Here is a 57,671-nt window from a genome sequence, read left to right as displayed (position 1 = left end):
TCAAATCCTGAAAAAATACCCGACAAAAGTTTAATAACAATAAAATAAGACTAAAAGCGGACTTCAATTCTGGTTTTCAATTTACGTTTTAGCTCCCGCCAGCCCAGCTTTGTGCAACGGGAATATTAGCGGCGGATATTTGTAACTATCTTATCTGTTTAATGTTGGGAGCCAATTTTTTAATATTTTTTAAAAAAAACGACTGAAAATTGATTTAAGAATAAGAGAATAATTTTAAAAAAAAGAGTGAAAATATTTTCTCTTTTGGCTTGATAAAAGAGAAAATATTTTTCTGTTTTGGGTTATTCCAATTTTTCAGCAAAGCTGAGAATATAACCGTTTAGATCTTTGAGGTAAAACTCATGCATGCCGTACCAGGTTTTTTTGAGTTCGGTTATTTCGAGGTTTTTGTTTTGAAGACTTTGGTATAGATTTTCGATGCCTTCAATTTCCATGTAGAAAGAAACGCTGGCTCCAATGGGCATTCCTTCAGAAAAAACAACATCCGTTTTAAAATTGTCCGAACGCTGTATCATAATTTCTGCGGCGCCTTGCTGCATCATGGCATAGACATATTCTTTGTCTTCAAAAAGAATTTGGTCAACACCATCCTGAGTTTCGGGAACAGCCATTACTAATTTAAAACCGAAATTTTCGGAATAGAATAAAACAGTTTTTCGGATATCGCTTACTTCAAAATTGGGAGATAATTTGCTTATTTTCATTTAAATAAAATTAAAAATTAAGCCCGAAAATTATTTTTATTCGCGGGTTGATAATTGTAAAAATCGGTCATTTTTATTTTTGTGAAGCTCTTTTGGAGTAGCACCAGTATATTTTTTGACTTCTTTGATAAAGTGAGCCTGATCAAAAAAATCTTCTTGCGGCTGGAGACTTCCCAAAGCAATTTCGCCATAAGCCGCATTACAGCGCACGATCTTAAGAAACTCTTTGAGCGGAATACCGAACTGGGAATTAAAATACCGGTTAATCTGCCTGCTGCTCCAGAAAATTTGGTCAGCAAGTTCGGCGACTGTTTTTGCCTTGTGCTGATAAACAAGATCGAATAATTTTATTTTTCGACCGTCAATTTCATTTAGCTGCTGGATTTGAGTATGTAACTGCTGTGCTATTCCAGCAGCAAACGTTTCAAAATCATTACTGCGGTACTTTTCGATGTTCCAAAATGAAAAAGCTAGATTTTCGGCCGAATCCAGCACAGATTTAATCTCTGACTTAAAAAGATACTCAATTGCCAGAATTTTGAATCTAACGGCAAAAAAAGTGGTATTTTTGGGTATTGGGATGTCTTTTGGCTTTGTCCATATTCCAGTAAGCTTTACAGTAGTTAGAATTTCGTTTTCAAATTCGGCAATCAAATCAAAATAACCGTCGGGTAGAATAGTGTGCTGTACTTCGCTGTCGGTGGTTTGATAAAACCAGAACGACTTTACGAAAGTGCTTAAAAATCCGTTAGGTTTAATTTCTTTATAATTGCTCATGGTTTCGATTCGGTTTTAATATCTCAATTTCGTAACCCATCGCAGACAAGTAAAGCAATCCATCCTGTTTTTCTAATAGATCAATTCCTGTCCAGCCGTTTTGTAAACCTTTTAGAATCAGTTGGCGGATCAGTTTGGGTTCGTTGAGATTTACAATTTCTGTGGTATTCGATAGTTTGTTTATCAGTGCAACACCCGATTTCAATTGCTGGCCTGCATACGGATGGTCAATTGTCAGAAAGTCGAGAATTAAAGGTGTCTTTTTATGACCTTCCAAGAAAACTTTGATGGTCAATGTATTAGTCTCCGTATTAGAATGGTATTGGTCTGTTACGATATACAAATATTGAAAACCGTTTAAGATTATTTTACGAAGTTTATTTTTCATCGAAACGTATGTTTTTCCAAGTGCTTACGGCCCAATCCAGATCGGCTTTTTCGTCAAAATAAAAAACGTGGTAAAGCAATTCTTTGTCGACTATAGAAAATCCGTAAAGTACATCGTAAGTTTTCTGTCCGTCAGTTTCTTCAATCAAGTAGCCAATTCGTAAAACAGCAGCATCAGAAAATTCAAATCGCTGCAATGTTTTAGAGCGGCTTTGGTCACGGTTTTCAATCTCTTGTAGATAATCTTGATAAAGCTCGTTCTTACTTTTATCAGATTCCCATACCACTAACCGAAGTGATTTGTCTCCAGTAGTAAAAAACAATGTTCCGTCTTCTTCCATCGAACCTTCAAAAAGATTATTGATTTCGATGCTCCATTGATCAGTCAGCTGCTGGGTCGTCATGTAATCATCTTCCAAATCAAAATCGGTTACCTTGTACCATTCCGAATCATCATCTTTTCTTTCATATACAGAGCCAACTCCTTTCAGTAAAATCTCTTCTAGCGAAGGGTCGATTTTGAGAATGGTTGAAGGATGGTAAATTCCAGCATTATCTGAGTTATCTGTATGCTCTTCAGATTCAGATCCAGAAAAAATTCTCCAGCCGCTGTCTTCGGGGCGTGTTCTTTTTTCACGATACAAAAAGTGAGGTTTAATGTTTTGATCAACAACCATTTTTGAAACCATAAGCCCGCCTATTTCTGGGAAATGATCAAAATTATTTTCTCTTTCGGTTTGTTTCTTTTTAAAGATTTTCATGATTATCGGTTTATAATAGCGGCACAAGAATGCTGTGATGTTAACGTTTCGCGTGGAACGTAAAACTATAAAAATCCAATTAAAAAGAGTTTATCATGTTGAATACATTTCAAATGCATGAATTTTTAAATCTGCTTCAAATAGATTTCCAACGGGTTAACTTTGGATTTCCATCAAAATTTAAATTTTACTTCGGAAGTTGTTGTTTTTTAAAAGCAAATGTCAAAAAAAATTAACGCAGATTTTAGTACAAAATAATAAATTATGTTCAATGATGTAGTTTCTTAATCGAAAACAGAAAAAGCCAAAAAAAATCCCATTCTTTCGAATAGGATTTTAGTATAACTATAGATTTTCAACAAGAATCCAAGCATCGGGATTTTCGCCTTTTTGAATTTCTTTTTGAGCTTGTTCTGCCTCGCGCATTGTGGCATAACTTCCATAAACGACAGGAAATAATCCGTGTTTGTCTTCGCCAAGCATTCTGGCATTGTAACCATCTTTAATCAATTGATTATATGCTTTTTTTGCATTTGCTTCACTTCTAAACGCTCCAGCCATAATGTGGTACGGCATGGTTGGTTCTGCTGTTTCGACTTTTACAGAATCTACAGAAAGTGTTACTGCGGGAAGCGGACTTTTGATGAAGAAAGTAGCCTCTTGAATTTTGTTCTGCACTTTTTTCTGAACCGCTTTTTCTACTACAAGCGTTTGATTATCGATTTGGTTTTGATACAAAGGATAACCGATACTTCCGGTTATACCAAGACCTAAAACAAAAATTGCCGCATAGCGTAAAAACGGGTTAGAAGTTTTCGTTTCTTCATCATCAGATTTTAAGGCAATTACCTCTTTTTCTTTTGAAGATAATTTTTCAACTTTTTTCTCAAAGATTTCTCTTTTCACCATTGGAGATACAAACGGACTTAAACCAAAAGAGGCAGCAAGAAAGTTAGTTTGATCGTTTGGTGTAAAAATGATGTTTCGTTCAGAGTTTAAACGAATCTCACCTATATTTTTCAGTAGAATTACACCATTCTCGTCCAAAGTTTTCTGCCAGCTTAAAACCTCAAAAGCAATAGCACTTACAGCAAAACCATAAGAAGTTTTTTCTGCATGTGCAATATGATTGGCCAAAAGACCGTCGTTGTTTTTAATACGGCTGTTGAAAGAAACTGTTTTTTTTGGCGGAAAAAACGAATTTGTGCTTTCATTAAGCTGAGCCGAATGACTTTCGGTTAAAAAAGCACCAAATCCAGGAACCGTTACACACTGATAACGGTACAATAACTGTGAAATATAAAGTTCGATTTTCATATCAGCAAAGTTATGCATCCCGTATAGTTATCAAAATTTTATTCACAATTTTTATTAACAATTGGAATAATTTTATAGATACTTAATTAACAATTAGTTGTGTTTATAGTTATTATCAAGAATCGTAAATAAACAATTTTTATGTTAAAATTTATTAAGAAATTACTTTGTTTATCGCATATTTGCCGATCGAAAGAAGCTTTTCTGAAACTCTATTTTACATAATGTTTTTAAAAATGAACGAGCAAGAATTATTTTATTTATTAGCCTTATTAAAGATTGAGGGAGTAGGGGATATTATGGCAAAAAAGCTGCTGCATTCCTGCGGTGATGCCGCCGCAGTTTTTAAAGCAAAGAATACGCAGCTGGCTGGAATTGATGGAATTGGAACAATTTTACTGAAAAACTTAAAAGACAAAACAGTTTTTGAGAAAGCCGAAGTAGAGCTCAATTTTATAAAATCCAATCAGATTAATACTTCTTTTTATTTGGATGAAAGTTATCCAGAACGACTAAAACATTGTTTCGATGCCCCTGTTTTACTTTTTACCGCTGGAAATATCAATTTTAAAAATAGGAAAATAATTAGTATAGTGGGCACACGCCAAATCACGAGCTACGGGACAGAATGCTGCAAAAAACTGATCGAAGATATTGCACCGCTGAACCCCATAATTGTGAGCGGATTTGCATATGGTGTTGACATTGTCGCGCATCAAACAGCTATGGACTTAGGTTTGCAGACGATTGGAGTCTTGGCTCATGGATTGAATCACATTTATCCGAGAACGCACAAAAAGTACATGGCAAAAATGGAAGAAAATGGTGGTTTTATAACGGAGTTTTGGAGTAACTCAACCCCAGACAAAGAAAAATTTGTGCGGCGAAACCGAATTGTAGCGGGTATGACGGAAGCGACTATTGTAATCGAATCTGCAGACAAAGGCGGTTCGTTGATAACAGCAAATATGGCCAACGAATACAATCGAGATGTTTTTGCTGTGCCTGGAAGAGTGACAGACAAATACAGTCAAGGCTGTAATAATTTAATTAAAACTCAGAAAGCAAATGTTTTAACCAGCGGCGCAGATTTGATTTACATTCTCAATTGGGACATTGAGACAAAATTGCCTGGAATTCAAAAACAGCTTTTTATTGATCTTGATCCTGACGAGCAGAAAATCTATGACTTTCTATTAAAAAACGGTAAAGAACTTCTGGACATTATAGCGCTCCAATGCGATTTTCCAATCTTTAAAATGTCAGGAATTTTATTGAATATGGAACTAAAAGGCGTAATAAGACCTTTGCCTGGAAAACTTTTTGAAGTTATTTAACGCAGAAAATCTTATTTATTTTTTAAAATGTCTATATAGTTTGTATAAAATATACAGCAGTAAAAGACCAAATAGGATATTTAAAATCTGAAATAAATAAGGCGGAATATCGTAATCCTCGGTGTATTTATCCATCTTTTTAAATTTTAAAAGATTAATAAACATGAAGTTACAAAAAATATTATATAAATAAAAAACGTTGATCATTTTAATTTGATCAACGCTTTACTTAAGTAATTCAGAGTTACTTACTATTTTTCAAATCCTAAAACCTGTCTCACTTTTGCCAAAACAGCATCAGCGGTAATAGAAGCTTTTGCAGCACCTTTTTTCAAGAGCGCATCGACTTCATCCAGATTGTTGATATAGTAATTGTATTTTTCTCTTTCTATTTTAAATTTTTCTGTAATCAATTCAAACAAGGCTTGTTTCGCATGACCGTAACCATAATTTCCGCCTAGATAATTGGCTCTCATTTGTGCGATTTGCTCTTGTGTTGCTAACAAAGAATAAATGGCAAAAGCATTACAAGTATCTGGGTTTTTTGGAGCTTCAAGCGGCGTGCTGTCTGTTTCGATACTCATTACTTGTTTGCGTAATGTTTTATCATCCAAAAATATATTGATAATATTGTTCGCAGACTTACTCATCTTTCCTCCGTTAGTTCCAGGGATCAGCATACTGTCTTCTTGTATTTTTGCTTCTGGAATTACAAAAGTTTCTCCCATTTGATGGTTAAAACGTGAAGCGACATCACGAGTAATTTCTAAATGCTGCAGTTGGTCTTTTCCAACTGGAACATATTCAGCATCATACAATAAAATGTCCGCCGCCATTAACATCGGGTACGTGAAAAGCCCGGCGTTAACATCATCCAAACGATCTGCTTTATCTTTGAAAGAATGTGCTAAAGTTAATCTTTGAAAAGGAAAAAAACAGCTTAAATACCAAGTCAATTCAGTAGTTTGAACCACATCAGATTGTCTGTAAAAGATAACTTTTTCAGGATTTAAACCACATGCTAGCCAAGCCGCAGCTGTGCTGTAGGTGTTTTCTCTTAAAGTTTTGCCGTCTTTAATCTGAGTGATCGAATGCAAATCAGCAATAAACAAATAAGATTCGTTATCTGGATTGTTTGACAATTCGATTGCTGGAATAATTGCTCCTAATAAATTTCCTAAGTGAGGTGTTCCAGTACTTTGAACACCGGTAAGTATTTTTGCCATTATTTTTATTTCTTATCTGCAAATGTCGGAATGTTTTTTTTAACCGCAAAGGAGTGTTTTGTTTTAGCGATGGGTTGTGAGATATATTCTTTGAGATTTTTAACGCGGAGTTGTCGGAGTTTTACTCGGAGGAATGAAGTTTTTTCAGATGTGTTCTTTGACATTTTTAACGCGGAGTTTTCGGAGTTTTACGCGGAGGAAAGAAGTTTTTGAGATGTATTCTTTGAGATTTTTAACGCGGAGTTCTCGGAGTTTTACGCAGAGGAAAGGAGTTTTTGAGATATATTCTTTGAAATTTTTAACGCAGAGTTCGCGGAGTTTTACGCAGAGGAAAGAAGTTTTTGAGATATATTCTTTGACATTTTTAACGCGGAGCTCGCGGAGTTTTACACAGAGGAAAGAAGTTTTTGAGATGTATTCTTTGAGATTTTTAACGCGGAGTTATCGGAGTTTTTCGCAGAGGAAAGAAGTTTTTTGAGATATTCTTTGACATTTTTAACGCAGAGTTATCGGAGTTTTTCGCAGAGTAAAAGAGGTGTTTAAGTTTTTTGATTTGTTTTAACGCAGAGCTCGCGGAGTTTTTTACGCAGAAAAGAAGTTTTTTAAAGTTCAGGGGAATTGTATTCTTTTGTTATTGATTATTTATGACTCTTCGGATACCATTTTTCAATAAAAGTTCATTGAAATTTATTAATAAACCCAATTTGTATTTTCCTAATCGGAGGTAGGTTAGAGTTTGTGCTAAATGATTTGTGGTTAAAGACTCAACCGTTTTAATTTCGATTACAAATTTGTTTTCTACGAGTAAATCCAGACGATATGCGCAGTTTAATTGCACTTCTTCAAAAATCAAAGGCAGAAATTTTTCCTTTTCAACTTTTAAACCTCTTTGTTTAATTTTGTAAAATAAACATTCTTTGTAGACGTTTTCCAACAAACCAGGTCCCAATATTTTATGTACCTCTATGGCAAGTCCAATTACAATCGTTGAGATTTCATTTTCAGTCATTATTATTTATAATTTTAACACATAATTTCATGCAAAAATATATAATTTTTCTTATTGATTGAAACATAAATTAATTTTTGTAGAAAGAGAGTTTTCAAATCTATAATAGTATTCTTTGTAAGCTTAAAAATTTCAAAGAATATATCTCAAAATACTTCATTCCTCGGAGTAAAACTCCGCGAGCTCAGCGTTAAAAATGCCAAAGAATACATCTCAAAAACTTCTTTCCTCTGCGTAAAACTCCGCGAGCTCCGCGTTAAAAATATCAAAGTCAATACTATTAGAATTCTGTATTAAAATTATTGATCATCAATTTTCTCAGAATTAAAATATTCAGAAAATATTCATTTCTCTTTCTTACTTTTGAAGCTATGAAAATATTTAAAATTGCTTTTTGGATTCTTTGGCGGATTTGGTTTTACATTTTAATGGCAATTCCAATCCTAATCATGCTTCCTTTTTTGATACTATCTATTCTCTCAGAAAAAGGATATCCGTATTTTTTTAAAATGGCACAAATCTGGGCCAGAATTATCCTTTTCGGGATGGGTTTTTATTATACCGTAAAACGCGAACAGAAACTTATTAAAGGCAAAAGTTATATGATTGTTGCGAATCACACTTCGATGACCGATATCATGCTTACGCTTGTATTGATGAAAAATCCTTTTGTATTTGTCGGGAAGAAAGAATTGGTAAAGATTCCGCTATTTGGCTTCTTTTATAAGCGAACTTGTATACTAGTTGACCGTAATTCATCAAAAAGCAAAAATGAAGTCTTTAAAAGGGCTCAAAATCGTTTGAATCAAGGATTGAGTATTTGTATTTTTCCTGAAGGAGGAGTTCCAGATGATGAAAGTATTTTGCTGGACGAATTTAAAGACGGTGCTTTTAGATTGGCGATTGATCATCAGATTCCGATTGTTCCGATCGTTTTCCCAGACAATAAAGAGCGTTTTCCATATCGATTTTTAAGTGGCAGCCCCGGTAAAATGAGAGTAAGAATTCTGCCTTTTATAGAAACAGCTGGTCTGACAACCGATAATCGTAAAGAACTCAAGGAAAAAGTTCGATCTGTAATCTACGATGGGTTGATCAAATTTCAAAAATAAACAGTACGTCTGTAATACAAAAAGCCTTAAGATTGCGAAACCTTAAGGCTTTTTCTTTGAATAAAAACCCCCATTTTTATTCAAAAATTATCTGTGAATAATCTTTTCCGAAATGAAACGTAAAACTTTTTTAATCTTTAATTTGGTTTTTCTTCGGTTTTTACTGTACAACAATTCTATTTTCTCTTTCATGGTTAAAAATATTAATAGTTGATAATTAAGAGTTTATATAATAACTCCAGTTAGTGTCACATTATTATAGATGAAGAAAAATGAAAAAGGTTGCTTGGTAGGAGTAAATTTTTTTTATAAGTCCGAAATTAAAAAATCCGTTAGTTTCGCGCTAACGGATTTTAAATCAACTAAACAACCAAATTTAATTCTAAAAAAGCTAAAAAGTATATGGGATACCATTTTTGTAACAGCTTTTATTGAAGATGATTTAGTTGCAAAAAGGTTGCGTGCTTTTCACTATTATTTTTAAAATAAAAAAACCGACAGATTCAAAAAATCTATCGGTTTGAGTTTTTTTGGAAAAAACAGAAAATAAAATATTAAGCGTTTGCTAGTTCTTTGATATGTTCTTTAATTTTAACTTCCAGTTCGTCAGCAAGTTCTGGATTATCCTTAATCAAATTTTTAACAGCATCACGTCCTTGTCCTAGTTTTGTATCTCCGTAGCTAAACCAAGATCCAGCCTTTTTAACGATATCAAATTCTACGGCAAGATCTAAAATTTCACCTGTTTTAGAAACTCCTTCTCCGTACATAATGTCAAATTCGGCAGTTTTAAAAGGCGGTGCTACTTTATTTTTAACGATCTTAACTTTGGTTCTGTTACCAATTACGTTTTCACCGTCTTTAATTTGTGCAGAACGACGAATATCTAAACGTACCGAAGCGTAAAATTTAAGGGCGTTACCTCCTGTTGTAGTTTCAGGATTTCCGAACATCACACCAATTTTTTCACGAAGCTGGTTGATAAAGAAAACCGTACAATTTGTTTTACTGATAGTTCCAGTAAGTTTTCTTAAAGCCTGAGACATCAAACGAGCATGAAGACCCATTTTAGAATCTCCCATTTCGCCTTCAATTTCACTTTTTGGAGTCAAGGCTGCAACTGAGTCAATTACAACAATATCTATAGCTCCAGAACGAATTAAGTTTTCGGCAATTTCTAATGCCTGCTCACCATTATCCGGCTGAGAGATAATTAAGTTCTCAATATCTACGTTTAATTTCTCTGCATAATTTCTATCGAAAGCATGTTCAGCATCGATAAACGCAGCAATACCGCCCGCTTTTTGAGCTTCGGCAATCGCATGCAGCGTTAATGTGGTCTTACCAGAAGATTCTGGACCGTATATTTCAATAATTCTTCCTTTTGGGTAACCGTTTACTCCAAGAGCTAAATCAACTCCAAGAGAGCCAGAAGAAATCGTTTCTACTTCTACAATAGCTTTGTCACCCATTTTCATTACGGTTCCTTTTCCGTAGGTTTTGTCAAGTTTATCAAGTGTTAACTGTAACGCTTTTAATTTGGCTTCTTTGTCTGAACTCATCTTTTCTTTTAATTATCTAATTTGTTATTTTTAGCTTTCAAAATAAAACAGAAGAAACAATTTTCCGGCTTTTATTTGACAGCTTGTAATTTTGTAAAATTACTTCTTTTTTTGAAGTTTCAGCACTTCAAATTGTTCCAAATTGTCACAATTTTCATTATAAAAACAAAGCCTTTAATTCGGTAGCATCAGAGGGTTTTATTTTTCCGGCAAGCAGTAAACTCAACTGTTTGCGGCGAAGCGCAGCTTCAAAACGCTGAATTTCCAGATCGGTTTCGGGTACGATAGGCGGCACTTCAACAGGTCTTCCGCTATCATCCACTGCAACAAAAGTATAAATAGCTTCGTTGGCTTTGGTTCTGCTTCCGGATTCACGGTCTTCTACCCAAACATCAATAAAAACTTCCATAGAGCTTTTAAAAGATCTCGAAACCTTTGCTTCTATCGTGACTACGGCTCCAAGGGGAATGGCTCTGTTAAAAGCTACGTGGTTTACAGAAGCGGTAACTACAATTCGGCGTGAATGTCTGCGTGCTGCAATACTTGCCGCACGGTCCATTCTAGCTAATAATTCGCCGCCAAATAAATTGTTTAAAGGATTTGTTTCGCTCGGTAAAACTAAATCAGTTAAAATAGTTAATGATTCTGAAGGATGTTTTGGATTCATTTTTTTATGTAAAATTTATTTTTGCCACAGATGGAACGGATTCAAAAAATCTGCGAAATCTGCGGCTAACGTTTTTAAAATTGCAGCTTGTTTAATTCAGCCAGTAAACAGCTATTACAGCTGGTATAAAATAGATAACGATGGTTCTCGCGCCGTCATAATCTTTTGCAAGTCTCTGCCCGAAAAGCATCATTAACAAACAGATGCATGAAAAAATTGCACCGTAAAAACCAAATTCTCTTCCGTTATTTGTCAATAATTGAATGGCTCCAACGACACATAAAATTCCAGAAATTAATTCTAAAATTAATAAATGCAGTAAGGCAAGCGGCACATGATTTTTTAAAGGCGTTTTAGAAAAATGTTCTTTAAGCCATGATACATTATCCTTCCAATAAAAAATTTTTTCGTAACCTGATTGTAAAAAAGTTAAAGCCAAAAAAGCTAAAAGTAAAATTGAGGCAACATTGTTCATTTTGAAATCTATTTTTTATGAATTAAACGAGTCAGTTTAATAGATAAATCGGTTAGAATAATTTTTGCATTTCCATTTCTTTCAATGTGATATAAGGCATCAGAAAGTTCTTTGAAAATTTCGTGAATATTATTTCCGTTCACAAAAGGAGCAAAATTCTCTAATTTAAATTTATCCACTTTGGGTTCAATGTAAACTAAATCGGGTGCTTGATAATTGAGCAGGAGTGCTTGTCTGAACATTTCAATACAAAACTGTATGAATTTTTTCTGGCTCTCACGTCCTAATGAAGCAATTTCTTCGCTCCAGGAAATAAGATCCTGAATGGCTGCCGCATTTCCTTTTGCTCTAAAAGCGGCGCGGACCCAATTGACAAACCATTGCTCAAACGGAAATTCAGAATCGTCTTCTTTTAATAAATGCAGCGCTTTACTAAAGTTTCCCTGCGCTTGATGCGCAATTTTTTTGGCCGCATTAGGATCTGTATTTTCTTGTTTGACCAAGGCTTCTGCGATCACTTTTTCAGGAAGCCCGTTAAAGTGAATCACCTGACAGCGCGAACGTATAGTTTGGATAATGTCTTCTTCGTTTTCTGAAATTAGAATAAACACCGTTTTGTCTGAGGGTTCTTCTAAAAGTTTCAGCAATTTGTTTGAGGCGGCGATGTTCATTTTATCGGCCATCCAGATTATCATGATTTTGTAACCGCCCTCGTAAGATTTCAGCGCAAGCGATTTCAAAACTTCCTGAGCATCTTCTACGCGAATTTCACCTTGTTTGTTCTGAACGCCCAGAATTTTATACCAATCGAACAAACCGCCATAGGGCATTTCTTGAATAAAAGAACGCCAGTCCTGAATAAAATCTAAACTTTTGGGTTTGGTTTTTACATCTTCTGTTGTAACAGTAGGATATATAAAATGGAGATCAGGATGTGATATACTGTCAAACTTTAAATTGCAGGAATCGTTTCCGTTTGAATTTTCGTCGCCGGTATTACTGCACAAAATATATTGTGCATAGGCAATAGCCGTTATTAAAGTACCGCTGCCTTCTGGACCGACAAATAATTGTGCATGCGGAATTCTGCCAGAAGCAGCACTTTTTATCAAGTGGCTTTTGATATAATCTTGACCTAAAATTTGAGAAAATTGCATTGAGCAAAGATAGAAGAAATTGGTGGAGTCAAAAATATTCCTGATAAAGTTTCTTAGTCAGTTTATGGAATCAAAAAAACCGGTGATTTTGATTTTTTTTGCTCGATGCTAACTGTTTTTTGTTAATAAATGACTCAATGCGAGCAGATATCAAGATTTTTTTGTTGATATTTTTTTTGAAAAACCGATAAACGTAAGTTTTTTTTGGTTATTAATTAATAGATTTTTTCGAAAAAGATAGCGAATATCTTACGGATCTCCTTTTAACATTTTTAACAAAAAGCCCGTTAAAACGCACATTTTCTCGACATAAGACTGGTTTTTAAGGTTTTTTTAAGATTTTTTTTTGAAAAAAAATTTCATTAGAGTTGTAATTTAAGTTAATTTATATATTTTTGTTTTTATCAACAACCAATTATAAATTCAGAATCTATGAAAGGGAAAATTATTTTATTTAGTGCATTTTTCATCCTAACTACAGCTGCAGTTTCTGCTCAAGCTAAGAACGCACCAAGAAGTATTATTAGTACAACAGCTCTTATTCGTAAGTACCATGATCAAAAAGAATTGAGTGGTATGCAGAAAGGAGAACTTTTGGAATTGTACATTGAGCGTATTAAAGTTCTTGTAAAAACGCTCCCTTATATTGCGTTGGTTACAAAACCAGGAGTTACTATGGCCGATCTTGGTATTCCAGACGATAGTGAGCACAAAAAAGTTTTAGATTTACAGGCTACAGGAACATCGTCATTTTTGGATACTACAGTAGAGTTCCAAAGAAAAATGATGCCTTACTCTGATAAAGGAAACTTAATTGCGGCTATTTTATTTTACGAAAGTACATTGAAATCTTTACACGAGTTCAACGAATTGAACGAAATGTAATAACAATATTTTTAAAACCTTTTTTAAACTATTTACGTAAGAGAGATAAGATCTTCGGCAATAATTTTAAAAAAGATTAAAAAACAACTCGTTCTCGAAGTTGTCCGATTTTGATCGGATAACTCGGGAGGAGTTTTTTCATTTTGCATACCCAAATTTATTATTAACCTAATACCCCCTTATCATGAAAAAAATTACTCAATTGATCTGCGTTCTTTTGACGGTTACGAGTATGAGTGCTCAACAAGAGAAAGGAATTATGGGCTACAACAATTGGTTGAATAACTGGACCGAATTTAAGCCTAACAAAGTAGAGTATGGAGAAGCAAACCAAATTTTAGCAGGAAACATTTCTGTTAATACTAAATTGCTGAAAAGGAATATCTACGTTTTGCAAGGAAACGTATATGTGACAAACAATGCTGTTTTAACAATTGAGCCAGGAACTTTGATTATCGGTGATTTTGAAACGAAAGGAACATTGGTAGTTACAAAAGGTGCACAAATCGTTGCAGACGGTTTAGAAACAGACCCAATCGTATTTACTTCTAACCGCAGCCAGAAAAAAGCTGGAGACTGGGGTGGAATTGTAATCCTTGGTGATGCACCTATTAATAAATTCGGAAACGTAGGTTCTTATAACTTAGACTTAGATCCAACACTTACTACTTACGGTGGTGATAATGTTGCAGGAAATTCTGGAGTTTTACGTTATGTTAGAATTGAGTTTGCTGGTAAAAAAGTTAAAGGTGTAGATACTTTTAATGGTTTAACAGTTGCTGGTGCAGGTAACAAAACAATTTTTGACAATGTTATGGTAAGCTATTCGGGAGGTGACTCATTTGCTTTCTTCGGAGGTGATGTGAATGCTTCTAAATTAGTTTCTTATAAATCTATCAACGACGATTTTAAATTCACTCAAGGTGTACAATGTCGTTTATTCAACTCTTTAGCAATTAGATCTTCTTATTTGTCTAGTAACAAAGACGGTTCTCGTTGTATGGAAGTAAGATCATACGAGAAAAAGAATGAAACTGATTTTACTAAAAAAACTACACTTGTAGCTGCTACAAATATTACAATGCTTAATGATAGTGAAAATATTAAAGCTGATATCCAAGCAGGTTTAGTAAAAGAAGCTGTATATGTAGCTGAAACTGCTTCGCTTGAAATGAAACGTAGCGTAATCTCTGGATTTAATCCTGCTGTTTTATTAGACAGCAAAATTGAGATCAATGATGCCAATCTTAAAAAAATCAAATTTGAAGAAATGTTCTTTAACCTATGTAATGGTAACATCTTTACAGAGTACAATTCTAACAATGAAGATTTAGAGAGCTGGTATGGAAACAGTGTTTTCTTTAATGTTTACTCTCAAAGTACTAACAAAGAAACATTTATTGATATTGCAAATCCTAAAAGACCAGATTACAGATTACAATTAGGAAAAATCACGGCTTCAAGCGGCAATAGATAAATAGATTTCGATTTTTATTTCCACGGCGTAAATTTTATTAATAAAGTCCCCAGACACAATTTATGTATCGTCTCCAGGACCCAAATAAAGATCAAAACATAATGGCTCTATCAAAAAAGTATTTTATATATATAATATTTTTGGTTTCACCTGTTTCGTTAAGTCTGTATGCACAAACTACAGCAGAAAAACCGACAGAGAATAAAACTGTTTCTGTAAACCAAAAAGAAAAAACAGCTGATGTTTCGATCAGCAGCTTAGATAATTCTAATCAGTTTATGGCAGGGCTGTCCATCCCCAAGGACAGCCTTTCTATGGCAGCTGAATCAAATGCAGTATCTGCAGATTGTCAAGAAAATTCTATTTTAGCCTCAACTTCAGTACTTGCAAAAGATATTATTGAGAACTATAAATATGATTTTTCTGAAACATTTATAGATATTTTGTTTTTTGAGCGTATAGACTTAGCAAGAACACGCACTATATGATTCAAAAAATTACTTTATCTTTTTCTTATTTACTATTCTTATTCGGCATTTTCTTATTTGCTGGATCAGATTCATATGCCCAGACAATAGTGACGCAGCAACTTGGATATCCAAGAATTTGTGCTGGTCTTATTGTCGATGGCAAACCATTTAATGAATATAATGCAACATTTAGTTATGTAGACTTTCCTGCTGGCACAACTTTTCAAGTTGAACTTTCTGATACAGCAGGAAATTTTACGTCACCTATAGCAGCTACTACAATTTCTGTTGATACATCTGTACCGCAGCAGCAAACTATCAAATTTGCTGTGCCTACAGATTTAGTAGGTTCTGATACCTACAGTATGCGCATCAAAAGCGTTACAACAGTTCCGGTGTACAGTTTGAAGTATAGAAACTCTCAAAATGTATCCAATTTTCCAATTTATTACAGAACGTTTGTTGATTCCTTTTTTATCAACGACAAAAACAGCACAGCAGCATTTTGCTCAGGCGGAAGTCTAACTCTTTCTATAGATAATCCTACGCCCGCAAATCAATCTTCATCTCCAGCAAATTATCCGAATTTAAAATATAAGTGGTTTAAAGACGATGTTTTAATCTCAGGACAAAGCGGTAAAACGTTAACGGTAAATACTGCCGGAGTTTATTACGTACAGATTGATTACGGAGGATGTCTGGATGAGAATTTTAGTTCCAATCGTGTAACGGTTACTGCTGCAAATTCTGGTTCAGGCGTAACGGTTACTTCTAGTTTAGGAAACCCTTTTTGTGCCAGCGGTCAGGGAACTGTACTAACAGCAACTTCTGGAAATAAATACCAATGGAAAAAAGACGGAGCTGTAATCACCGGTGCAACCAACAGAACGTATGCAACGAACGAATCGGGTGTATATAGTGTTGAGGTAGATTTTGGCGGCTGTATTTCTTCTGGTTCTATCAATTTACAAAGCAACTCATTTGAGGCTAGTATTGATGTTCCAGACACTAGTACTATTGAAGAGGGTGAAGTAATAAATGTGTCTGTAACTACAGACGCAACAAGCCCAACGTTTGAATGGTTTTTAAATGGTAATGTAATTGCGGGAGCAACTACAAGCAGTTATGATGTTAAAGTAAGAGGCAGTTATAGAGTAAAAATTTCTCAAGCATCTGGATGTGTTGCTACAAAAGAATTTTCGTTTAGAGTTAACGGACAATCTGGACCAGCAACGGTTATTCCAAACATTGTTAAATTAAACGGAATGAATCCGTATTGGAATATTCCTGATGAATATAAAAACGATTCGACTAAAGTTATTATCATTAGTTCGAACGGCGATAAGGTACTCGACGTAGTTAATTATCAAGGCGACTGGCCTCAAAACAGTGTAGATTTTAAAAATGTCAATCCCGTTTATTACTATGTTATTCAAGGCGATGCAGGTGAAAAAAAAGGATCAATAACCGTGATAAAATAATATGAAGAAAATTTTACTATTCATCACTTTATTTTGCGGTTTTTCTATTGTACTCTATTCCCAGGAAGCTACTGAGAATGGAGTTGTTTCGTTTTCATTACCTATCAGAAATTCTTTAAAGTTTAATAGATATTTAATCAATCCAACATTCAGTTTTGTCCGCGAAGCAAACCCGTATGTAAGTTTTTATAATAAAAGACAATGGACCCAGTTTGACGATGCGCCCAATACGTATTTAGCAAACTATTCGGGAAGATTTAGAGAGAACGAAGCCTTTGCAGTTGGTTTATTCCAACAGAACTACGGATTAATGACAGTCTTTGGAGGTATGGTCAATTTTGCTCACAATATCGTTTTGCAAGAAGACAGCAATTTAACTTTTGGTTTAAATGTAGGTGCTTATCAAAGTGGTTTAAATAAAGGAAAAATCATTACAGACGATACAGATATTTTAACAGGTGAATTTCCATCTTACACGTTATTAACTGTTAACCCTGGAATCAACTACGGAACAGCTTTTCTTGATTTTGGACTTTCGATTAATAATTTAATTCTTTACAATTTCGGAGCCGGAATGGTAAAAGAAGATCCAGAAAGAGCAATAGAACTGCACGCAATGTATACTGGATATATTGATAGTTACGGATTTTTTGACAGAAGCCGTTTTTCTGGGATCGTAAAAACAGAACTTAAAAAAGACAAAACAGTTATTTCTGGACTTGGTATGCTGACACTTAAACAAGGAGTGTGGGGACAAGTAGGTTATAACACATTATATGGTGTTTCTGCAGGTTTGGGTGTTAATATTTCTCCAAGCATTGCAATAGAATACAATTATGAAAGAGGTATGGGTAATTTCGCCAACCTTGGAGGGTCGCACGAATTTGCGATCGCTTATAGATTCAAAAACAGAAATTATTATTACGGAGATGATGATGAAGGATCATTAATGGATCCGTCAAGACCAAAACCTGTACCAGCTAAACCAAAATCAGATGCAACTCAAGTTAACAGAGCTGATATCACTGAAAAGAACAGATTGGCTGCTGAAGCAAAAGCAAAAGCTGATGCAGAGGCAAAACAAGCAAGACTTGCCGCTGCGGAGAAAGTAAAAGCAGATGCTGCCGCTGCTGCGGAAGCAAAACAAGCAAAACTTGTTGCTGATGCAAAAGCAAAAGCCGATGCTGCCGCTGCTGCTAAAGCAAAATTAGAAGCAGATAATAAAGCTAAGGTAGACGCTGCCGAAGCACAGAAAATAAAACTTGCCGCAGATGCAAAAGCAAAAGCTGATGCCGCCGCTGCAGCGAGAGCACAAACGGCAACCGCAAACAGAGCAGTTGCTGCGACGCAAAAAACACAGGCACAATTGGCTGCAGATAAAGCGAGAGCCGATGCAGAAGAACGCAGATTAAAACTTGCTGCAGATAATAAGGCAAGAGTTGATGCTGCTGCAGCAGCAAGAGCACAAGCTGCTGCAAATAAACCAGGCGCAAACAAACCAGTTGCTGCTGCACAAAAAACACCAGCACAATTAGCAGCTGATAAAACAGCCGCTGATGCTGAAGCAATGAAACTTAAATTGGCTGCAGATGCAAAAGCTAAGGCAGATGCAGAAGCTGCTGCTAAAGCAAAAGCAGAAACTGCTAAACCAGCAGAACCGCAGAAAACACCAGCTCAATTAGCAGCTGATAAAGCCAAAGCAGATGCAGAGGCAATGAAGCTTAAATTGGCAGCAGACGCTAAAGCAAAAGCAGATGCAGAAGCTGCGGCTAAGGCAAAAGCAGAAGCAGCTAAAACTGCAGCACCACAAAAAACAGCCGCTCAATTGGCAGCTGAAAAAGCAAAAGCGGATGCTGAAGCGGCAAGAGAAGCAAGACTTGCTGCTGCTGAAAAAGCGAAGGCAGATGCAGAAGCACAAAGATTAAAACTAGCAGCAGACGCTAAAGCGAAAGCCGATGCAGCAGAAGCAAAACGTAAAGCTGATGTGAAAGCAAGAGCTGAAGCAGCAGACATGCAGTCTATATTAGCTGCCGATGCAAAAGCAAAAGCAGATTCGGACGCTTTACAAGCAAGATTAGCAGCTGAAGCAAAAGCAAAAGCAGCAGCCGAAGCTAAAACAAAAGCTTCTATTGATGCAGCAAACAAAGCGAAACTAGCAGCAGACGCAAAAGCAAAAGCAGCTGAAGAGGCAGCATTGAAAGAAAAATTGGCAGCTGATGCTAAAGCAAAAGCGGATGCAGAAGCAAGACAAGCAATTATCGCTGCTGAAGCAAAAGCAAAAGCTGACGCAGAAGCATTGAAATTAAAACAAGCGGAAGAAGCAAAACAAGCTCAGTTAGATGCTGAAGCAAAAGCCAAAGCAGATGCGGAGGCACTTCAAGCTAAATTGGCAGCCGATGCAAAAGCAAAAGCAGATGCAGAAGCGTTGAAAATAAAACAAGCTGAAGAAGCAAAATTAAAACAAGCAGAAGAAGCAAAACAAGCTCAGTTAGATGCTGAAGCAAAAGCCAAAGCAGATGCAGAGGCGCTTAAAGCTAAATTGGCAGCCGATGCAAAAGCGAAAGCAGATGTAGAAGCATTAAAAGTAAAACAAGCTGAAGAAGCGAAGCAGGCACAATTAGCAGCTGAAACAAAAGCAAAAGCGGATGCAGAGGCACTTAAAGCTAAGTTAGCAGCCGATGCAAAAGCGAAAGCAGATGCAGAAGCATTAAAAGTGAAACAAGCTGAAGAAGCGAAGCAGGCACAATTAGCAGCTGAAGCAAAAGCAAAAGCAGATGAGGAACAAGCAAAACTAGCAGCGGATGCTAAAGCAAAAGCAGATATGGAAGCTTTACAAGCTAAACTATTAGCGGATGCTAAAGTTAAAGCCGATGCTGAAGCTACTGCAAAAGCAAAAGCGGCTGCAGAAGCTAAAAAATTAGAAGAAGCAGAAGCGGCACGTCAAGCGAAATTAGAAGCCGATTCAAAAGCTAAGGCAGATGCAGAGGCATTAAAAGCAAAACAAGCAGCTGATGCTAAAGCAAAACAAGAAGAACAAGCGCGTCAAGCACAATTAGCAGCAGATGCTAAAGCAAAAGCAGATGCTGACGCATTGAAAATAAAACAAGCTGAGGAAGCGAAGCAGGCACAATTAGCAGCCGATGCAAAATCAAAAGCAGATGCAGAAGCAGCACAAGCAAAATTAGCGGCTGATGCTAAAGCAAAAGCAGATATGGAAGCTTTACAAGCTAAATTACTTGCAGATGCTAAAGTTAAAGCCGATGCTGAAGCTACTGCAAAAGCAAAAGCGGATGCGGAAGCTAAAAAATTACAAGAAGCAGAGGAGGCTCGTCAAGCTAAACTAGAAGCGGATGCAAAAGCAAAAGCGGACGCAGAAGCATTAAAAGCAAAATTAGCAGCAGATGCTAAAGCGAAAGCCGATGCAGAAGCACAAGCTAAACAAGCAGCTGAAGTAAAAGCAAAAGCAGCAGAAGAAGCTCGCCAGGCTAAATTAGCAGCCGACGCACAAGCAAAAGCGGATGCAGAGGCATTAAAAATTAAATTGGCGGCAGATGCAAAAGCAAAAGCAGACGCAGAAGCGCTTCAGGCAAAATTAGCAGCAGACGCTAAAGCTAAGGCAGATGCAGAAGCATTGCAAGCGAAACAAGCAGCTGAAGAAAAAGCAAAAGCAGCAGAAGAAGCTCGCCAGGCTAAATTAGCAGCCGATGCACAAGCTAAAGCGGATGCAGAAGCATTAAAAGCGAAGTTAGCAGCTGATGCAAAAGCGAAAGCAGATGCAGAAGCATTACAAGCTAAACAAGCAGCAGAAGAAAAAGCAAAAGCAGCAGAAGAAGCTCGTCAGGCAAAATTAGCAGCTGATGCAAAAGCAAAAGCGGACGCAGAAGCACTTCAGGCAAAATTAGCAGCAGACGCGAAAGCTAAAGCAGATGCTGAAGCACAAGCGAAACAAGCAGCTGAAGAAGCTCGTCAAGCGAAATTAGCGGCTGACGCACAAGCAAAAGCGGATGCAGAAGCGTTAAAAGCGAAGTTGGCAGCCGATGCAAAAGCGAAAGCAGATGCAGAAGCATTACAAGCGAAACAAGCAGCTGAAGAAAAAGCAAAAGCAGCAGAAGAAGCTCGTCAAGCGAAATTAGCAGCAGACGCACAAGCAAAAGCGGATGCAGAAGCATTAAAAGCGAAGTTAGCAGCAGATGCGAAAGCGAAGGCAGATGCAGAAGCATTACAAGCAAAACAAGCAGCTGAAGAAAAAGCAAGAGCAGCAGAAGAAGCTCGTCAAGCGAAATTAGCAGCCGACGCACAAGCAAAAGCGGACGCAGAAGCATTAAAAGCGAAGTTAGCAGCAGACGCGAAAGCGAAAGCAGATGCAGAAGCATTACAAGCAAAACAAGCAGCTGAAGAAAAAGCAAGAGCGGCAGAAGAGGCCCGTCAGGCTAAATTAGCAGCCGATGCAAAAGCTAAGGCAGATGCAGAAGCGCTTGCAGCGAAACTTGCAGCTGAGGAAGCAAATAAAGACGCAACAGCTAAAGCAATTGACGAATTAACAGCTTCTATTGCGGCAACAAGTAAATCTCAAAGTGATTTATTAACACAGTTTAGTGCAACAGTTGCAAACAAACAAAAAGACTTAAATGATTTAAAAGAAGAAAATGATTTAAGTGAAAAAGGTATTTATAGAGAGCCAAAACCATTTAAGAGTGTAGCGGCAGAAAATAGTCAAATTGAGGCATTAAAGACACAGATTGCTGAGGCGAATAACAGCATGAAAAATGAAATTGCTAAGCTGACTAATCTTTATAACGATAGACTTAAAAAGTTCCCAAAGAATGATCCTTTAAACAAAGCATATCTTGAAAAGATAAATGAGTTAAAAGCAGTGCAGTTGAAGATGGAACTTGAAGGAGCAGCTTTATTAGCCGATTTAGAGCGTATTAAAACTGAAACTGAAATTGAGCGTAAACGTAGAATTAAACGTGCGGCTTATGAAAATGATCAAGGAAGATATGCACAGGACGTTGCAGCTTTAAAACGAATTAAAGAGACAACGAAAATCAGCAATACGCCATTAAAAGCAAGTGATTTTGATTTTGGTGAGGAGCAGTCAAATATGCAGATCATAAAGAATATCAAAAATTCTGAAAGCGGTTATTATTTGATTCTCGCAGTTCATAATAGTGTTGAAAAAAGAGATGAATTCTTGACCAAAGCGGTAGCAGCAGGACGTTCAGACATTAATTTCTTTTATAACATAACAACGAGTAAGTATTATATCTATTACGAAAAGTTTGATGGTCTTCAAGAAGCAACAAAAGCTTTAGAGTCCAAAGGGAACAAACCTTATAATGGAAATATGGCCATCGTAAAAGTGGAGAATTAAGATAAGTTACGAATATTGTTAGTATGCTTTTAAAGTTAAAAGCATTTGTAAATAAGAGTTTAAAGCGCCAAAATTTTCTGTTCTAATGCCCCTTAGGACAGAGAGCGAGGCCCAATAAAGTAAATACCATGAAAAAACCTACTATTCTAAAAATTGCAATTTTATTTTTGTTGTTTTTGCAATGCGATATTGTAATGTCTCAGAACCTAAAGACATTCGATAGGGAGTATAATGCACAGCTCAAAGGAGATATTCTTGTTATCGGGAATAACATTCTTAACAGACGGGAAACCAACAGACAGGGTCAAGTTACTGCAAGTCCGAATGATGATTACAACGGAACTGGTTTGAATGGTAACTTTGATATGCGTTATATCAATATCGACAATGGAGCTACAGCTGGAATTTTTAGTTCAAGTAGTGCCAATCTTACGGTACCCAACAACAGGGCTCCTGCTTCACCTTGTTACAGAGTTGCCTACGCAGCACTGTATTGGGCAGCAACATTAAACGGTACTAACAGGGCTAATATTAATAAGGTAAAATTTAAGGTACCTAATACATCTAACAGTAATTATCAAGATATTACTGGAACGATTATTCATGATATAACGACTCGTGCGGGTGGTATTAATCCTGATAATACTCAGGCTTATGCTTGCTTTGCCGATGTTACTAATTTATTGAGCGCGACAAATCCGAATGGTACTTATACGGTTGCGAACGTAATTTCTAGTGAAGGATCTAATGGAGGAACTGGTTTATCTGCCGGTTGGTCTCTTTTTATTGTTTATGAAGATTCGAGTCTGCCGACTAAAGCCATATCTACTTTTAACGGTTTTACTGCAAGACAACAAGGGGGTGGGCCAAATAACACCACCATTACTGGTTTTACAACCATTCCTACAGGTCCTGTTCAGGCACGTTTTGCATTTGCAGCGCTTGAAGGGGATTTAGGTTATACAGGTGATTATCTTCAAATAAACGGAACGACTATTACACCGCCAACAAGACCGAGAATAGGAAACGCTAATAACTTTTTTAACAGTACGATCAATACGTTAAATTCAGCTTATCTCGATAGAACACCAAAAAGTACCAATACCCTTGGATTTGATACTGGGGTTATCGATATTGATCCTTCGGCTGGAATTATCAAAAATAATGATACCTCGGCAACCATAACTCTGGCGACAAATACGGATGTCTTTATTTATTATTTTACCGCTTTCTCGGTTGATATCATTGCTCCGAAAATTGTTTTAACCAAAGGGGTAAAAGATATTAATAACAATGATGCAAGTGGTAAAGATGTTACATTAGGAGAAGAACTTCGTTATGAATTAGTATTCAAAAATGAAGGAAATGATAATGCGAAATCATTTACTATTACGGATAAGCTTCCTATTAATACTGATTTTAATTTTCCATCAGATCTTTTAGAATTACCGCCTGGAATGACAATTCCGACTACGGCAGCTGGTAATTCTTTTGTTCAATACAATCCAACAACAAGAACATTAACTTTTACAATTCCGAATAGTTATGTAGCGGTGCTTCCTACTCGATCACCAGAATATAAAATTCGTTTTAAAGTTAAGGTTGTAGACGATTGTTCTAAATTAACAGATGCTTGTTCTAATCTTATTCAGAATACAGCAATGACCTCCTATGTTGGAGATCGCGGCGGTTCTGGTACTAATTACGGAGACAGCAGTTATGCTTCGACAGCGGGATGTAATATTGTACCGCAGTCGACTAACTTTTTGGTTGGTTTGGATGCGTGTAAAAATAGAAGAACAGAAATTTGTACAACAAGCATGACAATATCTGCATCTGGCGGATATAAAAGTTATTCTTGGTCTACAAATTCTTCTGGAACTCCTGTAATCGGAACAAACCAGACTTTGACAATTACACAGCCGGGAACTTACTATGTTTACAATACTGCAAACCCTCCATGTATCGATTTGCAAGAAATTATTACGGTTGTAGACGGAGGCGGAGTAAGAACAAACCCAATTATACCTTACGCAGATAATAGAAATCCTGACGGTACAATCACTGGGTGTTTAATTGATGGTAAGCCATTACCTAAAATTTACCTTTGTGGTTCTAACGATACGCGATTAATCAATCTGAATTTGAGCGGCGCTACCATTGTCTGGGAAAAGACGACTTGTGCGCGACCAACAGATTTATCTGAACTTTGTGCGGACGAAAGAACTAGCTGTACGTGGGTTTCTGCGGGAGCTAATGGTTCGTTATTTACAGTTAATGAAGCGGGTTATTATCGCGTTACCATTGATGTAAATGGTTGTATTAACCGTTATTATTTTAATGTTTACAAAAGTGACGTTTCGATTACAGAAACTCATAAAAACATTATCTGTTATAATAAAGGTAATATTACAGCACAACTATTGGCTGGTTACGAGTACAGTTTGACCAAACTTGGAGCCAATGGTAATACTACAAATTACCAAGACAGTAATGTTTTTGATATTTGGGAGGCTGGAAATTATGTGATCAACTACAGACTTAAAAATGTTCCGAATACTTGTGTTTATAAATCGCATAGTATCGAGATTCTTTCGCTGACAATGGATCCTAAGGTTGAGAACCCTAACGAACAGCCAAATTGTTATGGAGAAAATGGAAGTATCACGGTAAGTGCAACTGCAGGTTTTGCAAATTATTACTTTGTTCTTCTTGATGGTAGTACAGTGATTCAGCAAGTTGGTCCTATTACTGCAAACGTATATACATTTACTCCTGCTCCTGGAAAATACTACACTGTTGAAGTTTACACGATGAACGGAAACACAAAAGAGTGTTCAGGAAGCACAGGAAAATATATCAACAATCCAGCTTCAGAAATTATTCTTACAGCGAATGCAATTACACCACTTACAGCATGTAGTGAAGGAAAATATAAAATTTCGGCAAGTGGCGGCAGCGGCGGTTATTCATTCTTTGTAGATGGTTCGACTACACCGCAGGCATCTTCAGATAATGATAATTACGATCAGAATGCAATTATTATCTTAACCCCGACAGCGAGAGATTATGTAATACGCGTTCGTGACTCAAAACTTTGTGAAAAAACAATTACAGTAAAAGTTGCTTCATTGCCAGCACCTGTTTATACAGTTTCGCATACAAACAGTAATTGTTACGATGGAAGTTCAGAAATTAGAATAAACTTGACCAATGCTAATGGTTATACTATGGCATATAGTATAAACGATGGTGGAACTTACCAAGCAAGTCCAATATTTTCTAACTTATCACCAGGTAATTATAAAGTTAAAGTAAAATACAGCATTACTTACCCAATTACAAACTGGCCAAACTCGGCTACACAAGATTGTTTTGGACCAACTGAAAATGTGACAATCACTGGACCAAGTTCTGCTCTTACAGCTTCTGCAGGTGTTGCCGCATTGGCAGGTTGTACACTTCCAGATGGAAGCGGTGTTAACCAAGGTGGAAAATTAAGAATTAATAATGCTCAAGGAGGAACTCCAGGATACCAATATAGTTTTGATGGTGGTGCAACTTGGCAGACTTCTAATGAAAAGAATGTTTTACCAGGAACTTATATCTTAGTAATTAGAGATGCTTTAGGATGTACCTATACCATTCCTTATGACATTATTTTAGATCCTAGACCTTCTGATCCGACTATTAGAGTAGAAGACCCAGTATTTAATTGTAATGGTACTGCAACAAGTACAGTTACAGTTACAAACGGAACTTCTTCTAATTACTCTTATGAATATTATCTTGACGGAGTTGCTAATACTCCAATCTCAAATAATGTATTTACTAACGTACCTTCAGGAAGCCATACAGTTTCTGTAAAATATAATGTAACTACAGTATCAACTTATAGTAACTTATTACAAGAAGATTTTGGTAAAGGTACTTATACAACTACTCCAGGTATTAACCCTGCATATTGTTTTGAGGACGAATCTACACCGCACCCAGTTGGTTATCCTTGTGGTGACTTTAATGATTACCAAATTAATGATGGTAAGTACGCAGTAGCAAGTTCTATTAAAACTAATTTTGGAAATTCTTGGATCTTTGCTAAAGATCATACACTTCCAGCACATCCTCTTGGAAGATTCTTATGTGTGAACGTAGGAGGTTCTGCAGGTATTGGTGGTATTTTATATAGTAAACCAATCAAAGATGTTATTATAAACCAACCTGTAATTATTTCATTATGGGCAGAAAACTTAATTGTAAAAACATCTACTTCTCATGCAGATCCAAAGCTGACAATCCAATTAGTTAATAACTTAAATGGAGTTGGAGGAACAGAAACAATTGTTGCTACAACAGATACAGCTAATCCTTGGGTTGTTCCAAAAACTGAAAAATGGGAGTATAAAGAATTGTCTCTTAATCCAGGAGCATATAATAATTTAAGTTTTGTTATTCGTTCTTACAGTAATGAATTTAACGGAAATGACGTTCTTATAGATGATATCTGGGTACGTCAAATTCCAGAATCTTGTATTGCACAAAAGAATTTCCCAATCGTTATTGATAGTAATAAAGCATTCTCAGCTTCAGTTACTGGATTTAAGGATTTAACTTGTGTTGGATCTAATAATGGAGAAATCACTATTGCGGCTCAAAACTTTAATCTTCCTTACGGATTTGATTATTCGTTAGATAATGGTGCTACATGGATTAACTCTAAAGTTTCTCCAGTTACAGCAACAGGATTAAGCAGTAAGACTTATAATATTAGAGTTCGTTATGATAATAGCGCTTCAAGTTGTGTATTCCCATTAACTCAGGTTATTAAGGCACCAACAGCTATTGCACCAACAGCAATAGTTACAAAAGAAGCAACTTGTACTACAGGAGCAACAATTACGGCTGGTGCTACAGGCGGCACACCAGCATACCAATTCCAATTAATGAACGGTGCTACTATTGTTACACCTTTCCAAACAACAGGTATTTTTACAAATGTTCCAACAGGATCCTATACTGTAGTAGTTAGAGATTCAAACACTTGTGTATCTTCTGCATCTGCGGCGGTAACGGTTGTAGCTCCAAACGCTCCTACAGCATCATTGGCAGCGACTTCAGATTTATGTTATGATACTACAAATCAATCTACTCTTGTAGTTACGGCTACAGGAACTGGAACGTTAACTTATAGTTTAGACGGAGCAACACCACAAAATTCGAATACCTTTACGAATGTTGGCCCAGGAACACATAATATTGTTGTAACAGATAGTAATAACTGTACAGCAACAGTTAGTAATATTGTTATTGCACCACAACTTCAAGGAGAAGCGAAGATTACTGGTGAGTTAAATTGTACAACCACTCCAAATGCTTCTATTACAGTTACTATTACTGGAGGAACAAGTGGTTTTACTTATAAAGTTAGAAAAGGAACTGGATCTTACGGATCTAGTACTGCTGTAACAGGAAGTTCTTTTGTTTACACGGGAGCAAATACAGCAGATACATATTATTTTGAAATTACAGATTCTAAAGGTTGTGTTGTTACAGTAAGTGCAATAGTAAATACTATTGTGAATCCTACAGTTGATGCACAAAAAGTAGATGCAACATGTAATGGTGCATCAACAGGATCTGTACAATTAGCAGGTGCAGGAGGCTCTGGAGGATATTCTTATTTATTCTACAGCAGTACAACTACACCAGTACCTACTGCTTTTATCACGCAGTCTAATTACACAGGATTAGCAGCTGGAACTTATTCATACCAAGTTATGGACAGCAAAGGTTGTAAGTCTGCTGTTGGAACAATAACAATTACACAGCCAACTACTTTAACAGCAACTGCGTCTGCAACTACATTTACTTGTAATGCTTCAAACGTAAAACAAGCTGCTACAGTTACAATAGCAGTTCCTACAACTGGAACAGCACCTTATGAATATAGTTTTGATGGAGGTACAACATTTACAAGCACACGTACGCTTTCTGTAACAGATAATGGTACAAACCAAACAATCTCTTACGTAGTAAAAGATGCTCAAGGTTGTCAAACACCAGTTCAAACTATTATAATCAACAGATTAAACCCTCCTACTGATTTAGCTTTCAGTGCGGCAGCGGTTACTTGTACAGCTACAACTACTACAGTTACAGCTACAGCAACTAATGGAGTTGCTCCATTAACTTTTGCTATCACATCTCCTGCAGGATCAGCAGCTACCAATACGACAGGTGTTTTTGCTGGTTTAGCTTCAGGGGTATACAATTTTAGAGTTACAGATGCAAACGGATGTTACTATAATGAAGCATTTACGATTAACGCTGCTACTCCAATTGTAGTAACACCAGCTAAAACAAGCGATGTTCTTTGTAGAGGAGGAAACACAGGATCTGGAACTTATACCGTTTCAGGAAATGCAACAGTAGGTGCTTACACTTACACTATTACTCCAGCTACAGGAACTGTTACAAAATCTGGCAATGTATTAACATTGACAAATGCTGCAGCAGGAACTTACACAGTTCAGGTTACAGACAATACTACAGGATGTACGAGTTCAGCGAATATTGTGATCACACAGCCAGCTGTTGGATTATCAGTTGCTTCAGCTGTTGCTTCAAATGTAAGCTGTAGTAATGACAATTCAGAAATTACGGTTACTGCTGCAGGCGGAACCCCTAATTATACTTACGCTTTCGCGAAAAACCCATCAACTGTTCCAACTTCAGCATATGGAAACAGTAACATTTTAACAGTAGACACTAATTCAGGCGCAGATCGTGTTTGGGATGTTTATGTTAAAGATGTAAACGGCTGTACAGCTAAATCTACTGTAACAGTAGTGGTAGATGCATTGCCGGCTGTTACTAATGTTACAGTAAACAATCAATGTACTGCTTCTGGAACTAGTTTTACTATTACAGCAACAGCAACAGGATTGGCGCCATTAACATACAGTATCGATGGAACAAACTTCCAATCATCTCCTACTTTTACAGTAGCAGCTGGTTCTTATACTGTTACTGTTAAAGACAAAAATAATTGTACAGCTTCTGCTCCAGCAGCAACTGTGGTTTACCCGCAATTAACGGCTGTAGGTGACATTACTAAAGAATTAGATTGTAGTGCTTCTCCAAATGCGGTTATTACCGTATTGATTGGAGGGGGAAGAGCACCATTTACTTACACAGTTCAAAAAGGTTCTGGCACAGTGAGCGCTCCAAGTGCTCCAATAACTGGACCTAACTTTACACTTTCTGTTACTGCTGCTAATGCAGACACGTATACATTTGTAGTTACAGATGCTAACGGATGTTCTAAAACAGCAACAGCAACGGTTGCCCCAATTTCAAACCCTACTGTAACAGCAGTTCCGGTAGCGGCAGCTTGTAGCGGAAATGCAGACGGTTCTGTAACCCTTACAGGTGCAGGCGGCGCTGGAGACTATACTTACAGCAATAATGCAACAACAGGATTTACTGTAAACCCTGTATTTACAGGATTAGCAGCAGGTTCTTATACGTTCTATGTAAAAGACGGTAAAGGATGTATCGGTTCTGTGGCAGTTACAATTGCACAGCCATTAACATTAGCGGCTACTACATCAGTTGTTGGATTTACATGTAACACCTCTAACGGAAAAGTAGCAGGAACAGTTACTGTAAATGTTACAGCTGGAACAGGAACACTTCCGTATGAATACAGTTTCAACGGAAACGGATTCGGTTCTGGAAATGTATTAACATTAAACGACAACGGAGCTGACCAGCCTTATACATACATTGTACGTGATGCAAAAGGATGTACAGTTTCTGGAAACGGAATACTTTCAAGATTAAACCCACCAACTGATTTAACATTTGCGGCAGCAGCGGTTACTTGTAACGCTACATCTACTACAGTTACTTTAACAGCAACGAATGGAGTGGCAGCATTACAATACGAAACAATTGCTCCGTCTCCGGTAATTATTGCTAAACAAACCTCTAACAGTTTCCCAGGATTAGCTCCTGGAACATACATGTTCAAGGTTACAGATGCAAACGGATGTTACTATAATGAAGCATTTACGATTAATCCAGCTACCCCAATTGTAGTAACTCCAGCAAAAACAAGCGATGTTCTTTGTAGAGGAGGAAACACAGGATCTGGAACTTACACTGTTACAGGAATTGCAACAGCAGGTGCGTATACTTATACTATTACTCCGGCTACAGGAACCGTTACAAAATCAGGCAATGTATTAACATTGACAAATGCTGTAGCGGGAACTTACACGGTTCAGGTTACAGACACTGCTACAGGATGTACTGGTACAGCAGCTATTGTTATTGATCAGCCAGCCGTTGCATTAACAGTTGCTTTGCCAACTGCTACCAATGTAAGCTGTAACAATGACAATTCACAAATTACGGTTACTGCTTCAGGCGGGACCCCTAATTATACTTACGCTTTCGCGAAAAACCCATCAACTGTTCCAACTTCAGCGTATGGAAACAGTAACATTTTAACAGTAGACACTAATTCAGGCGCAGATCGTGTTTGGGATGTTTATGTTAAAGATGTAAACGGCTGTACAGCTAAATCTACAGTTACAGTTATTGTAGATGCATTGCCGGCTGTTACTAATGTTACAGTAAACAATCAATGTACTGCTTCTGGAACTAGTTTTACTATTACAGCTGCAGCTACAGGATTGGCGCCATTAACATACAGTATCGATGGAACAAACTTCCAATCATCTCCTACTTTTACAGTAGCAGCAGGTTCTTACACTGTTACTGTTAAAGACAAAAATAATTGTACAGCTTCTGCTCCAGCAGCAACTGTGGTTTACCCGCAATTAACGGCTGTAGGTGACATTACTAAAGAATTAGATTGTAGTGCTTCTCCAAATGCGGTTATTACCGTATTGATTGGAGGCGGAAGAGCACCATTTACTTATACAGTTCAAAAAGGTTCTGGTACAGTGAGCGCTCCAAGTGCTCCAATAACGGGACCTAACTTTACACTTTCGGTTACTGCTGCTAATGCAGACACGTATACATTTGTAGTTACAGATGCTAACGGATGTTCTAAAACAGCAACAGCAACAGTTGCCCCAATTTCAAATCCTACTGTAACAGCAGTTCCGGTAGCGGCTGCATGTAACGGAAATTCAGACGGTTCTGTAACCCTTACAGGTGCAGGCGGGGCTGGAGATTATACTTACAGTAATAATGCAACAACAGGATTTACTGTAAACCCTGTATTTACAGGATTAGCAGCAGGTTCTTATACGTTCTATGTAAAAGACGGTAAAGGATGTATCGGTTCTGTGGCAGTTACAATTACACAGCCATTAACATTAGCGGCTACTACATCAGTTGTTGGATTTACATGTAATACTGCAAACGGTAAAGTAGCAGGAACAGTTACTGTAAATGTTACAGCTGGAACAGGAACACTTCCTTACCAATACAGATTCAATGGACAAGGTTTTGGTTCTAATAATGTTTTGACATTAAACGACACAGGAGTTGATCAGCCTTACACATACGAAGTGCGTGATGCAAAAGGATGTATAGTTTCTGGAAGCGGTACACTTTTAAGATTAAACCCACCAACAGATTTAACATTTGCGGCAGCAGCGGTTACTTGTACGGCTACAACTACTACAGTTACTTTAACAGCTACTAATGGAGTAGGTGCATTGCAATACGAGACAATTGCTCCGTCTCCGGTAATTATTGCTAAACAAACTTCTAACAGTTTTGCAGGATTAGCTCCTGGAACATACATGTTCAGAGTTACAGATGCAAACGGATGTTATTATACAGAAGCACATACTATTAATCCAGTAACTCCAATTACCTTAGTTGTAAAGAAAACAAGCGATGTTCTTTGTAGAGGAGGTAATACAGGATCTATAAGATTAGAGGTTGCTGGTTTTGCTGCTACTTCTACATACAGCTATACTGTAAATGGCGGAACCGCTGTTACAGGAAATACTGCTGCTATTGTTAATATTCCAAACTTGACAGCAGGTAATTATGTAATCGTTGTTACAGACGAAACTACAGGATGTTCTGAAACAGAATCAATCACAATTAACCAGCCTGCAGCAGATTTAACTGCTGGATATACAGCGGTTAATGCAAACTGTTTTGTAACTACATCTGCAGTTACAGTGACAGCAACAGGCGGAACTCCAGTTTACAGATATTCATTTGTACACGATGGAGATCCTGCAGGAACTTATACAAACAATAATAAAGCAAACTTGGATCCAACAATTCCTAACTGGGATGTTTATATCTTAGATGCTAATAATTGTTCATTCAAATTAGATATTTCAATTACAAGAGATGCTGTCCCTACAGTAACAGCTAGTGCAACAGGACAATGTTTTGGTGTGGGAAGCTATACGATTACAGCAACTCCAGGAGCTGGATTGGTTGCTCCATTAAGCTATAGCATAAACAATGGTGCTTCATATCAACCGGGTAATACATTTGTTATTACAACTCCTGGAAATTATACCGTTAGAATTAAAGACGGTAATGGTTGTACTGCAGACAGTAATGTAGTGATTGTAAATAATCCTTTAACTTTATCTGCAATTTTAGATAAAGATATCACGTGTTCAAATCCAACAGCAGCTCAAGTTACTTTGACTGCGGCAGGTGGAGCAGCTGCTTACACATACACGAGTTCTCCAAACACAGGAACATTTGCTGGAAATGTATTTACAACAAATACACCAGGCAGTTATACATTTACAGTAACAGATTCTAGAGGTTGTACTGCAACATCTTCTGCTGTAATTATAACGCCGACAGTAACACCAGAAATTACGGCTGTTTCGCAAACACAAACAATTAATTGTAGTGGTGAGGATACTGCAGCTATTTCTGTGACATACGATGCTACAAAAGGATTAGCTCCATTTGTAATCAATGTCTTGAACAATACTACTGGAACAGACTATGGAACACAAACTTCTGGCCTAGCTGCGGGTAATTATACAATTACTGTAACAGATGCTAGAGGATGTTTTGATACAGAAACTATTACTATAAATGAGCCATTGCCAATAAGCGTTGCTCATCACGCAGTGCCTATTACTTGTAACACGACAACAGGTATTTCAAAAGGTTCTGTTATTGTTGACAGCGTTACAGGCGGTGTTGGTCCTTATAACTATTATGTTACTGGGGTAAATGGATACAACAATTCTGAATTAAACAATTTAGGAACAACTTCAGTTAGTTTTAATGTTGTTGATTTCGGATTGTACCAAATTAATGTTGTGGATAGAAACGGATGTTCAGTTCTAATCCAAAATGTATTAGTTGCATCTCCTCCACAAGATTTAGATATTACAGTTACTGCACCACCAGCAAATTGTTCAAGTTTAGGTTCTGCAGTTGTAGCAATTGGAGCAACTTCAACAAATATTACTGGTAATGGTCCTTTCCACTTTGCTGTTTACACAGGACCAGGAATGACTTATACAGCACCGACTGCTTTACCTTGGTATGACGAAGATGTTCTAGGAGTTCCTGCAGGAGTAAATCCTGGAAGTAAAAAAGCGACAATTCCGAACTTAATACCAGGGGTTCAGTACACTTTTGTTGTACACGATGCTTTGACAGGTTGTTACTATTTTGAAACAGCTACAATGCCAATTCCAACAAATTCAACATTAACAACTACTGCACTTACTTCAAATAACATTACATGTAAAGGAAGTGCAAACGGAAATGTTACATTCACAGTAAATAGTACTTATCCTGCTGCTACGCCAATTAGTTACGAGATTTATAATTCTCAGTCTATGGCTAGTACTGGTGTTGTTGGAACAGGAAGTGTTCCAGCTAACGGAAGTCTTACGGTTTCAAATCTAGGGCCATTGACTTTCGGAAACTATATTGTAGTAATTAGAGAAACAGCTGGTGCAACAAATGCCGGATGTAGTATCGGTACAGCATCATTCAATATTACTGAATCTGCGATTGATTTATCTATTACAGCTTCTGTTTCTAAAAACGCGAATTGTAATCCAGCTTCTGGAGTTATAACCGCTATTGCTAAAGACGGTACTGTTACAAGTACTTCACCTTACATGTATTTACTATTGCCATCAACAGATCCTGCTCCAACAGCAGCGACTCTTGGATGGGTACCTGCAAATACATTTAATAGAGATGCAGGAACTTATACAGTTTATGTAAAAGACGCCTACGGATGTATTAAATCTGCAACGGTGACTTTAGACAAGGACGATGAGCCTACCATTATTGCACCGCCAGCGTTCTGTTACAATGGTACTGCATTTAACTTCACTATTGGAGGTACAGTTGATCCAGCGATTGTTGGAGGAGCTACTTATAGTGTAGACGGAAGTGTTTTCCAAACAAGTCCAACATTTACATTCAATGCTGCAAAAGTTTATAATTTGGTAATTAAAGATGGTAACGGTTGTACAGCGACTACTACTTTCGAAGTGAAACCACAATTATTTTTAGAAGCTAAATTGACTAGAGAATTAGATTGTACAGGTACACCAAATGCTGAAATTACATTAACAGCTACGGGAGGTTATAATACTGCATATACTTACGAATATTCTACAAATGGAGGAACGTCTTATACAACGATGGCTTCAAATGTACTTTCTACAAGTGTGTTAGGAAATTATATCTTTAGAGTAAGTGATGCTAAATTACCTGCATCTTGTCAAGCTACAACTACGTTTACATTAGATCCATTGCCTGCAGCTGTGTTTACAACTGCTCAGACAGATGTGATTTGTAATGGAGGTTCAGACGGAACAATTACTGTAACGGTTACTTCAGGATTTGGTCCATACCAATATCAATTAGATGGAGGAGCTTTCCAAGCATCTAATGTGTTTACAGGATTAAGCGCAGGAACATCTTATATCATTACTGTGAGAGATGCTAAATCTTGTACTTATTCTAGTACACCGATAACTATTGCACAGCCATCAGCTTTAACAGCGACATCGGCGATAACAGCGCCATTAGCTTGTGGTACAGGAAATGCACCAACAAAAGCAGTTGTTACGATCACTGTTCCAACAGGATCAGGAACAGCTCCTTATAAGTACAGCTACGACAATGGAACTACTTACACAGATGCTAATACTTATGAAACTTACGCTGGAACAACATTTAATGTTTTAGTGAAAGATGCTCATGGATGTATATTTACATTGACTAATGGAGTTAACGTACCAGCGTTAAACAGACCAACAGATATGGATATCGCAGGGACACCGATTTATTGTGCTCCAGCGGCAAATACAACAAGTACAGTTACAATTAGTAATGTACAAAATGGAGTAGGCACACTTCAATACGAGATTTTATCTCCTATTGTAGTTGCGAAACAAAATACTCCATCATTTGCAGGATTAGCTCCAGATACTTATTTATTCCAAGTTACGGATGCCAACGGCTGTACGTACCAAGAATCATACACAGTTAAACCTGTTACTAATATTACCATTGCAGGTCAATTGGTAAGCAATGTTACTTGTAACGGAAATGCAAACGGAGCAGTTCGCTTTACAGTTGCAAACTTCGGAACAACTTACACTGCTGCATTAACAGCAGGTACAGGATCTTTAGTTCAAACAGGAAACACGGTTAATGTTACTGGATTAGTTGCTGGAAACTATACTGTAACGGTTACAGATAACACGACAAACTGTACAGCATTTGCTACGGTTACAGTGACTGAACCGCCAGTATTGGCACTTAATTTAGTACACAACATTAATGCAAATTGTAATTTCGGTGCAAGAGTTGAAGTAATTGCTTCTGGCGGAACTCCAAACTATAGATATCAGTTTGTACCGGACGGAGCTACTCCAAACCCAGCAGATTACGATATTTTCGCAAGTGCGGTTTTAGACCCGGCTACTACAGAATGGGATGCTTATGTAATTGATGCTAATGGATGTCCAATGAAACTTGACATTACAGTAGGCAGAGACGCTTTACCAACAATTACTCCAGCAGCAGCACCATACTGCTATACAGGAGGTCCAGTTAATATTACTATTACAGGAACCTATGTTGGTACGCCAATGTTCAGTATTGGAAATCAATACCAGTCAAGTCCAAACTTTGTATTGAATGCACCAGGAAACTATACATTCTATATTAAAGACGGAAACGGCTGTATTGTTTCAACACCTTATACATTGAATCAAGAATTGTTATTACAAGCTACTTTGACACAAGATTTAACTTGTACAGGAGCAGCAGTAATTACTTTACTTGCGACTCAAGGAACTCAAACTTACAATGGTTTTGAGGTTAGTTATAACTCAGGTCCATTTGTTGCTGCAACATCGCCTTACACGGCTGCAGCTGCAGGAACTTATGTTTTCCAAGTAGAAGACAGCCAGGGATGTCAGGCAGTTTCTGTACCAGTTGTAGTTACACCTACAACAACTCCAACAGCTACCTTTACACAAACGAATGTTAGATGTATAGGAGGAAACGATGGAAGCATCATTGTTACTGTGGCAGATGGTATCTTGCCATACTCATACAGTATAGATGGAGGAACAACATTCCAGAGTTCAAATATCTTTGCAGGTTTAACTGCAGGTGCTTACGCAATTGTTGTAAAAGATGCTAAAAACTGTGATACTGTAACTATACCAGTTACTATCACAGAGCCAACAGCTCTTGCAGCGACAGCGGTATTGACTCAAGGTTTAACATGCGGAACAGGAAATGCAGCTCAGGCAGCAATTGTTACGATCAACGTAACAGCTGGAACGGGAACTTCTCCTTACCAATACAGTTTCAACGGAGGAACAGATTACAGTGCTACTAACACGTACACAACTTTAACAGCAGGAACAGTTACTGCTTATGTTAGAGATGCTAACGGATGTGTTATTACTGCACCAGTAACGGTTACTATTCCAGCGTTGAACAAGCCAACGGATATGGATATTTCAGGAACACCTATTTATTGTGCTCCAGCGGCAAATACAACAAGTACAGTTACAATTAGTAATGTACAAAATGGAGTTGGTACACTTCAATACGAGATTTTATCTCCTATTGTAGTTGCTAAACAAAATACTCCATCATTTGCAGGATTAACTCCAGACACTTATTTATTCCAGGTAACAGACGCTAATGGCTGTACTTATCAGGAATCATATACGGTTGTTCCAGTAACAAACATTACCATTGCAGGTCAATTGGTGAGCAATGTTACTTGTAACGGAAATGCAAACGGAGCAGTACGCTTTACAGTTGCAAACTTCGGAACAGCTTATACAGCTGCGTTAACAGCAGGTACAGGAGCTTTGGTTCAAACAGGAAATACAGTTGATGTTACAGGATTAGCTCCTGGAAACTATACTGTAACGGTTACAGATAACACGACAAACTGTACAGCATTTGCTACAGTTACTGTTACAGAACCACCAGTATTGACACTTAATTTAGTACACAACATTAATGCAAATTGTAATTTCGGAGCAAGAGTTGAAGTAATCGCTTCTGGCGGAACTCCAAATTACAGATATCAGTTTGTGCCGGACGGAGCTACTCCAAACCCAGCAGATTACGATACACTTGCCAGCGCTGTTTTAGATGCGACTATTACAGAATGGGATGCTTATGTAATTGATGCTAATGGATGTCCAATGAAACTTGACATTACAGTAGGCAGAGACGCTTTACCAACAATTACTCCAGCAGCAGCACCATACTGCTATACAGGAGGTCCAGTTAATATTACTATTACAGGAACCTATGTTGGTACGCCAATGTTCAGTATTGGAAATCAATACCAGTCAAGTCCAAACTTTGTATTGAATGCACCAGGAAACTATACATTCTATATTAAAGACGGAAACGGCTGTATTGTTTCAACGCCTTACACATTGAATCAAGAATTGTTATTAGAAGCTACCTTGACACAAGATTTAACTTGTACAGGAGCAGCAGTAATTACTTTACTTGCGACTCAAGGAACTCAAACTTACAATGGTTTTGAGGTTAGTTACAACTCAGGATTGTATGTTCCAGCAACATCGCCTTATACAGCGACAGTAGACGGAACTTATATTTTCAGAGTATCAGACAGCCAGGGATGTCAGGCAGTTTCTGTACCAGTTACAGTTACACCTAGAACAACTCCAACAGCTACCTTTACACAAACTAATGTTAGATGTACAGGAGGAAGCGACGGAAGCATCATTGTTACTGCAGCAAATGGTATCTTACCATACGAATACAGTATCGATGGAGGAACAACATTCCAGCCTTCAAATATCTTTGCAGGTTTAACTGCAGGTGCTTACACAATTGTTGTCAAAGATGCTAAAAACTGTGATACTGTAACTATACCAGTTACTATCACAGAGCCAACAGCTCTTGCAGCGACAGCGGTATTGACTCAAAGTTTAACATGCGGAACAGGAAATGCAGCTCAGGCAGCAATTGTTACGATCAACGTAACAGCTGGAACGGGAACTTCTCCTTACCAATACAGTTTCAACGGAGGAACAGATTACAGTGATACTAACACGTACACAACTTTAACACCAGGAACAGTTACTGCTTATGTTAGAGATGCCAACGGATGTGTTATTACAGCACCAGTATCGGTTACAATTCCAGCTTTAGATGCGCCGGTAATTGACAATGTAACTGGAACACCAATTTATTGTGCACCAGCAGCAAGTACAACTAGTACTGTTACTATTGCGTACTCTCATGGAGTTGGAACATTACACTTTGAAATACTTTCTCCTGCAAGTGCAGTAGGAAATGTTACAGGTGCTTCTAATGGTATATTTACAGGTTTAACAGCTGGTACTTACATATTCCAAGTAACAGATGCAAACGGATGTAAAGATCAAGAGACTTATACAGTAGATCCATTAGTAAACATTACTATCGCAGGTCAATTAGTAAATAATGTGATATGTAATGGAGAATCAAACGGATCTGTGAAATTTGATGTGGATAACTTTGGTGGAGCTTACACAGCGACATTAATTGGAGGTCCAACAACAGGAACACTTACCCAAACAGGAAAAGTAGTTACATTAACAAACTTACCTATTGGAAATTATACAGTTGAAGTAGTAGATAATGTAACGCAGTGTAGAGCTTCTGCTTCAGTAGCAGTAACGCAGCCAGATGCATTAACTTTAACTCCAGCAACAAACGTAAATGCAAATTGTAATACAGGTGCCAAAGTAAGCGTAACAGCTGCGGGCGGAACTCCAAATTATATGTATGCATTTATGTCAGGAACAGCTGTTCCAGCGTCAACGGATTATTCTAACAGTAATAGTGCTGTGTTGAATCCTGCGACAAATACAGCATGGACAGCTTATGTGATGGATTCTAAAGGTTGTATAGCCTCTACTCCAATTACAATCGGAACAGACCCACTGCCAAGCGGTATTACAGCTGCTGTAGCTAGTCAGTGTCCATCACCAACAGGTGAATATACATTTACTGTAACAGTTACATCAGGTATGGCACCTTACGAATACAGTATTGGAAATGGTTTCCAAAGCAGTCCTACTTTTACAGTAAATGCTGCAGGAACATACGATGTAATAGTGAGAGATGCTAATGCATGTACAGTAACGGTACCAGCTTTAGTAACTATTTCTCCAGCATTACAGCTTGAAACAGTAATCTTGGCATTACCAAGCTGTACATTAAACAATGGAGAAATTAGAGCTGCTGCAACAGGAGGTTCAGGAAACTACAGATATACTATTGATGGTGGTATTGCTTTCTCAACTACGCCAACAACATTCACAGGTGTTGCACCAGGTACACACGTTATTCGTGTAAGAGATGTGAATACAAATTGTTCAGTTAATGTAACGGTAGAAATTCCAGTGGCAACGCCAATTACAGGATTTGATCTAACGGGAACTCCGGTTTCTTGTAGAGGTGGTTCAGACGGAACGATTACAGCTACTATAGCGCCAAATGCGCCAGGAGTAAATGATAACCCTGTTTACACGTATACATTATTTGGTACATCAGCTACGGGAGCAGCGGTAAACAGACCAGCTCAGACAAACAATGTATTTGTTAATCTAGAAGCGGGAGATTATACAGTAAGAGTAACTTCAGGAAGAGGTTGCGTTGTTTCAGAAGATTTCAGAGTTCTTCAGCCAAATGTTATTGCTGTAGCAGCTCCGGTTATCGCTCAGTACGGTTGTACTTCTGGAACTAACACTTCTAATTATGCAACGATTACAGTTAGTACAGTTACTGGAGGTTCTGGAAACTACACTACTTATGAATTCTTTAAAAATGGAGTATCAGTACAAAGAGGTCCACAGAATGTATACACAGAATCTGATCATACAGGTGGTACTTATACTGTAAACGTATATGATGATAAAGGATGTATGGGTTCTTCAACAGGAATCATTAGAGTGAATCCGTTCATCAGCTTAGATGCTGTGAATGTGACTGTAAATGCACCGATGACTTGTATCTCTAACGAAGATGTTACAGTTACGGTAACAAGTACAGGTGGTACACCAGCTCTTTTAAATTATAACATTGCGGGTACAGATGGAAACACGTATAACCAATCAAATACAACTGGTGTATTCACTGGATTAACAATTGGAAATTACGTGATCACAGTTACAAATCCTGCAACAGGATGCTCTATTCAGAAGATACATTACGTAAACAATGCGAATACTTTTGAAATTAAAGCAGTAGCTGTAAACGGAAAAATCTGTTTCGGTACAGCAGACGGAATTATTGATCTTACTTTTGTTGACAATCAATTAGATCCAACAGATGATGCAGGAATCTTTAATTATGTAGTTACTGGTCCTGTACCAAGTAGCGGAACTTCAACAAATGCTGGTCCTGTAAGATTAACAGGTTTAACTGCTGGTCAATATACAGTTCAGGCTACATTAGTAGGAAGACCATATTGTACAGTTACCAACATATTCTCGATCGAACAGCCAAATGCAGCATTAGCATTGACGCTTAACAAATCGAACATTACTTGTGTAACTGGAAATAACGACGGCGAAATTGCAGCTACTGCAACCGGCGGATGGTTAGGTACTTATCAGTATCAGTTAATGAACGGAACTACGATTGTGGTAGATTACTCTACTCAATCTACTTTCAGCGGATTATCTGCAGGTACTTATACAGTAAATGTTAAAGACGGTCAAGATTGTCCTGTAAGCGCAAGCGAAACACTAGTTGTTCCAGCTCCGATTACAGTATCTGCTTCGGCAAACGCATCTGTACTTTCTTGTTATGGAGATGACAACGGAGTGATCACAGTAGCACAGCCAACAGGCGGACAAGGAAGCAACTACTTATACACATTAACAGTAGTTTCTGATGATCCAGTTAGTATTGTTGGACCGCAGATTGATCCAGTATTTACAGGATTAAAAGCAGGAAGATATGTTGTTACAGTAACAGACGGATACAGCTGTCAAGCTGCTTCTACTGAAATTACTATCAGCAACCCAACAAGAGTAGAAGGTGCGATCGTATTATCAAGAACGCAGACATGTCTCACTCTAGCACAAATTACATTGAGTGCTACTGGCGGAACAGGTTCTTATACATACAGCACAGACGGAGTTACACCATTAGGTTCATTCACATCTGCGGCATCAATTACATTTGATGTACCAGTTGGAAACTATAAATATTTCATAACAGATACGAATGGATGTACTTCATTTGTTACAAATGAAATTGAAAACCCAGCATTGATTCCACTTAATCTTAAGATTAATAAATCAAGTGCAGTGGTTAAATGTAAAGGTGAAGCAAGTGCATCAATTGTTGCAGAAGGTATTGGTGGAGTAGGAAACTACGTTTACACATTACTTGACAATGCTGGAAATGTAGTAAGACCAGCTCAGGCAGATGGAACATTTGATAACTTAGTATTCGGTACATACAGAATACTTGTAGTAAGCGATGATTGTAGATTTACAAGTGATGTGATTACTATCGAAGAGCCAGCAACACCGATCGCAGCGCAATTTATTCCTCACAATGTAACTTGTTTTGGTGCGAATGACGGTAAAATTGAAGTGATTGCTTCTGGTGGAACAGGTAAAATCCAATACGCGATTTACCCAGACTTAGATAAGTTTGATACAATAGCGATCTTTGAAAAATTAACACCAGGTGACTACCAAATCGTTGTTAAAGATGATAACGGATGTAGTATTGTTGAAACAATAACAATTACACAGCCAACAGTTATCAAAGCAACGGAGTTAGTAGACATGATGATCCCTGAATATTGTGCAGGTGATAAAGATGGAGCTATATACGTTGAAGTTGATGACACTTCTGGAACAGCGCCATACACAGCAAGTATTGATGACGAAGACGGGCCATTTATCAACCCAGATGCTGGTACAACAAACTACTTTAGTTTTACAGGTCTTTCAGGAGGACAACATATTGTTTACATCAAAGATGCTAACGGATGTATGATTACCTTAACAAGTAATTCTATGCCGGTGCCAGTAACATTAAACCCAGTTATTGAAGAAGCTTATGAGTGTGAAAATGACCTTCCAATTGTTAAGATCACAGTTACTGTAGATTCAAGCATAAGTGAAGCTAGAAAAGCACAGATCGTTTACACATTATTATTAGATGGAACTACAGTTGTAGCAACTCAAACAGGAAATCCGGTATTTAGAATTCCTGCTTCTGGAAACTACAGTGTAAGAGCTGAACTAGAAAATTGTGCAAAAGTATCTAACACGATTGCTATCGTTGTAAAAGAGCCTTTAACACTGATAGATGTTACGAAGACACTTAATAAAGACTTAAATACAATTCAAGTTAAAGCTTCTGGTGGAGTTGCTCCATATACTTACAGCTTCAACAATGAACCGTTTACTTCATCAAATTCATATAGAATTTATGAAACAGGTCTTTACAATGTAACAGTAATGGACAGCAATGGTTGTAAGGCGACAATTCAAGTTCCAGGAACATTCTACGATTTCTGTTTACCAAACTACTTCACACCTGACGGAGACGGACGTGATGATTTAATTGGTCCAGCTTGTGGTGCATTGGCTTACAAAAACTTAACTTTCGATATCTTTGACAGATACGGACGTGTAGTTGCTAAGTACCATGTAGGAGAGAAATGGGATGGTAGATACAACGGTGCAGAATTACCAACAGGTGATTACTGGTATGTTCTTAAACTGAATGATGAAAAAGACAATAGAGAGTTTGTTGGACATTTCACTTTATACAGATAACAAAATAATTGCCCCTATGATGTTATCTAAAAAAATTATTACAATGAAAAGATTATTTTTATCCCTAGTACTCATGGCTGTAACAACAAGTTACAGCCAAGAGTTAAACCTACCAGTGTTTACCCAATATTTGGCAGACAACCCTTTTATCCTTTCCCCGGCTTATGCTGGTATTGGAGACAACTTGAGAATTAGGGCTAATGGTCTTACACAATGGGTCGGAATCAAAGATGCGCCGGACAACCAGTCTCTTTATGCCGATTTTAGAATCTTGGACCGTTCGGGTGTTGGTATTTCTATCTACAATGATAAAAATGGATATACAAGACAAACCGGAGCAAAAGTATCTTTTGCACACCACTTGATTTTGGATTATCGTACAGAGCAATACTTATCTTTTGGTATTTCGTATAACTTCAATAGCTTTCAAATTGATGTAGATCAGTTTGTAAATCAAAACGGAGTATCGCCGCCTATTACAGACAGACGTTACTCAGCCAACAACAACTTTGATTTAAGTGCTTTATACCGTAATAGAGGATTTTACATTAGTTTTAATGCCAATAACGTTTTAAAGAAAAATGTTAATATAGAAAGGGTAAATGAACCAGATTTGCTTTCAAATTACCAAGTCTATTCAGGATTTACTTTTAAAGATGGAGAAAACAGACGTATCGAATACGAGCCGTCTGTATTTTACCAATACTTTGCAAGTGACCAGCGTTCGACTACCGATTTTAACTTTAAATACCGTAGATACAACCGTTACGAAGATTATTATTGGGTTGGAGTTTCGTATCGTTTCTTAAACGATCAATTTCCAAAACCATTATCGATTAGTCCAATGGCTGGTTTCATGAAATCTAAGTTCTATTTTGCATACTCGTATCAAATTATGTTCAACGGTCTTTCTTCTTACAATTCAGGTACGCATTCTATTACTATTGGTTTCGATTTCTTACAGTCCATTAGTAACTGTCCTTGTACGCAGAGTCCAATTCGAGATTAAAAAACCTTTTTTGTCATTTTAGGAACATAATTTGTTTATTTTTCACAAATTACAACGTTTTCGCTTTTATTGCCGCGATATTTTTAGTTTTTAGAAATTTATACTACTATAAAAGTTCTATATTTGTTATTCTTTCAAAAAATTAAAAAATTTAGCAGATGAAAACTTTAAATGATTTCGATTTTAAAAATAAAAAGGCAATTATTCGTGTTGATTTCAACGTGCCTTTAGATGAAAATTTTAATGTAACAGATACAACGCGTATCGAAGCAGCTAAGCCAACCATTGATACTATTTTAGCTCAAGGAGGCAGTGTAATTTTGATGTCTCATTTAGGACGCCCAAAAGGTGCTGAAGAAAAGTACTCTTTAAAACATATTTTAAAAACAGCTTCTGAGATTTTAGGAGTTGAGGTAAAGTTTGCAGAAAACTGTGTTGGAGAACCAGCTCAGTCTGCGGCAAAAGATCTTAAACCAGGTGAAGTTTTATTATTAGAAAATTTACGTTTTCATGCTGAAGAAGAAGCAGGTGATGTAGCTTTCGCTAAAGAATTAGCTTCTCTTGGAGATATTTATGTTAACGATGCATTTGGTACCGCTCACAGAGCACACGCATCAACTACTATTATAGCACAATTTTTTCCAAACGATAAAACTTTCGGAACATTATTGGCTAAAGAAATTGACAGTTTAAACAAAGTTCTTAAAAACAGCGAAAAACCTGTAACAGCAGTTCTTGGAGGTTCTAAAGTTTCTTCTAAAATTACTGTAATCGAAAATATCTTAGATAAAGTAGATCACATGATTATTGGAGGCGGAATGACTTTTACATTCGTTAAAGCACAAGGAGGAAAAATCGGTGAGTCGATCTGTGAAGATGATAAATTAGATTTGGCTTTAGAAATTTTAAGACTGGCAAAAGAGAAAAACGTACAAGTACACATTCCAGTTGATGTTATTGCTGCAGACGATTTCTCAAATACAGCAAATACACAAGTAGTAGACGTAACTGCAATTCCTGACGGATGGCAGGGTCTTGATGCAGGTCCAAAATCATTAGAGAACTTCAAAAAAGTAATTCTAGAGTCCAAAACAATTCTTTGGAATGGTCCATTAGGAGTTTTTGAAATGGAAACATTCTCTAAAGGAACGATCGCTTTAGGTGATTTTATTGCAGAATCAACAGAAAAAGGAGCATTTTCTCTAGTTGGAGGAGGTGATTCTGTTGCTGCTGTAAAACAGTTCGGTTTTGAAGATAAAATGAGCTACGTTTCTACTGGCGGCGGGGCTATGCTGGAAATGTTAGAAGGAAAAGTTTTACCTGGAATCGCTGCGATTTTAGACTAAAATATCACAATTAACATTTTTTTACATAGTTTTCTTCGATAAAGAGCTTAAGTTTGCAAAAGTAACACTTCTATAATCGTTTGATTTATAGAATTTTAATAAAATGTTATATGATTGTAATGAAAAGATTATCATTAGTGGTTTCGGCTTTATTTTCAATGACAATGTTTGCACAGGAAACTGCTAAAACAGAATTGGAACTAAAACCAATGGTTAAGCTTTCTTATTTAGATTCTATTAAAAGCACTTTCAAAAAAGACGATCTAGCTTCAAAAGTAGACAGTCTATGGATGAAAGAATTAGTAAGTCTGGATATTTATGATGACTTGACCAAAGACATTCAAACCATCAATAAAGACGTTACCGTTGATGAAGAACTGCCGACAGAACTTCTCAAACAGCGTCTGGCTGCAATGAATCAAAAGTCACCTTTTGAAATCCAGTACAATCAAGGTTTAGAAAATGTAATAAAGTCATTCCTTAAGAACCGTAAAAAATCGTTCTCTCGATTAATGGCTTTATCAGAATACTACTTTCCAATATTCGAGGAAACATTTGCAAGACAAAACATTCCGTTGGAAGTAAAATATTTGGCCGTTGTAGAATCTGCTTTAAATCCTAAAGCAGTTTCTAAAATGGGCGCTACCGGTCTTTGGCAGTTTATGTATGGAACCGGAAAACAATACGCTTTAAAAATTGATTCTTATATTGACGAAAGAAGCGATCCTCTTAAAGCAACCGCAGCCTGCTCAGATTACATGAACAGAATGTTCAGCGTTTTCAACGACTGGGAATTGGTTTTAGCATCTTATAACTCAGGGCCAGGAAATGTTACCAAAGCAATTCGCCGTTCTGGAGGAAAAACAGGTTATTGGGATATTCGTAACAATCTTCCAAAAGAAACACAAGGATATGTTCCGGCATTTTATGCAACAATGTATCTTTTTGAGTACCACAAAGAACACGGAATCAATCCAGAAAGAGCTGTCGTAAAAAACTTTGAGACAGATACAGTTGCCATAAAAAATCAAATGTCATTCAAACAAATTGCTGATTTGTTAGACATGCCGCAATCGCAGCTGCAGCTTTTAAATCCATCGTATAAGTTAAATGTCGTTCCGGCATATCATGGCGAACAAAATTTCCTTCGTCTCCCAAAAGACAAAATAGCAACTTTCGTTTCAAACGAAGACAAGATTTATGCTTACGTACAGCACGAATCATTGTCTAAAACAATTCCAGCTCGTTTAGCGGCTAAAATCGGCCCAAAAGCAAAACCAGTTAGAGAAGCGGTAGAAAGTGCAAAAGACATTCAATTTTACAAAGTTAAAAAAGGAGACAATTTAGGAGCAATTGCCGATAAATACAACGTAAATGTTACGGAGTTAAAACAATGGAACAACCTTAAATCCAATGCAATTGCATTAGGCAGAACTTTAAAAATTAAATCGGATGTTGATGCTTCTGCAAAAGTGGTAAAAGAGCCTAAAGCGCTACCGGCTATGGAGAAAAATACAGAAGAAGCTCTTGCATCTGCAGACGACAAAGAAAAAGTTTCTATACAAACTGTAGAGTATACAGTTGCTGCTGGTGACAATTTAGGAAGCATTGCTAAAAAATTCGGTACGACTATTGCTGACTTAAAAGAATTAAATAATCTAGCGTCTAATAATATTGTTTTAGGAAAGACTTTAGTAGTTTCTAAAATAGTTACAGAAATAGAGGAACCAACAACAACAGCTATTGCTTCAAATTCTGTTGATTCATTCAAGAAAAAAGCAGTTTCTGCTAAAAGTTTAGGCGAAGATTATTACGTTAAAAAAGGAGATTCTTTATACAGTATTTCAAAAAAATATCCTGGAGTAACCATTTCAGATATTAAAAAATGGAACGGAATTAAAGATGAAGATATTAAACCGGGAATGAAACTTAAAATAAACGGATAAAAGAAAAATCTTATTTAAATTTGGGTTTTATTTCATAAATTAAAAAAATGAATAAAACCCATTTTTTATTGCTTATACTTTCATTGTTTTTTGTTTCTTGTCTTAAAAATGACAAGCAATCAGAACCCATTTCTGGTAAAACCAATACCATCTCGATCATTATTGACGACCAATTATGGTATGGGGAAGTAGGAGACAGTATCCGAAACAAATTTGCATCGCCGGTTCTTGGGCTTACACAAGAAGAACCGCTTTTTACAATCAATCAATATCCAGCACGATTACTTGAAGGCTTTGTTACAGACAGCCGCAGTATCATTGTAGTTAAAAAAGCTGCAGCGGATAAATTTGAAATTCTTCACAGCAAAACCCTGCCCCATAATACATTTCGAATTTATGGCAAATCGGTAGACGATATTATCTGCAGTATCGAATTGAATTCGGCCGAAATTATCAAAATGATTCGCGATGCCGAAATCGAAAAAGTGCAGCAGGACAATAGCAAATCATTGTTAAATCCAGCAGTGATTAAAAATAAATTTCATGTCGATCTTCAAATTCCGACCGGTTATGAATACATGCTCCATAAGAAAAACTTTATTTGGCTCAAAAAAGATATTATCAGCGGCAATACCAGTCTTTTAATTTATCAGATTCCACTGCGCAGTTTTAAAATGAAAAACGATGTTGTCGGAAGTATTATTAAAATGCGTGATTCGGTAGGCAGATATATTAAAGGCCGTGAACCCAATACGCGCATGATTACTGGTGAAGCGTATGCACCTTATTTTTCAAACATTACCTTAGACGGAAAAAAAGCTTTTGAGACAAAAGGGAACTGGGAATTAAAGAATGATTTTATGGCCGGTCCTTTTATTAATTATGCAATAGTCGACCAAAGATATAATCGCCTTTTGGTGATAGAAGGCTTCTGTTACTCGCCTTCCAATCAAGAACGAGATTTAATGCTCGATTTAGAAGCAATTATAAAATCAGTTAAAATTGATAAACGATAGTAGTTTTGGTTTCATGTTTCGGTTTTGGTAATACAATGCTTTGGACTGAAACGTGAAAGAACATGTTTTTTTTCGTAATTTTATTTGTAACAAACATTAAAACAAATAGTTATGAAAAAGCTAATCTTAACAATCGTACTAATCAGTTTGTGTTTTATTTCTTGCAAGAAAGAAGTTAAAACCGAAGTTGTAACTGTAAAAGATACCGACAGTATTAAAACAGAAGCAGTGTCCGCCGAAGAACCGGTAGATTCTGCAGCACAAGCAAAAGCCTGGCAGGCATATGCAACACCTGGTAACGAACATAAACTCATGGCAGACGAAGCGGGAACATGGAATTGTGATATGACGTTTTGGTATGAGCCCAATGGAAAACCAGAAAAAGCAAATTCAACAGCTGTTATTAAAATGATTCTGGGCGGACGCTATCAGGAATCCGATTACAAAGGAACCATAATGGGTGGACCTTTTGAAGGGAAGAGCACCTTGGCTTTTAATAATGCAAGTAAAGAATTTACAACTACTTTTATTGACAATATGGGAACAGGAATGATGGTTGCTGTTGGAAAATATGACGAAAAATCGAAAACAATAGAATATAAAGGAGAAGTAGTAAATCCGGTGAACGGAAAAAAAGCTCCCTACAGAGAAGTCTACACCATTGTTGATGCCAAAACCCGTAAAATGGAAATGTTTGATGTAAAAAACGGATCGGAATATAAAAGTATGGAAATTGTAATGACGAAGAAATAAATTTTTTTAAGAGGCACAAAGCTGCAAAGAAACAAAGGCACAAAGTTTTTTTCATTTTAATGTGAAATTGATTTTGTGCCTTATATTTTAAACTTTAAAAATAATATACCTTAGCGCCTTTGTGCCTTCGTGGCAAAAAAATAAAGAAAAATGGAATTAAAATGGAAAATAAAGCCTTTTGAGGCATTAACTGTTGATGAACTATACGATGTGCTGAAATTGCGAAGCGAAATCTTTGTAGTAGAGCAAAACTGCGTTTATTTGGATCTTGACGGCAAAGACAAGAAAGCCTTACACCTGATTGGTGAATTTGAAGGCAGAATTGTAGCCTATTCCCGTTTGTTTGATGCCGGAATCTCATTCTACAATGCCTCAATAGGCAGAGTAGTGGTAGATGAAAATTACAGAGACAGAAAATGGGGGCACGACTTGATGCGAGAAGCGATTGCGGGAATAAAATCTAATTTTAATAAAGAAAAAATCACCATTGGCGCGCAATTGTATTTGAAGAAGTTTTACGAAAGCCACGGATTTATTCAAACCAGCGAAATGTATTTAGAAGATGATATTCCGCATATTGAGATGATTCGAGGATAAAAAACAATTTGCAATATTATTGCATTAGAATATTCAATGAATTAAAAATGTAGAATAATTACCTGATAAACAATTTTTTGAACCAATAGGTTAAAGTAAAACTTTAGAAAAAAAAAACGTGGTATCTAAAGTATTCAGTATTTATAAACTTAAAATCAAGCTATACTTTAGTAATTAAAAACTCCACCCGCCGATCGTAATGATCACCTTTTCCTAACGGATATCTGTTGCCGCATCCCAAATAAGTCATACGGCTTTTGGATACTTTTTTTGCCATCAAATAGTGAAAAACAGTTTTGGCGCGATTCCAGGAAAGTCTTCGTTCTTTGGTGTCTCTATCAATTCCGTCCGCATAAATTTCTGGAGTGCAGCAAACATGTCCTCGGATTTCAAATTTTAGATTTCGATGATTTTGAAGCATAACCGCAACTTTGTCTAAAACCTTCTTAGAACTATGAGTCAACTTTGCACTTCCAATATCAAACAAAATAGACTCTAAATATATTTTGTCGCCAACCTTTAGATTGTCCTTAAAAGAAGAATGAATATCTTTTCCGAAACTATTCTTTTTAACTACAATCAAATCGACCCGTCGATTGCGTAAACGCGTTTCATAAAGATTCTCGACTGTATCGGGTTTAATGACTACGCGGCCTTTTCCTTCCAGAATAATTATTTTACTCCTGCTCACCCCGCAGCCCAGTAAGAGGTTTTGAATCGTATAAGCGCGATTATTAGACAATCTAAAATTGTAATCATCATTACCCCGATCGTCACAATATCCATAGATTTGAACAGACTCTACTTTTGAAGTATCTATATTTTTTACAAAATCGGTTACAGCACTTATTTGTTTTGATGTCAAATCATATTTGTCAAACTCAAAATAAATGGTTTCAACAGGTTTTTGCTGCGCCGATACTGTATAAAAAATAAATAAAAGTAAAGCCGGAGTAAGTTTCATTTACTACATTTTTAAAATCGTTTTATATTCTGTTTGGTTATTTAATACGTTTACAGCCCTTTTGATTTCAGAATTATTTTTGATGTAATATTGATACAAACCTTCTTGGTATTGGTATCTTTTAATCAACTCTTCCAAAATCATGTTTTTGATTTCCTTTTGGTTTTTGTCCAATAAAGTAGTTTCGCTTTTTTCTAAAGCGGCTAATAACTGCTGATATTCAGGTGCAATAGTCTCGTCTATTTTTTCATTTTTTGCTGCAGCTAAAGTGTTTTTCAGAGCCACTTCAGTTTCAGTGTCAAAAGTAATTTTGTTCGTTTTCAAATATTGTTTAAAAGCCGTATAATCTGCATCTGTAAGAGTCGGAATCTTATCTCCAAGATTCGGGTTTTTATAATAATAGCTGGTAGCATAATCAAAAACACCATCATTTTTAATTAATGCCGTTGCAATGGCACTTGTTTTCGCTTCTTCTAATTCAATATCCGGTAAAACACCACCGCCATCATAAACAGTTCTTCCTTTTCGGGTTTTAAAAGCATTAAAGTTTTTGGCATCCGTTTTTTGAGCCACACCATTTTTGTCTTTATGCGCATAATCCAATGCTTGAATACATCTTCCAGACGGCGTGTAATATCTTGAGATAGTTACTTTTAACTGCGTTCCGTAAGTAAGGTCAACAGAACGTTGTACCAAACCTTTACCAAAACTTCTGCTTCCCAAAATTACAGCGCGGTCCAAATCCTGCAGCGCACCCGAAACAATTTCAGATGCCGAAGCACTTCTGCCATTCACTAAAATAGCTAACGGAATTTGAGTGTCAACAGGTTCTTTCTGTGTTTTATAAGTATTGTTGTGTTTCTCAATTCTAGACTTTGTGGTAACAATAACTTCGTTTTTGGGTACAAATAAATTACAGATGTCAATTGCCTCGTTTAAAAGTCCGCCTGGATTTCCTCTCAAATCTAAAACAATTTGTGTGGCTCCGTCGGCTTTTAGTTTTTCAAGTGCCTCTTTTACTTCACTAGAAGCTTTGCGGCTAAAATGCGCTAAAACAATATATCCCGTTTTATCATCAATTTTTCCGTAAAAAGGAACCGATTTGATGTCTACTTCATCCAAAACCAAAACCGTTGTATTCACTTTTCCTTGACGAAGGTACTTGATATTGATTTTAGTGTTTTTGGTTCCCTTCAATAAAGAAGAAGCATCATCTTTAAAATCAGCAATTAAAATATCGCCAATCTGAATAATTTCGTCACCAGCCTTTAACCCCGCTTTGTCAGCAGGATAATTTTTATAAGGTTCGCGAACGATTAAACGATCTTTCTTTCGCGAAATCAAAGCGCCGATTCCAGTATATTCACCAGTATTATTAATCTTAAAATTAACAACATCCTGCTCATTAAAGTATACTGTATAAGGATCCAGACTTCCCAACATGCTTTTGATCGCCTTGTCCATCAAATCTCCGGGATTGGTATCATCTACATAATTAGTGTTCACGGCTTTGAATAAAGTTGTGAAAATTTCGATTTGTTTGGCAATTTCAAAAAAATCTTCTTTAAAACTGGTTCCAACAAACAACATTCCTGCCGCTGCGACAGGTATAATAAATTTCTTCTTGAAATACGGATACATGATTATTCTTTTTTTCTTCTTTTAAATCTTTTTCTAATAAAATAGGCTAATACACAAAATATAAGGACAAAAGGCCAAACGCTGAGAAGTTCAATTAAAAAATCGGATAAACTGAAAAATCCGGATTTAATAGCAGTCCACAGTTTTGAACCATAAGATATTTTAACACCTTCTTTTTCGGCAGTTGTTTTATAAAATTGTATTATAATAGTGCTTTCAGAAACTTGGCTTTCCAAATATTTAAGCTTTCCTTCTTTTGCTTCTATTTCTTCGCGAATATTTGAAATCTGTTCTTCAATTTCTAAAATCTCACTAACCTTAGTAGCCTTTTTTAAAATTTCAAGATAACGCTCTTCAAGTTTTTTCTTTGTTTTTAATCTTGAAGTCAGGTCGATAAATTGTTCTGTAACGTCTTCGGCCGTGATTTCTTTTGATTCGAAATAAGAAACTCCTTTAGAAATATCGTTAATAAAAATGTCAAAATTCTGGCTCGGAACTTTCAATCTTATATTTCTATAAACACTTCCATAATCTTTTCCTTGAGAATCGTTTAAAATGGTGCCTTTACTAACCGCAAGAGCTTTCTGGATTTCAGAATAGGTCTTTTCAAGATCATCTGTTTCAAAACGCAGATTAGCCGTTTTAATTATTTTTTGAGAAACTTCATTAGGAAGCTGTTTATCTTTAGAATCTGAATCTTGCCTTGGAGGTAATTTAACTGTGGCAATTTTCATATCAGCAGATGCTTCCATGTTTTTTTCGCAGTTAGAGAATAAGAGAATAAAAAATAAAAAGAAAATAGGACGCATAAAATTTCAATTTAGAGCTAAAACTACGATTTTTTTGTCTATTTTGAATAAATATCTTCCAGATTGAATTTACAATTCAATTTTAGATTCAGAATCTTTAGGTTTATTAACTGCTTCTAGAAATTTTTCAAACAATTGTATCGTTTTAGTATTGATTTCGGCATAAGACAAACGGTCTTTTGTTTGGTAAAAGAACATTATAGAATAGTTCTCTTTAACATTATCCAAAAGAATATGTTTGTTTAAGCGGTACGTTTCTCTAAGAACTCTCTTGAAGTAATTGCGATCAACTGCTTTTTTAAAGTACTTTTTAGAAACCGAAACACCAATCTTTATCTTTTCATCTGCATTTTCTTCATTAGCAGTATAAACCAAACGAAGCGGATATTTAGATACCGATTTCCCTTTAGAAAATAGTAATCCAATTGTGTTTTTGCTTTTAAGCCGTTCGTTTTTTGGGTATGTGAAGTTCATTTAATTCAGAAAAAATTTGCAAATGCTGAGGCAAAGGTACAATTAAACCATAAAAGCGGTTATTGTTTTCGATTTTTATACCGCTAAAAATATATTTATTACTTTTGCGCATTAATTTTTTTAAGCATGGAAAAAATAATTTCGTATCCAATCTCGGCAGTTTACTATTTGCTATTTAGTTTGTGTTTGGTTGTTTTTCATCCCATTCAGTGGATCTGCTTAAACTTATTTGGTTATCAGGCTCATAAAAAGAGTGTTGATTACTTGAACTTTTTTCTTTTAAAATGTACTAACTTAGTAGGAACAAGATATACGATAGAAAATGCAGATACAATTCCGAAAGGAGTTCCGATCATTTTTGTGGCCAATCACCAAAGTATGTACGATATCATAGCAATGATTTGGTACTTTAGACGTTTTCATTGTAAATTTGTAAGTAAGAAGGAATTAGGCAGCGGAATTCCGAGTGTTTCTTTTAATTTAAAACACGGCGGCTCTGTCTTAATTGACCGTAAAGACCCTAAACAAGCGATACCTGTTATCAAAAGCTTGTCAGAATATATCGAAAAATACACAAGAGCTGCTGTTATTTTCCCAGAAGGAACAAGAAGCAGAACGGGAAAACCTAAAGAATTTGCGCAAAGCGGTTTAAAAATTTTATGTAAATATGCGCCCTCAGCGTATGTGGTGCCTGTAAGTATCAATAATTCTTGGAAAATGGTAAAATTTGGTTTTTTTCCTGTTGGTTTAGGAAATCACTTAAAATTTACTGCTCATAAAGCTTTGGCCGTAAAAGACTATAAATTTGATGAGCTGATGGAGATTACTGAAAAAGCAGTTAAAGAAGGAGTAAACGAGTATAAACAGGTTTAAGTTTTAGTCCGAGCTAAAACGTACAACCCAAATCTATAAATAAGTAATGTCTATAAAAAACATTAGATTAGAAGTGATGCAGTTTTTGGAAAAAAACGTGGACAGCTTCGTTGAACAGTATTTAATTCCGGTGGAAAAAATTTGGCAGCCGTCAGATTTCCTGCCTAATTCTGAAGGAGAAAATTTCTTCGAGGAGGTGAAGGAACTACGCGAAATTGCTAAAGAATTGCCATACGATTTTTGGGTAACGCTTGTGGGTGACACAATCACCGAAGAAGCACTTCCAACATACGAATCATGGTTAATGGATGTAGAAGGAGTAAACCAGGTGGAGAACGGCGGTAATGGCTGGTCGAAATGGATCAGACAATGGACCGGAGAAGAAAACCGCCACGGTGATCTTTTAAATAAATACTTGTATTTGTCTGGTCGTGTTAATATGCGTGAAATCGAAATGACAACACAGCACTTAATCAACGACGGTTTTGATATTGGAACTGGATCTGATCCGTACAAAAATTTTGTATATACCAGTTTTCAGGAATTAGCAACTTACGTTTCTCATAATAGAGTAGCACAAATGGCCAAAAAATTTGGTGATAATAAGTTGTCTAAAATGTGTAAAATGATTGCAGGTGACGAAATGCGCCACCACCATGCATACAGCGAATTTGTAACTAGAATTTTTCAGGTAGACCCGAGCGAAATGATGCTGGCTTTTCAATATATGATGAAGCAGAAAATCGTTATGCCTGCCCACTTCTTGAGAGAATCAGGTCAAAAAATCAGTTCTGCTTTTGAGCAGTTTTCTGATTCTGCACAGCGCATCGGTGTTTATACCGCAAATGATTATGTAGACATCATGCAGAAATTAATTACCAAATGGGAAATTGATAAAATTTCTAATTTGACTGATGAAGCAGAAAAAGCCCGTGATTACTTGATGAAACTGCCAGGAAGAATGGCAAAAATATCCGAAAGATTGGTTATACCTCAAGAGTCACATATTTTTAAATGGGTAGAACCTGCGAGATTGTAAATTTTAGATTGCAGATTTTATATTTTAGATTTAAAATTGAGTTTTGCAATTGATTTTGATATTAAAAAATGTTGATTGTTAGATTTTCAAAACTCTAACAATCAGCATTTTTTATTTAATACAAACCTTTCGTAAATCTGCTTAATCTGCATGATCTGCGAGAAATTCAAATACTAATAATTCATGAATACTTCTGAACTAATAAATAAAACCATTGCTTTTGTAAAAGAAAAACTAAATGATGCAGAAGGTGGACACGATTGGTTTCATATAGAACGCGTTTATAAAAATGCACTTCTAATAGCAAAAGACACCGAATGTGACCTAACGGTTGTACAACTGGGAGCTTTACTGCATGACATTGCAGACAGTAAATTTCATAATGGTGATGAGACAATTGGTCCAAAGACAGCTCGAGCGTTTTTAGAAGCAGAAAACGTTTCAGAAGATATCATTACTCATGTAGTCAATATCATTGAAAATATCTCCTATAAAGGCGGAAATTTTGAAAAGAAATTCTCTTCGGTAGAATTGGATATTGTGCAAGACGCAGATCGTCTGGATGCAATTGGTGCAATTGGAGTGGCAAGAGCCTTCAATTACGGCGGATTTAAAAACAGAGCTTTATACAATCCAGAAATTGCACCTGTAACCAATATGACAAAAGAGGAATACAAAAAGAACAATGCACCAACTATCAATCATTTTTACGAAAAGCTTTTACTTTTAAAAGATAAAATGAATACCGTAAAAGGAAAAGAAATCGCAGCTGAAAGACACCGCTTTATGGAAACTTTCCTAGGGCAGTTTTATGCAGAATGGGAGGGTGTGAAATAGCTGAAAACCATAAACACGCTTTATAAGGCAATTTATAGTTTTATAGAGTTTTGGAATTATTAATGGAAAGCAAAAATGCGGGTGATAATGACAGCGCAGATAAATCCAACCGTAAACCATAACAATCGCGTAACTCTATTGTCTCTTATAATTTCTGTTTTTTCTAATTCAGACATAATAAAAAGAAATTTAGGTTTGTGCAAAATTAGATATCGTTAAAGAGATACCCTTCCCTAAAAAGTTTTAATTATATCATTATAAGACTAAAAAAGAGGTCGTTAAAATAAAAAAAGCACTATAGAAATAGTGCTTTTTAAATCTTTGTCTGCTCAATCTTGTCGCTTTGACCCTAAAACTTTAGCATCTCAGTAACTCAGAACCTTAGATGCCTTAATTAGCAATACTCGTTAAAAGCATCTTGAAGATTCTCAGCGATTAACTCTGCTGGACGTCCTTCAATGTGGTGACGCTCTAACATGTGAACCAATTCACCATTTTTAAACAAAGCCATAGATGGCGATGATGGAGGAAAAGGAAACATATGTTGTCTTGCAGCATCCACTGCTTCTTTGTCAACACCTGCAAAAACTGTAATAAGGTGATCTGGTTTTTTAGCCCCTTCTAAACTCATTTTTGCTCCCGGACGTGCATTTCTTGCTGCACAGCCGCAAACTGAATTTACAACTACTAAAGTGGTACCTTCAGCTTTGATAGCATTATCTACAGCTTCAGCACTATGTAAATCTTGAAAACCAGCAGCTGTTAATTCAGCTTCCATTGGTTTTACCATTTCTTGTGGATACATATTGAATGTTTTTAAATTTTACTTTTGATCTGCAAAGTTACAA

Annotated in this window: 34 protein-coding genes; 17 read left to right on the top strand and 17 right to left on the bottom strand. The window is 36.6% G+C overall.

Annotated elements, in window-relative coordinates; translation table 11 throughout:
• Window positions 1-302: 302 nt before the first annotated feature.
• The 5 genes from C4F50_RS21825 to C4F50_RS21805 form a co-directional block, all read right to left on the bottom strand.
• Window positions 303-725, bottom strand: coding sequence for a VOC family protein (locus C4F50_RS21825; RefSeq protein ID WP_194140763.1), 423 nt, complete (start codon window positions 723-725; stop codon window positions 303-305).
• 36 nt (window positions 726-761) lie between these two features.
• A complete protein-coding gene (locus tag C4F50_RS21820; RefSeq protein WP_194140762.1) occupies window positions 762-1,502 on the bottom strand; it encodes a DUF6597 domain-containing transcriptional factor in 741 nt (246 codons plus the stop codon).
• Window positions 1,489-1,890, bottom strand: coding sequence for a hypothetical protein (locus tag C4F50_RS21815; RefSeq protein ID WP_194140761.1), 402 nt, complete (start codon window positions 1,888-1,890; stop codon window positions 1,489-1,491). The genes C4F50_RS21820 and C4F50_RS21815 overlap by 14 nt, the downstream gene beginning before the upstream one ends.
• A complete protein-coding gene (locus tag C4F50_RS21810) occupies window positions 1,880-2,650 on the bottom strand; it encodes a DUF2185 domain-containing protein (protein WP_194140760.1) in 771 nt (256 codons plus the stop codon). Before C4F50_RS21810 ends, C4F50_RS21815 begins: the two co-directional genes overlap by 11 nt.
• Before the next feature lie 345 nt (window positions 2,651-2,995).
• Window positions 2,996-3,967 (bottom strand): HU domain-containing protein, encoded by a 972-nt coding sequence (locus tag C4F50_RS21805; protein WP_194140759.1) that lies wholly within the window; start codon window positions 3,965-3,967, stop codon window positions 2,996-2,998.
• A gap of 236 nt (window positions 3,968-4,203) precedes the next feature.
• On the opposite strand from C4F50_RS21805, the gene dprA reads away from it, so the two are divergent.
• Entirely contained in the window at window positions 4,204-5,304 is a 1,101-nt protein-coding gene (gene dprA, locus C4F50_RS21800; RefSeq protein ID WP_194140758.1) for a DNA-processing protein DprA, read from the top strand.
• 251 nt (window positions 5,305-5,555) lie between these two features.
• Here dprA and trpS read toward each other — a convergent pair whose 3' ends face one another.
• The 3 genes from trpS to C4F50_RS21790 all read right to left on the bottom strand — a co-directional run bounded on the left by trpS (window position 5,556) and on the right by C4F50_RS21790 (window position 7,539).
• Window positions 5,556-6,530 (bottom strand): tryptophan--tRNA ligase, encoded by a 975-nt coding sequence (gene trpS, locus C4F50_RS21795; protein WP_194140757.1) that lies wholly within the window; start codon window positions 6,528-6,530, stop codon window positions 5,556-5,558.
• A 144-nt stretch (window positions 6,531-6,674) separates the two neighbouring features.
• Window positions 6,675-6,944 (bottom strand): hypothetical protein, encoded by a 270-nt coding sequence (locus tag C4F50_RS25925; RefSeq protein ID WP_431357481.1) that lies wholly within the window; start codon window positions 6,942-6,944, stop codon window positions 6,675-6,677.
• 217 nt (window positions 6,945-7,161) lie between these two features.
• Window positions 7,162-7,539, bottom strand: coding sequence for a GxxExxY protein (locus C4F50_RS21790; protein WP_194140756.1), 378 nt, complete (start codon window positions 7,537-7,539; stop codon window positions 7,162-7,164).
• Between the two features lie 371 nt (window positions 7,540-7,910).
• Between C4F50_RS21790 and C4F50_RS21785 the strand changes: the two genes are divergently transcribed.
• Window positions 7,911-8,651, top strand: coding sequence for a lysophospholipid acyltransferase family protein (locus C4F50_RS21785; protein WP_194140755.1), 741 nt, complete (start codon window positions 7,911-7,913; stop codon window positions 8,649-8,651).
• 554 nt (window positions 8,652-9,205) lie between these two features.
• On the opposite strand, the gene recA is transcribed toward C4F50_RS21785, so the two are convergent.
• The 4 genes from recA to C4F50_RS21765 all read right to left on the bottom strand — a co-directional run bounded on the left by recA (window position 9,206) and on the right by C4F50_RS21765 (window position 12,512).
• Entirely contained in the window at window positions 9,206-10,213 is a 1,008-nt protein-coding gene (gene recA, locus C4F50_RS21780) for a recombinase RecA (RefSeq protein ID WP_194140754.1), read from the bottom strand.
• 157 nt (window positions 10,214-10,370) lie between these two features.
• A complete protein-coding gene (locus C4F50_RS21775; RefSeq protein ID WP_194140753.1) occupies window positions 10,371-10,880 on the bottom strand; it encodes an acyl-CoA thioesterase in 510 nt (169 codons plus the stop codon).
• A 91-nt stretch (window positions 10,881-10,971) separates the two neighbouring features.
• Window positions 10,972-11,355 carry a DoxX family protein gene (locus tag C4F50_RS21770; protein WP_194140752.1) on the bottom strand — a complete coding sequence of 128 codons (384 nt, stop codon included), beginning with the start codon at window positions 11,353-11,355 and terminating at the stop codon, window positions 10,972-10,974.
• Between the two features lie 8 nt (window positions 11,356-11,363).
• Window positions 11,364-12,512, bottom strand: a complete 1,149-nt coding sequence (locus C4F50_RS21765; RefSeq protein WP_194140751.1) for a DNA polymerase III subunit — start codon at window positions 12,510-12,512, stop codon at window positions 11,364-11,366.
• Window positions 12,513-12,944: 432 nt separating this feature from the next.
• On the opposite strand from C4F50_RS21765, the gene C4F50_RS21760 reads away from it, so the two are divergent.
• The 12 genes from C4F50_RS21760 to C4F50_RS21705 all read left to right on the top strand — a co-directional run bounded on the left by C4F50_RS21760 (window position 12,945) and on the right by C4F50_RS21705 (window position 50,186).
• Window positions 12,945-13,397: a hypothetical protein gene (locus C4F50_RS21760; protein ID WP_194140750.1), complete on the top strand. Its 453-nt coding sequence runs from the start codon at window positions 12,945-12,947 to the stop codon at window positions 13,395-13,397.
• 184 nt (window positions 13,398-13,581) lie between these two features.
• A complete protein-coding gene (locus C4F50_RS21755) occupies window positions 13,582-14,874 on the top strand; it encodes a hypothetical protein (protein ID WP_194140749.1) in 1,293 nt (430 codons plus the stop codon).
• A gap of 101 nt (window positions 14,875-14,975) precedes the next feature.
• On the top strand, window positions 14,976-15,362 hold the full coding sequence (locus C4F50_RS21750; RefSeq protein ID WP_194140748.1) for a hypothetical protein: 387 nt from the start codon (window positions 14,976-14,978) through the stop codon (window positions 15,360-15,362).
• Window positions 15,359-16,825: a gliding motility protein SprC gene (gene sprC, locus C4F50_RS21745; protein WP_194140747.1), complete on the top strand. Its 1,467-nt coding sequence runs from the start codon at window positions 15,359-15,361 to the stop codon at window positions 16,823-16,825. The genes C4F50_RS21750 and sprC overlap by 4 nt, the downstream gene beginning before the upstream one ends.
• A 1-nt stretch (window position 16,826) precedes the next feature.
• Window positions 16,827-22,199, top strand: a complete 5,373-nt coding sequence (locus C4F50_RS21740; RefSeq protein WP_194140746.1) for a PorP/SprF family type IX secretion system membrane protein — start codon at window positions 16,827-16,829, stop codon at window positions 22,197-22,199.
• Window positions 22,200-22,327: 128 nt separating this feature from the next.
• A complete protein-coding gene (locus C4F50_RS21735) occupies window positions 22,328-43,519 on the top strand; it encodes a T9SS type B sorting domain-containing protein (protein ID WP_194140745.1) in 21,192 nt (7,063 codons plus the stop codon).
• A gap of 43 nt (window positions 43,520-43,562) precedes the next feature.
• Entirely contained in the window at window positions 43,563-44,528 is a 966-nt protein-coding gene (locus C4F50_RS21730; RefSeq protein WP_228012108.1) for a PorP/SprF family type IX secretion system membrane protein, read from the top strand.
• A 158-nt stretch (window positions 44,529-44,686) separates the two neighbouring features.
• Window positions 44,687-45,874: a phosphoglycerate kinase gene (locus C4F50_RS21725; protein ID WP_194140743.1), complete on the top strand. Its 1,188-nt coding sequence runs from the start codon at window positions 44,687-44,689 to the stop codon at window positions 45,872-45,874.
• Window positions 45,875-45,993: 119 nt separating this feature from the next.
• Window positions 45,994-47,820 carry a lytic transglycosylase gene (locus C4F50_RS21720; protein WP_228012107.1) on the top strand — a complete coding sequence of 609 codons (1,827 nt, stop codon included), beginning with the start codon at window positions 45,994-45,996 and terminating at the stop codon, window positions 47,818-47,820.
• Between the two features lie 47 nt (window positions 47,821-47,867).
• Window positions 47,868-48,836 carry a DUF4837 family protein gene (locus C4F50_RS21715; RefSeq protein WP_194140742.1) on the top strand — a complete coding sequence of 323 codons (969 nt, stop codon included), beginning with the start codon at window positions 47,868-47,870 and terminating at the stop codon, window positions 48,834-48,836.
• Window positions 48,837-48,947: 111 nt separating this feature from the next.
• Window positions 48,948-49,589, top strand: coding sequence for a DUF1579 domain-containing protein (locus C4F50_RS21710; protein ID WP_194140741.1), 642 nt, complete (start codon window positions 48,948-48,950; stop codon window positions 49,587-49,589).
• Between the two features lie 150 nt (window positions 49,590-49,739).
• A complete protein-coding gene (locus tag C4F50_RS21705) occupies window positions 49,740-50,186 on the top strand; it encodes a GNAT family N-acetyltransferase (RefSeq protein WP_194140740.1) in 447 nt (148 codons plus the stop codon).
• A gap of 160 nt (window positions 50,187-50,346) precedes the next feature.
• Here the strand turns inward: C4F50_RS21705 and C4F50_RS21700 are convergent, their stop codons facing one another.
• The 4 genes from C4F50_RS21700 to rnpA all read right to left on the bottom strand — a co-directional run bounded on the left by C4F50_RS21700 (window position 50,347) and on the right by rnpA (window position 54,074).
• Window positions 50,347-51,150 carry an OmpA family protein gene (locus C4F50_RS21700; protein WP_194140739.1) on the bottom strand — a complete coding sequence of 268 codons (804 nt, stop codon included), beginning with the start codon at window positions 51,148-51,150 and terminating at the stop codon, window positions 50,347-50,349.
• A 3-nt stretch (window positions 51,151-51,153) separates the two neighbouring features.
• Window positions 51,154-52,791: a S41 family peptidase gene (locus C4F50_RS21695; protein WP_194140738.1), complete on the bottom strand. Its 1,638-nt coding sequence runs from the start codon at window positions 52,789-52,791 to the stop codon at window positions 51,154-51,156.
• A 2-nt stretch (window positions 52,792-52,793) separates the two neighbouring features.
• Window positions 52,794-53,543, bottom strand: a complete 750-nt coding sequence (locus C4F50_RS21690; RefSeq protein ID WP_228012106.1) for a DUF4349 domain-containing protein — start codon at window positions 53,541-53,543, stop codon at window positions 52,794-52,796.
• Between the two features lie 126 nt (window positions 53,544-53,669).
• Entirely contained in the window at window positions 53,670-54,074 is a 405-nt protein-coding gene (gene rnpA / locus C4F50_RS21685; RefSeq protein ID WP_194140736.1) for a ribonuclease P protein component, read from the bottom strand.
• A gap of 126 nt (window positions 54,075-54,200) precedes the next feature.
• Between rnpA and C4F50_RS21680 the strand changes: the two genes are divergently transcribed.
• The 3 genes from C4F50_RS21680 to C4F50_RS21670 all read left to right on the top strand — a co-directional run bounded on the left by C4F50_RS21680 (window position 54,201) and on the right by C4F50_RS21670 (window position 56,823).
• Complete coding sequence (locus tag C4F50_RS21680) at window positions 54,201-54,947, top strand: lysophospholipid acyltransferase family protein (RefSeq protein WP_194140735.1); 747 nt, start codon at window positions 54,201-54,203, stop codon at window positions 54,945-54,947.
• Between the two features lie 46 nt (window positions 54,948-54,993).
• The gene (locus C4F50_RS21675; protein ID WP_194140734.1) at window positions 54,994-55,986 is read left to right on the top strand and encodes an acyl-ACP desaturase; all 993 of its coding nucleotides are present in this window, start codon (window positions 54,994-54,996) and stop codon (window positions 55,984-55,986) included.
• A 183-nt stretch (window positions 55,987-56,169) separates the two neighbouring features.
• A complete protein-coding gene (locus C4F50_RS21670; protein WP_194140733.1) occupies window positions 56,170-56,823 on the top strand; it encodes an HD domain-containing protein in 654 nt (217 codons plus the stop codon).
• A gap of 394 nt (window positions 56,824-57,217) precedes the next feature.
• Here the strand turns inward: C4F50_RS21670 and C4F50_RS21665 are convergent, their stop codons facing one another.
• On the bottom strand, window positions 57,218-57,628 hold the full coding sequence (locus C4F50_RS21665; RefSeq protein ID WP_194140732.1) for a BrxA/BrxB family bacilliredoxin: 411 nt from the start codon (window positions 57,626-57,628) through the stop codon (window positions 57,218-57,220).
• Between the last annotated feature and the right edge of the window lie 43 nt (window positions 57,629-57,671).

Origin of the sequence: Flavobacterium hungaricum (genome assembly GCF_015182285.1) — a bacterium.
GTDB classification, from domain to species: domain Bacteria; phylum Bacteroidota; class Bacteroidia; order Flavobacteriales; family Flavobacteriaceae; genus Flavobacterium; species Flavobacterium hungaricum.
This window is presented reverse-complemented; position numbering and strand designations above follow the sequence as displayed.

What these genes read in the sequence shown, in the direction of transcription:
- C4F50_RS21825 (WP_194140763.1), bottom strand. Translation starts at nt 725, where the DNA reads ATGAAAATAAGCAAATTATCTCCCAATTTTGAAGTAAGCGATATCCGA.
- C4F50_RS21820 (WP_194140762.1), bottom strand. Translation starts at nt 1,502, where the DNA reads ATGAGCAATTATAAAGAAATTAAACCTAACGGATTTTTAAGCACTTTC.
- C4F50_RS21815 (WP_194140761.1), bottom strand. Translation starts at nt 1,890, where the DNA reads ATGAAAAATAAACTTCGTAAAATAATCTTAAACGGTTTTCAATATTTG.
- C4F50_RS21810 (WP_194140760.1), bottom strand. Translation starts at nt 2,650, where the DNA reads ATGAAAATCTTTAAAAAGAAACAAACCGAAAGAGAAAATAATTTTGAT.
- C4F50_RS21805 (WP_194140759.1), bottom strand. Translation starts at nt 3,967, where the DNA reads ATGAAAATCGAACTTTATATTTCACAGTTATTGTACCGTTATCAGTGT.
- dprA (WP_194140758.1), top strand. Translation starts at nt 4,204, where the DNA reads ATGAACGAGCAAGAATTATTTTATTTATTAGCCTTATTAAAGATTGAG.
- trpS (WP_194140757.1), bottom strand. Translation starts at nt 6,530, where the DNA reads ATGGCAAAAATACTTACCGGTGTTCAAAGTACTGGAACACCTCACTTA.
- C4F50_RS21790 (WP_194140756.1), bottom strand. Translation starts at nt 7,539, where the DNA reads ATGACTGAAAATGAAATCTCAACGATTGTAATTGGACTTGCCATAGAG.
- C4F50_RS21785 (WP_194140755.1), top strand. Translation starts at nt 7,911, where the DNA reads ATGAAAATATTTAAAATTGCTTTTTGGATTCTTTGGCGGATTTGGTTT.
- recA (WP_194140754.1), bottom strand. Translation starts at nt 10,213, where the DNA reads ATGAGTTCAGACAAAGAAGCCAAATTAAAAGCGTTACAGTTAACACTT.
- C4F50_RS21775 (WP_194140753.1), bottom strand. Translation starts at nt 10,880, where the DNA reads ATGAATCCAAAACATCCTTCAGAATCATTAACTATTTTAACTGATTTA.
- C4F50_RS21770 (WP_194140752.1), bottom strand. Translation starts at nt 11,355, where the DNA reads ATGAACAATGTTGCCTCAATTTTACTTTTAGCTTTTTTGGCTTTAACT.
- C4F50_RS21765 (WP_194140751.1), bottom strand. Translation starts at nt 12,512, where the DNA reads ATGCAATTTTCTCAAATTTTAGGTCAAGATTATATCAAAAGCCACTTG.
- C4F50_RS21760 (WP_194140750.1), top strand. Translation starts at nt 12,945, where the DNA reads ATGAAAGGGAAAATTATTTTATTTAGTGCATTTTTCATCCTAACTACA.
- C4F50_RS21755 (WP_194140749.1), top strand. Translation starts at nt 13,582, where the DNA reads ATGAAAAAAATTACTCAATTGATCTGCGTTCTTTTGACGGTTACGAGT.
- C4F50_RS21750 (WP_194140748.1), top strand. Translation starts at nt 14,976, where the DNA reads ATGGCTCTATCAAAAAAGTATTTTATATATATAATATTTTTGGTTTCA.
- sprC (WP_194140747.1), top strand. Translation starts at nt 15,359, where the DNA reads ATGATTCAAAAAATTACTTTATCTTTTTCTTATTTACTATTCTTATTC.
- C4F50_RS21740 (WP_194140746.1), top strand. Translation starts at nt 16,827, where the DNA reads ATGAAGAAAATTTTACTATTCATCACTTTATTTTGCGGTTTTTCTATT.
- C4F50_RS21735 (WP_194140745.1), top strand. Translation starts at nt 22,328, where the DNA reads ATGAAAAAACCTACTATTCTAAAAATTGCAATTTTATTTTTGTTGTTT.
- C4F50_RS21730 (WP_228012108.1), top strand. Translation starts at nt 43,563, where the DNA reads ATGAAAAGATTATTTTTATCCCTAGTACTCATGGCTGTAACAACAAGT.
- C4F50_RS21725 (WP_194140743.1), top strand. Translation starts at nt 44,687, where the DNA reads ATGAAAACTTTAAATGATTTCGATTTTAAAAATAAAAAGGCAATTATT.
- C4F50_RS21720 (WP_228012107.1), top strand. Translation starts at nt 45,994, where the DNA reads ATGAAAAGATTATCATTAGTGGTTTCGGCTTTATTTTCAATGACAATG.
- C4F50_RS21715 (WP_194140742.1), top strand. Translation starts at nt 47,868, where the DNA reads ATGAATAAAACCCATTTTTTATTGCTTATACTTTCATTGTTTTTTGTT.
- C4F50_RS21710 (WP_194140741.1), top strand. Translation starts at nt 48,948, where the DNA reads ATGAAAAAGCTAATCTTAACAATCGTACTAATCAGTTTGTGTTTTATT.
- C4F50_RS21705 (WP_194140740.1), top strand. Translation starts at nt 49,740, where the DNA reads ATGGAATTAAAATGGAAAATAAAGCCTTTTGAGGCATTAACTGTTGAT.
- C4F50_RS21700 (WP_194140739.1), bottom strand. Translation starts at nt 51,150, where the DNA reads ATGAAACTTACTCCGGCTTTACTTTTATTTATTTTTTATACAGTATCG.
- C4F50_RS21695 (WP_194140738.1), bottom strand. Translation starts at nt 52,791, where the DNA reads ATGTATCCGTATTTCAAGAAGAAATTTATTATACCTGTCGCAGCGGCA.
- C4F50_RS21690 (WP_228012106.1), bottom strand. Translation starts at nt 53,543, where the DNA reads ATGGAAGCATCTGCTGATATGAAAATTGCCACAGTTAAATTACCTCCA.
- rnpA (WP_194140736.1), bottom strand. Translation starts at nt 54,074, where the DNA reads ATGAACTTCACATACCCAAAAAACGAACGGCTTAAAAGCAAAAACACA.
- C4F50_RS21680 (WP_194140735.1), top strand. Translation starts at nt 54,201, where the DNA reads ATGGAAAAAATAATTTCGTATCCAATCTCGGCAGTTTACTATTTGCTA.
- C4F50_RS21675 (WP_194140734.1), top strand. Translation starts at nt 54,994, where the DNA reads ATGTCTATAAAAAACATTAGATTAGAAGTGATGCAGTTTTTGGAAAAA.
- C4F50_RS21670 (WP_194140733.1), top strand. Translation starts at nt 56,170, where the DNA reads ATGAATACTTCTGAACTAATAAATAAAACCATTGCTTTTGTAAAAGAA.
- C4F50_RS21665 (WP_194140732.1), bottom strand. Translation starts at nt 57,628, where the DNA reads ATGTATCCACAAGAAATGGTAAAACCAATGGAAGCTGAATTAACAGCT.